At 64.3% G+C, this 56,457-nt stretch carries 56 protein-coding genes and 2 pseudogenes (1 of these 58 only partly in view); 28 read left to right on the plus strand and 30 right to left on the minus strand.

The genetic code is table 11. The annotated features are described in order from the left end of the window. Positions 1-50: 50 nt before the first annotated feature. Complete coding sequence (locus GOACH_RS00005) at positions 51-953, minus strand: ABC transporter ATP-binding protein (protein WP_005168751.1); 903 nt, start codon at positions 951-953, stop codon at positions 51-53. A gap of 101 nt (positions 954-1,054) precedes the next feature. On the opposite strand from GOACH_RS00005, the gene GOACH_RS00010 reads away from it, so the two are divergent. Continuing rightward, positions 1,055-1,675, plus strand: a complete 621-nt coding sequence (locus GOACH_RS00010; protein WP_005168755.1) for a TetR/AcrR family transcriptional regulator — start codon at positions 1,055-1,057, stop codon at positions 1,673-1,675. Positions 1,676-1,828: 153 nt separating this feature from the next. Here the strand turns inward: GOACH_RS00010 and GOACH_RS00015 are convergent, their stop codons facing one another. The 18 genes from GOACH_RS00015 to GOACH_RS00105 form a co-directional block, all read right to left on the minus strand. Beyond that, complete coding sequence (locus tag GOACH_RS00015) at positions 1,829-2,344, minus strand: helix-turn-helix domain-containing protein (RefSeq protein ID WP_245551739.1); 516 nt, start codon at positions 2,342-2,344, stop codon at positions 1,829-1,831. Positions 2,345-2,450: 106 nt separating this feature from the next. After that, positions 2,451-3,398 carry an alpha/beta hydrolase gene (locus GOACH_RS00020; protein ID WP_005168759.1) on the minus strand — a complete coding sequence of 316 codons (948 nt, stop codon included), beginning with the start codon at positions 3,396-3,398 and terminating at the stop codon, positions 2,451-2,453. A gap of 185 nt (positions 3,399-3,583) precedes the next feature. After that, positions 3,584-4,675, minus strand: a complete 1,092-nt coding sequence (locus tag GOACH_RS00025) for an MSMEG_0565 family glycosyltransferase (RefSeq protein ID WP_005168763.1) — start codon at positions 4,673-4,675, stop codon at positions 3,584-3,586. Between the two features lie 2 nt (positions 4,676-4,677). Next, entirely contained in the window at positions 4,678-5,526 is an 849-nt protein-coding gene (locus GOACH_RS00030) for a carbon-nitrogen hydrolase family protein (protein ID WP_005168766.1), read from the minus strand. A gap of 30 nt (positions 5,527-5,556) precedes the next feature. Next, entirely contained in the window at positions 5,557-6,990 is a 1,434-nt protein-coding gene (locus GOACH_RS00035; RefSeq protein WP_005168768.1) for an MSMEG_0567/sll0787 family protein, read from the minus strand. 1 nt (position 6,991) lies between these two features. Then, positions 6,992-8,047: an MSMEG_0568 family radical SAM protein gene (locus GOACH_RS00040; RefSeq protein ID WP_005168772.1), complete on the minus strand. Its 1,056-nt coding sequence runs from the start codon at positions 8,045-8,047 to the stop codon at positions 6,992-6,994. A gap of 71 nt (positions 8,048-8,118) precedes the next feature. Further along, the gene (locus GOACH_RS00045; protein WP_005168774.1) at positions 8,119-9,405 is read right to left on the minus strand and encodes an MSMEG_0569 family flavin-dependent oxidoreductase; all 1,287 of its coding nucleotides are present in this window, start codon (positions 9,403-9,405) and stop codon (positions 8,119-8,121) included. Next, the gene (locus GOACH_RS00050) at positions 9,402-9,719 is read right to left on the minus strand and encodes an MSMEG_0570 family nitrogen starvation response protein (protein ID WP_005168777.1); all 318 of its coding nucleotides are present in this window, start codon (positions 9,717-9,719) and stop codon (positions 9,402-9,404) included. Before GOACH_RS00050 ends, GOACH_RS00045 begins: the two co-directional genes overlap by 4 nt. Then, positions 9,712-10,611 (minus strand): carbon-nitrogen hydrolase family protein, encoded by a 900-nt coding sequence (locus tag GOACH_RS00055; RefSeq protein ID WP_005168778.1) that lies wholly within the window; start codon positions 10,609-10,611, stop codon positions 9,712-9,714. Before GOACH_RS00055 ends, GOACH_RS00050 begins: the two co-directional genes overlap by 8 nt. Before the next feature lie 45 nt (positions 10,612-10,656). After that, positions 10,657-11,181 (minus strand): MSMEG_0572/Sll0783 family nitrogen starvation response protein, encoded by a 525-nt coding sequence (locus GOACH_RS00060; protein ID WP_005168787.1) that lies wholly within the window; start codon positions 11,179-11,181, stop codon positions 10,657-10,659. 196 nt (positions 11,182-11,377) lie between these two features. Then, positions 11,378-11,974 (minus strand): TetR/AcrR family transcriptional regulator, encoded by a 597-nt coding sequence (locus tag GOACH_RS00065; RefSeq protein ID WP_169330841.1) that lies wholly within the window; start codon positions 11,972-11,974, stop codon positions 11,378-11,380. Beyond that, on the minus strand, positions 11,971-12,846 hold the full coding sequence (locus tag GOACH_RS00075) for an ABC transporter ATP-binding protein (protein WP_005168792.1): 876 nt from the start codon (positions 12,844-12,846) through the stop codon (positions 11,971-11,973). Before GOACH_RS00075 ends, GOACH_RS00065 begins: the two co-directional genes overlap by 4 nt. Continuing rightward, positions 12,843-13,679 carry an ABC transporter ATP-binding protein gene (locus GOACH_RS00080; RefSeq protein ID WP_005168795.1) on the minus strand — a complete coding sequence of 279 codons (837 nt, stop codon included), beginning with the start codon at positions 13,677-13,679 and terminating at the stop codon, positions 12,843-12,845. The genes GOACH_RS00075 and GOACH_RS00080 overlap by 4 nt, the downstream gene beginning before the upstream one ends. After that, positions 13,676-14,755 carry an ABC transporter permease gene (locus tag GOACH_RS00085; RefSeq protein ID WP_005168798.1) on the minus strand — a complete coding sequence of 360 codons (1,080 nt, stop codon included), beginning with the start codon at positions 14,753-14,755 and terminating at the stop codon, positions 13,676-13,678. Before GOACH_RS00085 ends, GOACH_RS00080 begins: the two co-directional genes overlap by 4 nt. A gap of 126 nt (positions 14,756-14,881) precedes the next feature. After that, entirely contained in the window at positions 14,882-15,838 is a 957-nt protein-coding gene (locus GOACH_RS00090; RefSeq protein ID WP_005168801.1) for a VOC family protein, read from the minus strand. A 94-nt stretch (positions 15,839-15,932) separates the two neighbouring features. Next, entirely contained in the window at positions 15,933-17,168 is a 1,236-nt protein-coding gene (locus tag GOACH_RS00095) for an acyl-CoA dehydrogenase family protein (RefSeq protein WP_005168803.1), read from the minus strand. Between the two features lie 78 nt (positions 17,169-17,246). After that, complete coding sequence (locus GOACH_RS00100) at positions 17,247-17,984, minus strand: SDR family NAD(P)-dependent oxidoreductase (RefSeq protein ID WP_005168805.1); 738 nt, start codon at positions 17,982-17,984, stop codon at positions 17,247-17,249. Further along, a complete protein-coding gene (locus GOACH_RS00105) occupies positions 17,981-19,087 on the minus strand; it encodes a zinc-binding dehydrogenase (RefSeq protein WP_005168809.1) in 1,107 nt (368 codons plus the stop codon). The genes GOACH_RS00100 and GOACH_RS00105 overlap by 4 nt, the downstream gene beginning before the upstream one ends. Before the next feature lie 199 nt (positions 19,088-19,286). On the opposite strand from GOACH_RS00105, the gene GOACH_RS00110 reads away from it, so the two are divergent. Then, a complete protein-coding gene (locus tag GOACH_RS00110; protein ID WP_005168812.1) occupies positions 19,287-20,276 on the plus strand; it encodes a helix-turn-helix transcriptional regulator in 990 nt (329 codons plus the stop codon). A 110-nt stretch (positions 20,277-20,386) separates the two neighbouring features. After that, positions 20,387-21,037, plus strand: coding sequence for an alpha/beta hydrolase (locus GOACH_RS00115; protein ID WP_005168815.1), 651 nt, complete (start codon positions 20,387-20,389; stop codon positions 21,035-21,037). A 65-nt stretch (positions 21,038-21,102) separates the two neighbouring features. Here the strand turns inward: GOACH_RS00115 and GOACH_RS00120 are convergent, their stop codons facing one another. From GOACH_RS00120 to GOACH_RS00140, 5 genes are read right to left on the minus strand one after another with little or no spacing between them, the layout of a single operon-like run. Beyond that, the gene (locus tag GOACH_RS00120; RefSeq protein ID WP_005168817.1) at positions 21,103-21,948 is read right to left on the minus strand and encodes an SDR family NAD(P)-dependent oxidoreductase; all 846 of its coding nucleotides are present in this window, start codon (positions 21,946-21,948) and stop codon (positions 21,103-21,105) included. Beyond that, complete coding sequence (locus GOACH_RS00125) at positions 21,945-23,651, minus strand: NAD(P)-binding domain-containing protein (protein ID WP_005168819.1); 1,707 nt, start codon at positions 23,649-23,651, stop codon at positions 21,945-21,947. Before GOACH_RS00125 ends, GOACH_RS00120 begins: the two co-directional genes overlap by 4 nt. Then, complete coding sequence (locus tag GOACH_RS00130; RefSeq protein ID WP_005168822.1) at positions 23,648-24,088, minus strand: cupin domain-containing protein; 441 nt, start codon at positions 24,086-24,088, stop codon at positions 23,648-23,650. Before GOACH_RS00130 ends, GOACH_RS00125 begins: the two co-directional genes overlap by 4 nt. Next, the gene (locus tag GOACH_RS00135; protein WP_005168823.1) at positions 24,085-25,023 is read right to left on the minus strand and encodes an NAD(P)-dependent oxidoreductase; all 939 of its coding nucleotides are present in this window, start codon (positions 25,021-25,023) and stop codon (positions 24,085-24,087) included. The genes GOACH_RS00130 and GOACH_RS00135 overlap by 4 nt, the downstream gene beginning before the upstream one ends. Then, positions 25,016-25,885 (minus strand): N-acyl homoserine lactonase family protein, encoded by an 870-nt coding sequence (locus GOACH_RS00140; protein ID WP_005168826.1) that lies wholly within the window; start codon positions 25,883-25,885, stop codon positions 25,016-25,018. Before GOACH_RS00140 ends, GOACH_RS00135 begins: the two co-directional genes overlap by 8 nt. A 208-nt stretch (positions 25,886-26,093) precedes the next feature. On the opposite strand from GOACH_RS00140, the gene GOACH_RS00145 reads away from it, so the two are divergent. Beyond that, positions 26,094-26,492, plus strand: coding sequence for a carboxymuconolactone decarboxylase family protein (locus tag GOACH_RS00145; RefSeq protein WP_005168834.1), 399 nt, complete (start codon positions 26,094-26,096; stop codon positions 26,490-26,492). Positions 26,493-26,537: 45 nt separating this feature from the next. Here the strand turns inward: GOACH_RS00145 and GOACH_RS00150 are convergent, their stop codons facing one another. Beyond that, positions 26,538-27,275, minus strand: a complete 738-nt coding sequence (locus tag GOACH_RS00150; protein WP_245551741.1) for a helix-turn-helix transcriptional regulator — start codon at positions 27,273-27,275, stop codon at positions 26,538-26,540. Between the two features lie 362 nt (positions 27,276-27,637). Here GOACH_RS00150 and GOACH_RS00155 point away from each other — a divergent pair, with 362 nt between their 5' ends. The 3 genes and pseudogenes from GOACH_RS00155 to GOACH_RS23220 form a co-directional block, all read left to right on the plus strand. Further along, positions 27,638-27,892, plus strand: a complete 255-nt coding sequence (locus tag GOACH_RS00155) for a hypothetical protein (RefSeq protein WP_005168839.1) — start codon at positions 27,638-27,640, stop codon at positions 27,890-27,892. A gap of 5 nt (positions 27,893-27,897) precedes the next feature. After that, positions 27,898-29,931 (plus strand): annotated as a pseudogene (locus GOACH_RS00160) (hydantoinase/oxoprolinase family protein). 59 nt (positions 29,932-29,990) lie between these two features. Continuing rightward, positions 29,991-30,740, plus strand: a pseudogene (locus tag GOACH_RS23220) (hydantoinase B/oxoprolinase family protein); the annotation flags it as partial. 81 nt (positions 30,741-30,821) lie between these two features. Here GOACH_RS23220 and GOACH_RS23225 read toward each other — a convergent pair. Next, positions 30,822-31,055, minus strand: a complete 234-nt coding sequence (locus tag GOACH_RS23225; RefSeq protein WP_157227434.1) for a hydantoinase B/oxoprolinase family protein — start codon at positions 31,053-31,055, stop codon at positions 30,822-30,824. Between the two features lie 50 nt (positions 31,056-31,105). Here GOACH_RS23225 and GOACH_RS00165 point away from each other — a divergent pair, with 50 nt between their 5' ends. Further along, on the plus strand, positions 31,106-32,128 hold the full coding sequence (locus GOACH_RS00165; protein WP_005168848.1) for an acyl-CoA dehydrogenase family protein: 1,023 nt from the start codon (positions 31,106-31,108) through the stop codon (positions 32,126-32,128). Between the two features lie 4 nt (positions 32,129-32,132). Here the strand turns inward: GOACH_RS00165 and GOACH_RS00170 are convergent, their stop codons facing one another. Then, positions 32,133-32,846, minus strand: coding sequence for a GntR family transcriptional regulator (locus GOACH_RS00170; protein WP_040517277.1), 714 nt, complete (start codon positions 32,844-32,846; stop codon positions 32,133-32,135). A gap of 136 nt (positions 32,847-32,982) precedes the next feature. Here GOACH_RS00170 and GOACH_RS00175 point away from each other — a divergent pair, with 136 nt between their 5' ends. From GOACH_RS00175 to GOACH_RS00225, 11 genes are all read left to right on the plus strand, one after another. Beyond that, the gene (locus GOACH_RS00175; protein WP_040517279.1) at positions 32,983-34,077 is read left to right on the plus strand and encodes a zinc-binding dehydrogenase; all 1,095 of its coding nucleotides are present in this window, start codon (positions 32,983-32,985) and stop codon (positions 34,075-34,077) included. Between the two features lie 160 nt (positions 34,078-34,237). Next, complete coding sequence (locus GOACH_RS00180; RefSeq protein WP_005168856.1) at positions 34,238-34,777, plus strand: flavin reductase family protein; 540 nt, start codon at positions 34,238-34,240, stop codon at positions 34,775-34,777. A 31-nt stretch (positions 34,778-34,808) separates the two neighbouring features. After that, entirely contained in the window at positions 34,809-35,894 is a 1,086-nt protein-coding gene (locus GOACH_RS00185) for a 3,4-dihydroxy-2-butanone-4-phosphate synthase (RefSeq protein WP_005168859.1), read from the plus strand. Positions 35,895-35,938: 44 nt separating this feature from the next. Then, positions 35,939-37,054, plus strand: coding sequence for a maleylacetate reductase (locus GOACH_RS00190; protein ID WP_005168862.1), 1,116 nt, complete (start codon positions 35,939-35,941; stop codon positions 37,052-37,054). Continuing rightward, complete coding sequence (locus tag GOACH_RS00195; protein WP_005168865.1) at positions 37,051-38,142, plus strand: alcohol dehydrogenase catalytic domain-containing protein; 1,092 nt, start codon at positions 37,051-37,053, stop codon at positions 38,140-38,142. Before GOACH_RS00190 ends, GOACH_RS00195 begins: the two co-directional genes overlap by 4 nt. Before the next feature lie 194 nt (positions 38,143-38,336). Next, positions 38,337-38,741: an SCP2 sterol-binding domain-containing protein gene (locus GOACH_RS00200; protein ID WP_039994131.1), complete on the plus strand. Its 405-nt coding sequence runs from the start codon at positions 38,337-38,339 to the stop codon at positions 38,739-38,741. Beyond that, positions 38,738-39,796: an alcohol dehydrogenase catalytic domain-containing protein gene (locus tag GOACH_RS00205; RefSeq protein ID WP_005168870.1), complete on the plus strand. Its 1,059-nt coding sequence runs from the start codon at positions 38,738-38,740 to the stop codon at positions 39,794-39,796. Before GOACH_RS00200 ends, GOACH_RS00205 begins: the two co-directional genes overlap by 4 nt. A gap of 4 nt (positions 39,797-39,800) precedes the next feature. Continuing rightward, positions 39,801-41,315: an aldehyde dehydrogenase family protein gene (locus GOACH_RS00210; protein WP_005168872.1), complete on the plus strand. Its 1,515-nt coding sequence runs from the start codon at positions 39,801-39,803 to the stop codon at positions 41,313-41,315. Positions 41,316-41,355: 40 nt separating this feature from the next. Next, the gene (locus tag GOACH_RS00215) at positions 41,356-42,684 is read left to right on the plus strand and encodes a cytochrome P450 (RefSeq protein WP_005168874.1); all 1,329 of its coding nucleotides are present in this window, start codon (positions 41,356-41,358) and stop codon (positions 42,682-42,684) included. Next, positions 42,684-42,893, plus strand: a complete 210-nt coding sequence (locus GOACH_RS00220; RefSeq protein WP_005168875.1) for a ferredoxin — start codon at positions 42,684-42,686, stop codon at positions 42,891-42,893. Before GOACH_RS00215 ends, GOACH_RS00220 begins: the two co-directional genes overlap by 1 nt. Positions 42,894-42,926: 33 nt before the next feature. Then, on the plus strand, positions 42,927-44,174 hold the full coding sequence (locus GOACH_RS00225; protein WP_005168877.1) for an NAD(P)/FAD-dependent oxidoreductase: 1,248 nt from the start codon (positions 42,927-42,929) through the stop codon (positions 44,172-44,174). A gap of 13 nt (positions 44,175-44,187) precedes the next feature. On the opposite strand, the gene GOACH_RS00230 is transcribed toward GOACH_RS00225, so the two are convergent. After that, the gene (locus tag GOACH_RS00230; protein WP_005168880.1) at positions 44,188-45,336 is read right to left on the minus strand and encodes a LuxR C-terminal-related transcriptional regulator; all 1,149 of its coding nucleotides are present in this window, start codon (positions 45,334-45,336) and stop codon (positions 44,188-44,190) included. A gap of 60 nt (positions 45,337-45,396) precedes the next feature. On the opposite strand from GOACH_RS00230, the gene GOACH_RS00235 reads away from it, so the two are divergent. From GOACH_RS00235 to thpD, 4 genes are all read left to right on the plus strand, one after another. Continuing rightward, a complete protein-coding gene (locus GOACH_RS00235) occupies positions 45,397-46,944 on the plus strand; it encodes an acyl-CoA synthetase (RefSeq protein WP_005168881.1) in 1,548 nt (515 codons plus the stop codon). 1 nt (position 46,945) lies between these two features. Further along, positions 46,946-47,854 carry an SDR family oxidoreductase gene (locus GOACH_RS00240; protein WP_085950565.1) on the plus strand — a complete coding sequence of 303 codons (909 nt, stop codon included), beginning with the start codon at positions 46,946-46,948 and terminating at the stop codon, positions 47,852-47,854. A gap of 23 nt (positions 47,855-47,877) precedes the next feature. Continuing rightward, positions 47,878-49,110, plus strand: coding sequence for an acyl-CoA dehydrogenase family protein (locus GOACH_RS00245; RefSeq protein WP_005168885.1), 1,233 nt, complete (start codon positions 47,878-47,880; stop codon positions 49,108-49,110). A gap of 332 nt (positions 49,111-49,442) precedes the next feature. After that, positions 49,443-50,333 (plus strand): ectoine hydroxylase, encoded by an 891-nt coding sequence (gene thpD / locus GOACH_RS00250; protein WP_373279064.1) that lies wholly within the window; start codon positions 49,443-49,445, stop codon positions 50,331-50,333. Positions 50,334-50,431: 98 nt separating this feature from the next. Here the strand turns inward: thpD and GOACH_RS00255 are convergent, their stop codons facing one another. Continuing rightward, positions 50,432-51,928 (minus strand): MFS transporter, encoded by a 1,497-nt coding sequence (locus GOACH_RS00255; protein ID WP_005168889.1) that lies wholly within the window; start codon positions 51,926-51,928, stop codon positions 50,432-50,434. Between the two features lie 105 nt (positions 51,929-52,033). Between GOACH_RS00255 and GOACH_RS00260 the strand changes: the two genes are divergently transcribed. Genes GOACH_RS00260 through GOACH_RS00270 form a run of 3 tightly spaced genes read left to right on the plus strand, consistent with a single transcriptional unit; the run spans position 52,034 to position 54,648 of the window. Next, complete coding sequence (locus GOACH_RS00260) at positions 52,034-52,543, plus strand: MarR family winged helix-turn-helix transcriptional regulator (protein WP_005168890.1); 510 nt, start codon at positions 52,034-52,036, stop codon at positions 52,541-52,543. 7 nt (positions 52,544-52,550) lie between these two features. Then, positions 52,551-53,456 (plus strand): SDR family oxidoreductase, encoded by a 906-nt coding sequence (locus tag GOACH_RS00265; protein ID WP_005168893.1) that lies wholly within the window; start codon positions 52,551-52,553, stop codon positions 53,454-53,456. After that, positions 53,443-54,648, plus strand: a complete 1,206-nt coding sequence (locus tag GOACH_RS00270; RefSeq protein ID WP_005168894.1) for a CaiB/BaiF CoA transferase family protein — start codon at positions 53,443-53,445, stop codon at positions 54,646-54,648. Before GOACH_RS00265 ends, GOACH_RS00270 begins: the two co-directional genes overlap by 14 nt. A 20-nt stretch (positions 54,649-54,668) precedes the next feature. On the opposite strand, the gene GOACH_RS00275 is transcribed toward GOACH_RS00270, so the two are convergent. Beyond that, a complete protein-coding gene (locus GOACH_RS00275; protein ID WP_005168897.1) occupies positions 54,669-54,962 on the minus strand; it encodes a hypothetical protein in 294 nt (97 codons plus the stop codon). Positions 54,963-55,151: 189 nt separating this feature from the next. Here GOACH_RS00275 and GOACH_RS00280 point away from each other — a divergent pair, with 189 nt between their 5' ends. Further along, a complete protein-coding gene (locus GOACH_RS00280) occupies positions 55,152-55,994 on the plus strand; it encodes a sulfurtransferase (protein ID WP_005168900.1) in 843 nt (280 codons plus the stop codon). A 225-nt stretch (positions 55,995-56,219) separates the two neighbouring features. Then, on the plus strand, positions 56,220-56,457 hold the start of the coding sequence (locus GOACH_RS00285; RefSeq protein ID WP_005168902.1) for a zinc-binding metallopeptidase family protein. Its footprint extends 797 nt past the window's final position; 238 of the gene's 1,035 nt are visible here — the first part of the coding sequence; it begins with the start codon at positions 56,220-56,222; its stop codon lies beyond the right edge, outside the window.

The raw sequence follows: 56,457 nt of genomic DNA on the forward strand, positions 1-56,457 counted from the left end.
TGAGGCACGCAGTAGTGGTGCGGTACCAACGACCGCAGAATTCTCGGCCATCACCGGCCACTGTTCGCGTCGTCGTAGAGGCGCAGAAAGAGGCTCTCGAGTGACGGGGGTTCGACGGTCAGCGACCGTAACCCGCACGGCATCAGTGCATTCATCGCGTCGCCGATCTTGTCGGAATCGACTGTCGCGGTGAGTCGATGCCCGTCGAGTGCGACGTCGTGCAGCATCGACAGCCGGTTGTCGTCGGGCAGTGTGTCGAGATCGGCGTGCACTGTGGTGCGGGTATGGCCGCGTAGGTCGGCGAGGGTTCCGGTTTCGACGATCGCGCCGTCACGGATGATGCTGAGCCTGTTGGCGAGTTCTTCGACCTCGGCCATGATGTGACTCGACAACAGCACACTCGTACCCCTGGCGACCGCTTCGCCGACGACCTCTTGGAACACGTTCTCCATCAACGGGTCCAGACCTGAGGTGGGTTCGTCGAGGATCAGTAACTCCACATCCGACGACAACGCCGCGACGATCGCGACCTTCTGCCGATTGCCCTTGGAGTACTGCCGACCCCGTTTGGTCGGATCAAGCTCGAAACGCTCGATGAGATCGTCGCGCCGGTCCTCGTTGAGTCCGCCGCGCAACGAGCCCAACAGATCGATGGCCTCACCGCCGGTCATGCTCGGCCACAACGACACATCGCCGGGCACATACGCCAACCGCCGATGTAAGTCGACGACGTCGCGCCACGGATCACCGCCGAGTAGTCGCACGGTGCCCGAATCTGCTTTCAGCAGGCCCAACAGGACGCGGATCGTCGTCGACTTGCCCGCACCGTTGGGGCCGAGGAACCCGAGGACCTCACCACGCCGGACCGTCAGGTCCAGACCGCGTAATGCCTCGAATGTGCCGAACGACTTGTGCAAACCTGCTACGTCGATGACGAGGTCATCATCGGACATGGCGCCCTCCAAACGTCGGTGTTATCCGCAATGGTTCCACATACGTAGAAGTAATTCCACACCTGAGGACATATTGGACACCAGGCGCTACCCTTGCCGCTATGCACGACACGGCACCGGCATCCCCGAAGCGGCGCCCCGGACGCCCCGCAGGCGACGGAGCCAACCGCGACGCCATCCTCGACGCAGCACGGGAACTGTTCGCGGCACGCGGCTACGACGGTGCGTCGATGAGAGCCATCGCCGCACAGGCCGGTGTTGATCCGGCGCTGATCCGTCACTTCTTCACCGACAAACAGGGACTGTTCAGTGCCACCATCGCCGACCGGACCGTCATCGGGGATCGCATGTCCGGTGTGTTCGACGGCGATGTCGAGGGCCTCGGCGAGCGGTTCGCATCGGCCTATCTCGATATCTGGGAGGACCCCGACACCGGCCCGATGATGGGCGCCATGTTGCGGACTGCTCTGACCACCGAGCGAGCGGCAGAACTGTTGCGCGACATGCTCATGTCGAAGGTGACCAGCCATATGCCGGCAGATCGAGACATGCCCGACGACATCGTCGCACGGATACTGCTCGCCGGAGCGCACATGCTCGGCATCGTCATCGCACGCAACCTCGCACAGGTGCCACCACTGGCCGACTACAACAGGGACCAGATCGTGCACACCGTCGCCCCGGCCATCCAGCACTATCTCGCCGAACCGCTATCGCGTTAAACCCATTCACCCCGGAGCTATCAAACGTCGACTCTCATCGGCGCTACGAGGCGTGTTTGTCGACACTGACCTTCCGGCGTCGAATAGCAGGTCAGCCGGGAAGTCCCGCATGCCCTCGAGAACTCCGAGTGGCATGATTCACGGTGCACCTAGTCAGCACGAACCAGTTCGGCGAGCCTTTGCTGGGTGGGGGAGTTTTCCTCGGTTCCAGGCGAGGATGTCGGTGCGCGGGCCCAGGACGATGGCGGGGGTGTCGGCGAGTTGGTCGATGAGGCGTCGGACCTGCGGGCGGATACGACTGGATGTGCGTACGGGTTTCGTCGTCGCCGGTTGGTGGCCTGCGTGGTTGGCGAGGCTGTCGAGGTACTCGGCCTGGTCGCTGTCGAGGTGTAAGGCGTCGACGAGCGCGGTCAGCACCGGCGGTGACGGGGCGAGTCGCCCCTGTTCGATGCGCGTGTAGTAGTCGGTGCTGATCGACGCCAGTTGCGCCACCTCTTCACGCCGCAAGCCGCTGACGCGGCGTCGCTGATCGAGTTCGGGTAGGCCTGCCTGTGCCGGGGTGAGTTCGCCGCGTCGCGTTCGTAGGAACGCGCCGAGCTCTTTGAGGTGTGGTTCGGGGCCGCGGGCAGGCATTCCTTCAGCGTACGAGTGGTGCGTGGTGGTGGTCATGGAAGAGATCAACTCCGGGTACGAGTGATGCGATGTTCTGCACCCGTGACATGGAATGCAGAACACCGCTCTCGCGTGACTCGTCAGGGGGTCGGTGCGGCGCCGATCAGAGGTGTTCGCCGAAGAACGGGATCACCGTCTTGAGTGCCTCGCCGGCGCCCTTGGGCTGGTCGTAGAGGTCGTAGTGCGATACGCCTTCGAGGACAACGAGTTTCTTGTCCTTCGACGCGGCGCGTTCGATGATCTCGTGACCGTCACGATAGGCGCCGAAGGCACCTTGCTTGTCACCGACGACGACGAGCAACGGCTGGGTGAGTAGTTCCTCGGCGAGGTGGAAGGCATCCCACCCGAGTGCCACGGCACCGTGGCCGGCTTCGAACAACACGCACCCGTTGGACGCTTGGCCGCGGTCGGTGCGGTAATAGTCGTAGGCCTCGATGATGTCGATGTCGCCGACCTGCTGGGCTGCCTCGGCGGAATCAGGAAGCAAGCCGCTGACGACGGGCTCGCCACCACGTGCATAGTCCGAGCGTTGTGTGCCAATGGTGTGCAGGGCTGCGATCACGCCGTCGGCGGCTGCGGCGTTCTCGCGGATCATCCGGCCGTAGTTGACGCCGGTGATCGACACGACGGCCTTGAACCGCTTTTCGGTCATCGCGGCGTTCAGTGTGTAGCCGCCACCGCCGCACACTCCGAGGACACCGATGCGATCGCTGTCGACATACGGAAGTGTTTCGAGGTAGTCGACGACGCGGCGGAAGTCCTCCACACGTTGGGTGGGATCTTCGACGAAGCGTGGCGTGCCGCCGCTTTCACCCTGGAAACTGGCGTCGAACGCGATCGCGACGTAGCCGGCCTCGGCCAGTGCGGTCGCGTAGATGTTGCCCGCGGTCTGCTCCTTGCACGAGCCGATCGGATGCGCCGCAACGATCGTGGGGTAGGTGGTGTTCTCGTCGAAGTTCGGCGGGAAGTAGATGTCCGCAGCGATATCCCAGTACATGTCGGGGTTGCGGAACGTGACGTGCTTGATGTTGGTTGCCGTGGCGGTGGCCATCTCGGCGCCTCCTCATCTCGGTGACTGGCTGATAAGACCAGTCTGCGAGCTGCCTCAGCACCGCAACAGGACCGAAACGTTCCTAGGAAAGATCGATCCTAGGAACGCACACTCTCTGAACGACAAAACCTTCGTCCAGTTCGACGAGATCCACGGAGTCGAGGAGAGTAGCGGCTGATAGACCCCTACGCAGGATGATCGCGATAGAAGGCCAGGTGCGCTCGTGCGGCCGCCTTCCAGGTCAGTGATCTCGCAAGAGACCTGCCGTGATGTGCACGCTGTGCGTCCGGGGTTCTCGCGGCGAGGATTTCGTCCGCGAGGGAGTCCGCGCTCTCCGCGTACCTGACTGTGTCCCCGAAGACCTCGCGCAGGATGGGCAGTTCACGCGCCACGACGGGGCGACCGGCCGCGAGCGCTTCCATCGCGGCGAGGCCGAAGCCCTCTTTTGTGGAAGGGAAGGCGAAGACCTCCGACGCAGCCACCAGTGACGGCAGCTGGTCGTCGTCGACCGGACCGAGGACCGTCGTCCGTAGCCCGAGTTCTGTGTGGCGGCAGTCGAATTCGCTCCGGTAGTCGCGGTAGTCGAAGAGGGTCTCTCCTCCGGCGAACACCAGACCGAGGTCGGGGTCGACGTCGCGCACGAGCGCACAAGCGTCAAGCAGGTCGATGCTGCCCTTGCGTGGTTCGATACCTCCGACCGCGAGTACATACCGTCCCAGTCGATTCCGCCAACCTTCGCGGCGCGCGATGGCCTCCGGCGCGTTCGATGCAGCATCGTGGAATCGGGCGAAGTCGACGCCGTTGGGTATCACGGTGGGGGTCAAACCCCATTCCGCTCGCACCTCGTCTGCGACACCGCGCGACACGCAGATCCGTGCGTACGGTGCAACCACGGCCTTTTCGTGGCACTCCGCCAGGATCGGGGTGGTGAACTGATCGAGATGATGAATCGTCCGGATGCAGTGGCCGACAGCGTTCGCGCTGATGCAGTCCTGTGCATGGACGATGTCGTACTCGACGGCCGTGAACGCTGCGCGCAATGTATCGATCGACCGTACTATTCGTTCGGTGATCGATTCGCCATCCCGGTTCTCGAACGGAACAAGACGTTGGTGCACAACGGGATCGATGGTCCGGAAGAATCCCTGATCGCCCCCGCGGGCCAGACTCCAGACGGTCACCTCGGCGCCGAGACGGGCAAGTGCCTCGGCCAGGTTGAGGGTGTGCACCACTCCGCCACGAGGCTTGGTCGAGTAGGTGATGAGCGCGACGCGCATATCTAGTCCTCCGTCAGCGATTCGTCCACCCGATACACGTCGGGCCGCAGCTCGGCAAGATGGTCGAGGACCCTACGTGCACGGGTGATCTCGGCGTCGACGTCGACGCTCACCTGAGCCATGCCGCCCTTGGATCGCGTCGTCGCCAAGATCTCTCCGCCAGGCCCGACCACCTTCGCCTGGCCGAGGAACCTCAGTGATCCGGTCACCCCGGTCAGGTTCGACGACACGACGAAGACCTGATTCTCGGCAGCCCGGGCGCAGTCGTACAAATCGAACAGCCGTGACTGTCGGTCGGCGGGCAACCGCGCGGCCCGGTCGGTCACGCTGGCTGGCCACGCCGACAGCGCGGCGATGACGCGAGCCCCGTCGATGGCAAGGGTTCGTGCTGACTCGGGAAAGGTCTTGTCGTAGTCGATGAGCATGCCGAGGCGCCCCACTGGCGTGTCGAAGGCTCGGAATGAGTCTCCGGCGCAATAGGCTTCGCTTTCGCCTGCAGGCTGATGAACCTTGCGGTGACGACCGAGAATTCCGTCACCCGACACACAGACCGCAGTGTTGTACCTGCGGTCTGCATCGGCCTCCGTATAGCCGATGCAGACGGTCATGTCGCCTGCCGCAGCGATGATCGCCGCCAACTCGGGTCCGTCCGGGTCGAGTGCCGGTGGTAGCTCGTAATGGTCGGGCGCCCGCAGATCCCCGATGTATCCGCCGATCGACGCGTCGGGAAAAACGAGTAGATCCACATTGTCGCGCGCCGCGACCTCGATGATGCCGAGCGCCTTGGACAGCCCACGATCGACGTCGCGCCCGAAGTGTGCGGCAAGTGCACCGAGCGTCACCGTGGTCATGTCATCGAACCCTACCCACCGCAACGAGTGTCATGCAGCACCCAGTCCGGTCACCGACGAGGCCACGGCCACGGTCACTTCGCCATCGGGCCACCGCAGTCGAACACCAGGTTCTGGCGTCAACCGCCCGCATGCCGCTGACGTCACGGGTCCGCCCGCAGGCGCGAGGTTCCGACGGTCAGCCGTCAACATCGCGTATCCGGGGAAACAGGTGAGCCAGGACCCCATGTCGGCGGCGGCGGGAATCGGAATGGCAGCGACGTCGAGTTCGGCGCCGGTCCCCGACGCCTCGGCGAGCATCCCGAGAGTGCCCGTGATCCCTGCCATGCTGACGTCTTTCGCTGCGGCGGGACGTGTCTCGCTTACGAATCGAGCCATCTGCGCCAGTTCTGTCGTGCTTCTACTGCTGGTGCTGTCCCACTGTGTTCCGTGGTATCCGGGACGCCAACCACCTCCGAGATCAACCGTCAGCGAGACGACGTCGCCCACCTGACCCCCTGCCGCCGCCACCGGATGGTCGGTTCGCCCCAGCGCGGTCACCGAGAGGGAGGCGGGCACGCCGACCTGGGTGTGACCACCGAGAACCGGCGTCTGCCACGCCTTCGCTGCATCCGACAGACCCCGGATCACCCGCGTCAGTTGTCCTCGAGTTGGCGTGCCAACGGCATCGAGAAGGCCCACCGGAGTTGCTCCCATCGCGGAAAGGTCGTTGATGTTCACCAGCACCGAACACCATCCGGCCCATTCCGGGTCGCGCTCCACCATCGAGGGAAGAATCGCGTCGCAGGCGGCGATGACATCGGTGCCCGGCACAGGTGTGCCGTCGTCACCGCGGAAACCCTTGGGGCCCAAACCGTCAGGTTGATCTGCCAAGGGGCTGAGAACCTCGGCCAGCATCGACTTCGTGGCGTCGACGGTCCGTTGCATCCGTCCGATAGGCCACCGCATCCGACGATGAGTTCGTCCGGCGATTGTCTCGCCGGCCCCGCAATCACGCCAGCCGAGGGAGAAGAACATCGGCGCATAGCGGTCCTGGACGGCCGCATCGAACCGTACGACACCGATCGACTCGGCATGAGCACACGCGGCCCGCACGAGAGCTGCCCCGATCCCGGCGGAGTGCTGGGGGTCCAGCACGACCAGACGGCTACCCGACCACCAACCGATGTCCGGGGTGTGGTTGGGCGCCAGACGAACTCCGCCGACGACAGCACCATCCCGGGTGACCGCGACCAGAACGACGGTTCGGGGGTCATCGTCGATGTCGTCGCGGTCGGAGGAGTCGAACAGTCCCTGGCGTTCGACGAACTCGCGATGGCGTAGTGCATGATGGGCGGTCACCGCGGACGGTTCGTCGGCAACTCGGATGAGGAAGGGCGGCAGAGCCGGGGGCTGGCCGGCCAATATCGAGAGATCCCGGTGGGCGGTTGTGTGTGGAGTCGTGTCTCGACCATCGAGAATCATGTCACCCTCCGACGTTCGGTAACACGCTGCACGCACCACAAGCCGCGCAACCCGCACGTTGATCCGACCCCGACATGCCGATCAGTTGCAGATGTCCGGCGACCTCGCGGCTGATCTTCTCCACGATGGCGGGATCGGGGGCCCGCGCGTCGTCGACGTCGACGGCGAGGGTACCGACATGTGGTCGGAAAGGAACGATGAACGGATACACTCCTGTATCCGCGAGTTGCTGTGCGCCGCGGATCATCTCGTCCGGGTCCTCGCCAAGACCGACCAGGAGGTAGGTGGACACCTGGTTTCGACCGAACACTCGGACGGCCTCGTCCCAGGCGGCGCGGTATTCGTCGAGCGACACCGTTGCCTTGCCGGGCATCCAACGCCGACGAACCTCGTCGTCGAGAGATTCGACGTGGATGCCGATCGCGTCAGCTCCGGCCTCGCGCAGTTCCGTGATGGTGTCGAGCGTGGCCGGTGGCTCGCACTGCACCTGGATCGGAAGGTCGGGGACCGCAGACTTCACCGCGCGGACACAGCGTGCCAGGTGTTTTGCGCCACGGTCACGACCTGCCGACGTGCCTGTGGTCATGACCATCTGCGTGACACCGTCGAGTTCGACGGCTGCACGCGCGACTGCCGCGAGGTCGGCGGGCTTCTTCACCGCAACTGTCGACCCCGACCGCAGTGACTCCTCGATCGAACAGAATCGACACCGCTGGGTCGCGTCGTAGCGGATGCAGGTCTGCACGACGGTCGTGGCAAGAACATTGCTGCCGTGCAGTTTCGCGATCTTCTCGTAGCTGACACCCTCGTCGGTGACCAGGTCGTAGAACCGCGGACGAGAGATGGCTTGTACGACGAGTCCGGTGTCGTGGCCGTCGTAGAGGACATGATCGCCGTCGAAGCTGAACGGGCTGGCGGGATTTCGTGGGATCGCAGCGTGAAGGCCGTCGATCATCAGGTGTCCGTCGTCAGTCGGCCCGGCACCACCGGTCCGGTTGACGGGAGGGGTGCCGCGGATACCCAGCAGGGCGAGATCTGTACGGGTGGAAACGGTCACGTGTGTGCTCCGTTCGGTGGAGAGTGGAAGTGAAGCCGAGGCATCGATGGCCCGTCATGTCTGGTTGGCTGTCAGGAAGCGACGCGGACGTGTCCGTGCGTGTCGTCGAGCGCTTCGACGATCGAGTCGGCGACGTACTTTGCGTCGGCGTCGATTCCGAGGAATCGTCCCGATCCCCAGGTGTGCATCCATGGCAGTCCGATGAAGCTCAGGCCGGGTACCTGGGTGATTCCACGCGTTTGCATGGGACGCCCCCCGCCGTCGAACGCACTCGCTTCGATCCAGCGGTAATCCGGTCGGAAACCGATCGCCCACACGATGCTGGTGACGCCCGATTCGATGAGATCGAGATGTGTGGGCTCAGCGTCGGGCTGCCACACGGGTTCGTATCGCGACGGTGGAGGTGCTTGAATCTCGCGGGCGTCGATATAACGGTCGATGTCGGCGCAGATCGAGTTGTACACGGAATCGGCCTTGTCGAGCGCTGAGCGCAGCGTCGGCGCGAAGGTCAGTCCTGAGTCCTTGCCGCCCGTGAGCGAGCCGTAGAGCCGCATGCCCTCTGTGGCGAACTGGCGGAGGTCGACGTCGCGGCCACCGTCTCGACCCGTCACGTAATGGTTTGTCTTCTCCTGTGCCGCTTTGCCTCCCGGGTACTGTGCGGTGGGGGTGTCGTACAGGCCCATCTCCGCCAACCAGGTCATGCAATCTCGTCCGCGATAGCGTCTGGCAACTCGCGGTGCACTGCCCACCGCCAGGTGTACCTGACGGCCGGCCAGGTGGAGATCCTCCGCGATCTGCGCGCCTGACTGTCCACTTCCGACGACGAGGACCGCGCCGTCGGGTAGTTGCCCGGGAGCGAAGTACTCCTCGGAATGCACCTGGTGCACCGAAGGATCGAGTGTCGACGCGTACGGCGGGATGACTGGCAGCGGATAACCGCCGGTGGCCACCACGACCTGATCGCACTGCAGTAGTTCGACGTCGCCGCCGGACTGCAGGGTGAGTTCGAATGTTGCCGAGTCGATCTGACGTAGCCGGGATACCGTCGTATGCGTGCGGATCGGGGCGTCGAATGTCTCGAGCCACCCGCCCAGCCACGTGACGACCTCGTCTCGGGTCATGAAGCCGTCGGGGTCGGGACCGTCATAGGCGTAGCCGGGGAGGCGGCAGTGCCAGTTCGGAGTGACGAGAGTGAAGTTGTCCCACCGTGCGTCGGCCCAGGCGTGCGTCGGTGTCTTCGACTCCACCACGACGTGCTCCACCTGTGCCTGGCTGAGATACCAGCTGACCGACAGACCCGCCTGTCCGCCTCCGACGATGACAACCGGCACATGAATGGCCTGCGTGGGCGCGCTCATGAGGCAGCCTGGGAGTTCGGGGTGGCGGGAAGGGGCGGATACATGTCGACGATGTGCACACGTGCATCGGACTCGAACCGTTGTGCCGTGCCGGTGATCTCGTCGATCGTCGCTGCCGCGGAGGTGCACGCGAATCCGTACTTGGCGCGCACCCGCTCTGCGGCCTCGCGCAAAGCAGTGGTGCACCTTTGGCAGAAGTCGGCGACCGAGTAGTCGTCGCCGGCTCGGAGGTGATCGTGCATCACGAGACTCGGTGAGTAGCAGTTCTGCGTGGCTCCATCGGGCCACCGGACCACAAACGTCATTTCAGGCATGGGCCAGATCCCTCCACCCTGTGGTGCCGGTCGCGTCGAGTTCGGTGAGTGGTCCGTAGACGTCGGGACGGCGGTCGCGGAGGTGGAACATTCCGCCGCGCATCGTCGTGAACGTCTCCGCGATGTTGATGTCGGCGACAGCCATACCCTCCGACAGCAGGGTGGTCGCCAGTACGTTGCCGCCGGGGTCGACGATCTTGGCGTTGGCGACGTAGCGCAACGATCCGAACGTTCCGGACTGGTTAGAAGCGATCCAGAACACCTGGTTGTCGAGCGCTCGCGCGGCGTCGAACAGGTTGAATCGGTAGGTCCAGCGGTCTTCCTGCAGGTTCTCCGCCGTCGCGGTACGGGCGGCAGGCCACGCCGACAGGCTGGCGATGATCTCGGCGCCATCGAGGGCCATCAACCGTGCGGCCTCGGGAAATGCCTTGTCGTAACAGATCTGGAGTCCCACACGTCCGACGGGTGTGTCGAAGACGCCATACCGGTTACCCGACGAGTACGACATGTTCTCGCCCAGGGGCTGATGCACCTTGCGGTAGCTACCGTAGATGTGTGTGCCGTCGAGAACCGCTGCTGCGTTGTACCGGGTCTCGCCGTCGTCGGCGAGCTCACAGAAGCCGATCGCGATGACCATGTCCCCGACGATTGCCTGCACACGCTGGATTTCTGGTCCGGCGAGTGTGATCGCAGGCGGAAGCGATCGTGTCGTGTTCTTGATGGTGTCGCCATGATTGCCCAGTGACGAGAGGTAGCCACCGATCGCCGCCTCGGGGAACACGAGGAAGTCGACGCCCGCACGCCTCGCCTCGGCGACGAAGTGTTCGATGGTTGCGTAGTTCTGTTCGAGATCGCGCGAGAAGTTCGCTGCAACGGCTGCCACTCTGGTCATGTCAACTCCGGAACATGGTCGAAGTATGTTGTGCGCATCGTCATGTCACACCATGTAGGTCGAGTTGATGATCGCGCCCTTACGGGCGTAGTGGATGACTGCATCCTGCACGTCGAGTGGATGGGCGGGGATCACACCCTCGATGAGGTCTTCTTCTCGACCGCCGTGCAATGCCAGTCCGAACCGGCAGCAGAAGACGGTTCCGCCCTCGGCGATGAACGTGGCCAGGGAGTCGTTGATGTTCTGCTCGCCTGGGAAGCCGGAGTCGCCTGTCTTCGGGAAGCCGCGTGTGGCAAGGCAATTGATGGCACCCGGACCGTAGAAGTAGATCGCCGACTCGAAACCCTTGCGGAGTGCCCGGGTGGCTTGTAGGACTGCGACGAATGACACTGACGACTCGTGGGCGATGCCGTGTACCAGGGTGAAGTAGGTTTCGCCGTCCTCTGCCTGGTAGTCGGGGAAGATCTTCGTCCCGCCGTAGATGTTCGAGCCCTTGGGCAGGGAGGGATGGGGAATTTCGTTGAGGGACTTGGTGATGTTGTCGCTGATCGACGCGTCGAAGGAAGGCACGATGCTCCTCGGGGTGCTGCCGCGAGTTCTCGCGGGAGTGAACGATGGTGAGGCGACACTGCCTCGCGAGTGGAGCCGTCACCCGCTCTGTGGCGGTACTTGGTCGTTCCGGCTACATCAGCTAGTTCACGCTCGAAGTATTTCGTGGTGGTTACGCGCGGAATAACTCATGGGCCTCGGCGCGCAACAATGGTTATCAGCGGTCTGGTTTGAGCAGCTGGTCGATCAGCGGGCCGACGTCCTCGGCCAGTTCGTCGACGGTCGCGTCGGCGATCTCGGGACGCCGGAACACGTACCTCATGGTGACGAGGCTGAGCATCTGCCCGGCGACGAGGACGAGCCGGCGGTCTCGATCGTCGGCCGCGACGATGTCGCCGAGCGCGAGATGCGCAACGCCAACATAGAAATCCACCATGCGCTTCGACACTTCCTCGTCGGTGACTGCAATCCTCAGCAGTGCGATGGCCCGTTGTCGCTGCGCGTCGTCGTCGTCCCAGAGACGCAGCGCGCGGCGGACGAAATCCCGCCCCGGATGCGACGCGTCCAGTGGGGTATCGAGGAACAGTGCCGTCGGGTCGACGTCGGGTCGCAGGGCCTCGACCGTCAGGGCACGTTTGTTGCCGAAGTAGTGGTGGATCAGGGCGGCGTCGACTCCCGCACGGCCGGCAATCGCCCGCATGGTGGTCCGCTCGAAACCTCTCTCTGACAGAAGCTCTCGGCTCGCGGAAAGGATGGCGTTGCGCGTGGCAGCGGAATCCGAAGACGGGGGCCGTCCGGTTCTTCGGCCGCTCACGCTGATGTGCTCTGCCTGGCCAACGACAGCATCTTCTCCTCGATGGTCGCGGGCACTGTGGTCACGCTTGCATGTATGTCTGCGGTGTCGAAGACCTGCTCGAGTTGCGCGGGGTCGGTGTCGACGACCCGGATCGAGGTTCCGGACAGGATCACGGGCACGTCGGCGTCGTTGAGTGCGGAGAAGGTGTTCGCCCAGTCGTCGGTGTCGACCTGCACGGCCCTGGTGTCACCGATGATGTCCTTCTCACTGCCCTGTGCCACGAGTTTTCCCGATGACATGAGCAGCAGACGGTCGCACTCCTGCGCCTCCTCCATGTAGTGCGTGGTCACCAGGACGGCTGTGCCCCGGTCCGATTCGCCCCGAATCGTATCCCACAGTCGCGCGCGTGAGAGTGCGTCGACGCCCGACGTCGGCTCGTCGAGGATCAACGCGTCAGGAGTGTGTGCCAGTGCCACCAGAAAAGCGATCCGACGCTGCGCTCCGAGGGACAATGAACCGATGATCGTGTTCTGGTGTGCTGCGAGGTCCTCGGGGAGTTCCGGCACTGCGACACCGTAGGCTCCGGCTGAGAACTCGAGATTCTCACGGACGGTGAGATCGCGATAGAGTCCGAGATTCTGTGGTACATAACCCAATCGGGCTCGTCGGCCCTGATCGGGCGGACCGTCGAACAGGGTTACCGAGCCGCCTGTGGGTCGTAGCAGCCCGAGCAGCATGCGGATGAGCGTTGTCTTACCGGCACCGTTGGCGCCGAGCAGTCCGACGACCTCACCGCCGCCGACACTCATCGAAACGTCGGCGACGGCAGTGAAGTCGCCGAAGCGCTTCGTCACCTGGTCGGCAGCGAGCAGGGGGCGGTCGGCGGTCATCGCGCACCTGCTGAAACGAGTTGGCGTCGTAGTGACAGCGAGATCACGATGTCCTCCAGGTCGGGGTCTACGGTGGTGGCTCCCGCAGGGGGCCGCTCGGCTGAGTCCTCGGGCCAGTACTCGTGACGCTCATGTCCTCGACGCCACGACCATTCGCGTCGGACCGGGTGAGGTGACGAGGTGATGATTCCGGTGAATCCTGCGCGTACGTCGGCGTACGAACCCTGCGCCAGCGTGCGGCCTTCGTCGAGGACGAGTAGCTGTGCTGCACGTTCTGCCTCGTCGAGATAGGTCGTCGACATGATCACCGCCGAGCCTGCTGCAGCGGACTCGGAGATCATGCGCCACAGATCGATTCGACTCACCGGGTCGACGCCGGTGCTCGGTTCGTCGAGGATGACAAGACGCGGTCGGTGAATGAGCGCCATCGACGTGGCGAGCTTGCGCCGCATGCCGCCCGAGAGTGCGCCGGCCGGTCGGTCAGTGGCCACGGTGAGTCCTGCGCGCTCGATCATCTCGTCACGACGTGCGACGAGTTCGTCGCCCCGCAGGCCGTACATCTCGCCGACGAAGTCGAGGTTCTCCCGCACGGTGAGTGCGGCCCAGCACCCGGGACCGGCGGGAAGGTACCCGAGGTGCTGTTTGTCCGGTGACGTGATCGTCCCGGAGTCGCAGACCACCTCGCGCGCAAGAGCTCGCAGGAGCGTCGTCTTGCCTGCGCCGTCACCGCCGACCGCAGCCAGAATCGTTCCGTCGGTGAGTTCGACCGACACGTTCTCGAGAGCGACGGTGTCGCCGAAGCGAACGGTCACCGACGACGCCGCGGCGATCATGACGCCGTACCGCTGGTCGTATCCGTATGCCCTTGTGCCGGTACGTCCTTATGTGCATTGGGCGCCAGATCGCGACGGAAACGCAGTGTCGCGGCGGTGAATACGACGACGGCCATCACCGCCAGAACCAGTAGCGGGACCCAGAGCGAGCCGATTGATGCGCCTCGGATCATGACGCCTTGCGAGATCATCGTGAAGTAGGTGAGCGGGAGTAGGTAGCCGATCCAGCGGACCCCGGCCGCCATGGCGTCGAGCGGAAATATCATGCCCGACAACAGGATTTGTGGCATGAGAAACAGAAAGGCGGTTTGGATGGCCTGCCCGGTGGTCTGCGAGATGGTGGAGATCAGCACGCCGAGTCCGAGGACGACGAACAGAAATAGTGCAGCGCCGAGTGCGAAGACCCCGACATTGCCGTTGAACGGCACACCGAAAAGCCACATGCCGAGCACGGTCACGATGATCATGTCGATGGCCGCGAGAAGGAAGTAGGGCGCTATCTTGCCGAGAATCACCTGGCTGGGCTTGATCGGCATGACGGCCAGCTGTTCGAGGGTTCCTGCCTCACGTTCGCGTACCAACCCGATGCTGGTGACGATCGTGCCGATGAAGGTGAGGATGAGGCCGATGATCGCGGGGACCATGACCCACGATGTCTTGAGTTCCGGGTTGAACAGCACGTGGACCTTGACGCTGTTGCCCATCTTGTTGAGCAAGCCCGATGTTGCTTGGGCGCCAAACAGATTCGATCCGTCGAGCAGGGCTTCGACTGGCGGTTGGCCTGGTGTGCTGCGCCCGGTGACGAAGGCGGTGTCGACCTTGTTGTCGCGCAGCAGCTCCGTGGCGTCGGCCTCGGTGCCGTCGGTGTCAACGGTCGTGACGTCGAAATACTCCGGCAACGACTTCGCGAACTGCGTTGCCTGCGGGCCGACGACCGCAGTCGTCGACGACGACACGTAGAAATTGGCCGCGTACCCGAAGATCACGAGTAGCAGCAGCGGTAGTACGACCAACATCGCCAGGGTGCGCGGATCGCGCCGTAACTCGCGGAATTCCTTCAGGATCATCGCTCGCATGTGGCGAGTGTAAGCACAATGACCGCCAAAAGTCATCACCTGATGAATTAAAAGTGCGGCGTGCATCGCACGAACAGGGGGCGACGGCTGTTCGCCGTCGCCCCTGTTCGTCAGAACGTCAGGACATCAGTCCTCGATCGTCTCCAGCTGTCCGAAGATCTCCTCGCGACGATCTTCGAACTGCGACGGGAGCTGGAAGCGCATGCCGAGTTCCTGCGGCGACTCGTCGCAATCCCAGCCGCCATCGGCGTGGGTGACAGCGATCTCGAACAGTGCTCCACCCGGTGAACGCACATAGACCGACTTGAAGTACTTGCGGTCCTTGAGCTCGGAGATGTCGGTGTAGCCTGCACCTTCGATCTCGAACTTGAGCTCGTCCTGGTTCTCGAGGCTCGACGCATTCCATGCGAAGTGGTGGTAGGTGCCTGCGCCGTAGCTCCAGGTGCCCTGGTCGTCGGTGCGGTTGCCCACCAGCTCGACCCAGTTGCCCACCTTCTCGTTGCCGACGCGGAATGCGGCGCGGTCGCCGTCCTCGATGATGTCGCCCTGCGAGTAGAAGACATCCTCGGCGAAGTCGACCATCCGGTCCGGGGTGTGGGCGTGGATGCCGACACCGTGGATTCCGTGGATCGCATGCTCCTGCGGAACACCGTTGCCCGAGTAACCCTCACGTGCATCGTTGTCGTTGGTGACAAAGACGTACTCCAGGCCCGACGGATGACGGAATGCCAAGCGGCGCTGCCCGAACACCTCGATGTCCTGGACGTCCTTGACGTCGTGTTCGGTCAGACGGGAGTGCCAGTAGTCGAGCGAGTTGGTGGGCACCGACAGCAACACCTCACGCGCCTGGTTGGTGCCGGGCTTGCCGAAGCGACCCTGCTGCGCCCACGGGAAGGTGGTGATCACGCTCGACGGATCGCCGTTGGCGTTCGAGTAGTAGAGGTGGTAGATCGGCAGCGAGCCGTCGAACAGCACGGTGCGCTTGATGAAGCGCATACCGAGCGTCTTGACGTGGAAGTCGACGTCCTCCTGCGCGCCTGCGACGGAGAGGGTGACGTGGTGTGAACCTTCGACAAAGGCCATGATTTCTTTCCTTTCAATGGTGAAGCGAACTTCGTTCTGGTGGGTGAAGCGAACTTCGTTGTTATCCAGAGGTTTTTGAGTGGGTGATGGGCGATCAGGATGCGGTGGTGAGCAGCGCGGACCCGTAGATCGGAGCCGTGATGTCCTGGACGATGGTGTTCTGGTGACTGTGCAGCATGCTGAAGTCGCGCCAGATCCGTTCCATGCGGGAGCCGTTCACGAGGTGGCTGGAACCCGAGGTCTTCATGAGCGTGCCCTCGAGTACCTGCCACGCAGCAGCTTGCGCTGTGTAGGCGCACCGTCCGATGCCCGCGTCGTCGGTCAACGAGAACGACCCCTCGCCCTTCGCCGCACGTGTCGCACACTCGGTGAACTGTTCGGCGGCGGCGTCGAGTGTTGCCTCGGCCACCTGCAGTCGCGTTGCCGCATCCGCGTACCAGAGCTGGTAGGTCGGATTCTCCGACCGAAGTGTGATGGGCGGCAACGCAGTCCGCTTGGTCGTGATGACCTCCCGGTACTGATCGAGAGCGCCGAGCGCACCACCGACACCGAGGCTCGCGAGCTCGAGCGTGAAGGTCGACAGCCCCCTTCCGTTGTAGATCGGGTTCTTGTGCAGTGCGTAACCCGGAGTTCCGTCGTCGACGGCGATGTCGGTGATCGCCTTGCCGAGGAGTACGTGAGAATCGGGGACGAAGCCGTCGGTGATCTCGACGGTGTGCGAGCTGGAGCCCTTGAGCCCCAGTGTCTTACCCCAGTCGTCGCGCACGGTCCAGATGTCTCTCGGAGCCATGAACACGCTCAGCGGACCCTGACTGCCGTCCTCGTTGACCGGGAACACGTGGCCGAGGAAGTGGGTGGAGTACGCGCCGCCGGAGGCATAGGGGAAGACACCGTTGACGATCCAGCCGCCGTCGACCTTCGTCATCCTTCCGCCGGGAGCCGACGTACCGCACGCTGCCGTATGCGCGCTGGCGAAGAACTCGCGTTGCGCCTCCTCGGGCCACCACGATGCCATCCACAGCACATGCGCCGAGGCGAGACAGAAGCCCCAGGCGGTGCTCATGTCTGCGCGTGCGATCTCTCGAACCACTTTGAGGTATGCGGCGATCGGGAACTCGTAGCCGCCGAATGTCCTCGGCCGCAGCAGGTTGTAGAGGCCTGCGCGCATGAAGGACAGATGGAGGTCCTCGGAATAGAAGGTGCGCTCCTCCGTCTCGGGTGCTTCCGCTCGGATCTGCGGAGCGAGTTCGGCGACGACGGCGAGTGCTTCGGCGACCGTGAGGTCTTTCGGCGGGTCGACGACGGCGACTTCTCTTGGTGGGATGGGCATCTGGACTCCTCTGCTGCTGGTGAGTTTGGTTGGTGAATGTGGGTGCTGGTAGGCGACTGGTTATCGGGTGACGGGGGACTACTGGGCGACGTAGCCGCCGTCGCAGGCGAGCTCGGCGCCTGTCACGTACGCGGCGTCGTCACTGGCCAGGAAAGCGATAACGGCGGCAACCTCGGCCGGTCGACCGACTCGCGCCATGGGGATCACCGGTGCGAAGACGGAGTCGTCGGCCCCGCCGAGCATCGCGGTGTCGATAAATCCGGGATGAACGGAGTTGACGCGGACACCGTCGGGCGCCCAGGCGACCGCAGTGCCCTTGCTCATGCTGCGGAGAGCGCCCTTGGCCGCGTGATAGGCGGGTGACACCGTTGCGGTTCCGACGAATCCGAACATGGAGCTGACGTTGACGACGGAGCCGCCCGTCTTCTTGAGTGCCGGGCCGACTGCCTTCATCCCGAGAAAGGCGCCGGTCTGCAGAATGGCGATCACGTGCTCGTAGCTGTCCCGCGTGCTCTCCTCGATCGTGCGGAGATCGCCGATACCCGCGTTGTTGACGAGTGCGTCGATGCGGCCGTGCTCGGCGAGTGTCTGCTCGACCACTGCGTCCCAGCCGTCTTCGTCGGTGACGTCGAGGGTGGCGAACGACCCGCGCGAGAACGGGACGCGGAGTTCCTTGGTGATCTGTTGTGCGTCGGCGTCATTGACGTCGGTGGCGATGACGACGGCGCCCTCGTCGGCGAGGCGCTGCGCTGTCGCGCGGCCGATCCCGCCGGCCGCCCCGGTCACGATCGCGACCTTCCCGTCGAATCGATTCACTGTGCTTCCTCACTCTGCGCTTGTGTGTTGAGCCGGACGATTCCGGTGATACCCTTGCGATTTCGCATGTCGTCGAATGCGGTCTCAATGTCAGCCAGCTCGTAGACGTCCGTGACGATCGCCGACGGATTCAGCGCGCCTGCGTCGAGGAGCTCCGCGAACCTGGGGATCATCGAGATGATGTCGCCGCCGCCGGTCTGGGAACTCAGGATTCGTTTCGACCCGATCGCGAACTCGTACCCGTGCAGGGTGACCGTGGCGCTGGGGCTTTCCATTCCGGTCGGCACGACCGTCCCGCCGCCGCGCGTCATCGCGAATGCCTGCTCCATGGCCGCGGTGCGTCCAGCGGCTTCGAGGGCGACGTCGACGCCGCGTCCGTCGGTGAGTGCCTTCACCTGCGCGACGGGATCCGACTCCTCCGGGTCGACGAGGTCGGTGGCCCCGAGTTCGCCTGCGAGAAGGCGCCGGGACTCGATGGGCTCGACGGCGATGATCTGACCGGCTCCGGCAAGAACTGCAGCCTGGACCATCCAGAGTCCGAGATGCCCGCAGCCGAGAACAGCCACCGAATCTCCGGCCTTGACCTGCGCGACGTCGAATACTGCCCCGAGACCCGAGACGATGCCGCAGCCGAGCATTGCCAGGTGCTTCGGATCGGCGGCGCTGGACACGACGACCACGTTGGATTCGCGGTAGATCATCTCTTCGGCCATGGTGGCGACGCCGCCATCGGCATGGACTGCCCGGCCCTCGGCGTCGGTGCCGATGACCCGGGACATGCCGTCGAAGATCTGCTCGCAGGCGCCGGGGGCGTCGTGCTCGCAGTAGTAGCAGTGGGTGCACTGGGCCGACCCGACCACGATCACCCGGTCGCCGGCCGCGACTCGGGTGGTGTCCGGTCCAACTGCCACGACGGTGCCCGTCGCACTGTGTCCGGGAATGAGCGGAAACGGGGTGAGCCCGTCGCCGCCGACACTCAGGGTGTCGGTGATGCACATCGCCGCCGCGTCGAGACGGACATGTACCTCGCCTGCCTCCGGAGCCCGAAGGGTCACGTCGATCACCTCGAGCCTGCCCGCCTCGGGAACGACGACTGCCTTCATCGGAATCCTCCAGAAAGTGGTGGTGGGCGACTGATCGCCGTGCTGATCGGTGGGGTGACATCGCCCTGATTGCGTGTCACACTCGAAGCTATTCGTGACCGGCATCACTGCCATCACGGATGCGTGCACATCGATGTTGTGGATGCGAACACCCTCACAGTGAGGGCGTCAGTGTCCGTGGCGAGAAAGAACTACTGCAGTGACAAAGATTTGCGACGACGCAAGTCGAGAGCGAGAAACGCACTCAGCCGAGTGGTCGGGTGATCACGACCTCAGCGTCGAGGAGTGGGGGCCGGCGATCGCCGCACTCACCACCCGATTCGACGTGCGGCCCGATTCGGCCAATGACTTCCACGGCAGACTCCGGGCGCATGTCGCCGACGGAATCGGGTTGTGCGACTTGGTGACCGGTAAGCACGAGGCTTACCACGACCCGGCCGGACGCGACGGTGCAGCTCCCGTCCACATGCTCTCCTTGCAATTGAACGGCCACGCCACGATGGAGGTCGACGGCCAACAGTGCGTGTTCCGCCCGGGCGACATCGGCTTCTACAGCGCTGACCGAGTAGGGCTCGTGGCCAGCAGCGACGACTACCGCAGTCTGTGCCTGACGCTCCCGTCGAACGCCATCAGCATCCCGATCGACTACATCCGGCATGTGCAGGCGCGCACGCTCGGGCCCGACCGTGGATTGACCCCCGCGGTCGCAGGACTACTGATCTCTCTCAACGAGACTCTCCCGAAGGTCGGTCCGGCCCAACGGGCCAGAGCTTTACGCAGCGCGGTGGATCTCGCTGTGACGCTGGTCCTGCAGGAGGTCGGCGAGTCGGTGGTTCCGAAGGACCCGACGCAGCGGCTGCGCGAGCAACTGTTCGCCTACATCGAAGATCATCTCGACGATCCCGAGTTGGACGTGAAGCAACTCGCAGACGCCCACTATGTCTCGGTTCGGCAGGTGCACAACGTGTTTCGGGGGGCGGGTCAGACTGCCGCCGAACGAATCCGGACACGGCGGATCGAGCTGGCGCAACGCGAACTCGCCGATCCGGCACAGTTGACGGTGCCCGTCGGGCAGATCGCGATGCGCTGTGGCTTCGCCAATCCCTCCCATTTCGGCAACCTGTTCAAGGAGCGGATCGGTGTGACCCCGGCCGCCTACCGCGCCTCTGTTCATCCGGGACTTGGCTGACCCCTCGCAAACCCTGCGCGTCCACGACAGATCGGTGCGCGAACGCGACAGTGCGCGGTGATCGACGCCGGATACGCTCACGAATCACCGACTAGTGGACGGAGCGCAGCGTGGCGTCGAACCCTCATCTTTCTTCTCCATTGATCGAGTGGGGCGCCGAGCCCGCCGATATGACGACCGCCGTACTGGCTGTGCACGGGCGTGGGCAGAGTCCGGACTTCATGAGGGAGCAATCGCATCGACTCGATGTCGCAGATGTCCGGTACTGCGCACCCGCCGCCGACGGCGATTCGTGGTATCCGCGACCGTTTCTCGAACCCATCGATGCCAATCAGCCGAGCCTGAACCACGCGCTCGACGCCATCGATGCACGGGTAGACGCGCTTGTCGAGTCGGGGATCGATACTGCGCGGCTCGTGGTCTGGGGCTTCTCACAGGGCGCGTGTCTCCTTGCTCACTGGGCGCTGACCCGGCCACGGCCTGTCGGCGGGATCATCCTGTTCACCGGCGGCTACATCGGACCAGAAGACGTTGTGGCGCAGGCTCAGTCGCTCGACGGTGTTCCCGTGGTGGTGCGCAGTATCGAGCACGATCCCTTCGTGCCGCCTGAGCGGGTCACGCAGACTGTCACCGCGCTCCGCGCGGCTGGAGCCGATGTCGACGCCCTGATCGTTCCGGGCGACGAGCACATCATCACCGATGAGGCGATCGACGCTGCACGGAAGCTGTTGCGTCGCGAGGAGACGATGTCGCTCACGTAGTGGCCACAACACAAGGCGCTCCGCGGGCCATGATCTGTTGCCGCGGAGTGCCTTTCGTCTCGCTGCTATCGGTTGGTCGTCGCTGCACCGTGCCGGTGCAACAGGTCGAGATCGGTGACCGAGACATCCCACAATCCCGCACCGCCCGCGTTGCGATTGGTGTTCTGGATGTTGGCGCCCCCGTCGACCGAGAGGATCTCGCCGGTGACGTAGGTGGCGTCGTCGCTGAACAGGTACGCCACCGAACCGGCGATCTCCTCCGGACGTCCCGGCCGTCGCATCGGTGAGGTACCGGCGCGACGGATCATGTCGTCGCGCCCTGCGGGGCCGAAAATCTGCGTCGGGACGATACCCGGCGCGATGCCGTTGACCCGCACTCCGATGGGGCCGCCGTAGACGGCCGCGCCGTGGACGAGCCCGATGACTCCGTGCTTCGACGTCGTGTATGCCAGTAGATCGTTGCTGCCGCGCAATCCGGCGATCGACGAGGTGACGACGATCGCGCCGTGCCCACCCGTCTTGTGGAACTCGCGGAACGCGCCACGAACTCCGAGAAACGGGCCGCGGAGGTTCACGGCCATCACCGCATCCCACTCGTCGACAGAGACGTCGACCAGGGGGGCAGTCGATCCCGCGATACCGGCGTTGAGGAAGTGGAAGTCCACCGCGTCGAATCGATCGAGCGCGGCGGCGAGGTAGCTGTCGACGCCACTCTCCGTGGTCACGTCTGCGCCCACCCCGATCGACTCGGTCGACAGCGCGGATGCGACCTCACGTGCAGCGGCTTCGTCGAGGTCGACGGCGACGATGTGCACACCTTCGTCGGCGAGGCGGACGGCGGCAGCGCGCCCGAGACCACCTGCGGCTCCGGTGACGACCGCCACCCGCCCGTTCAGTCCGGTTATGGTCATGACTGTGAACCTCCGATGGCATCGGGCGACGACGCCGACCGACGTGACCGGCGGTCGAGTTCGTCTGCGAGAATGGGAAAAGCGGTCGTCGCGGACTGGAAGCCCAGCGCGCTGGAGATCTCCATCACTTCAAGGATCTCCTCCTTCGTCGCGCCGTGGTGAATTGCGTTGCGAATGTGTAGCTTCCAGCCTTTGACGTAGAGATGTGTCGCGGCAGAGTCGAATGCGATGTAGATCAGTTCTTTGACCTTGGGCGAGAGGGACCCCGTGCGCCACGGCAATGCCGAGAACTCGGTGTACGCCTCGAACATCTCGGGATCGAGTTCGAGGATCTCGTCCCAGAACTCATGCCAGTAGCCACGCTCGGTGGTGAACTGCTCCTGCAGGGACCGCTGGTATGAGGTCAGTTCGGCCGGCGTGTCGCGCAGACCCTCCTCCTCCAGCACCTCGGTGAGCAGGGGCACACCGATGTTCATCGCGTGGATACCGAGCGTTGCCGTCAGCTCGATGGTCTCCATGATCTCGTCGGGAGTAGCACCGTGGTCGAGTGCGGCCCTGATGTGTTGACGAACGCCGGGGCTGTGCAGGTGCGTCGCGGCGGCGTCGACCGCGAGGTAGATCAGTTCCTTGGTCTTGTCGTCGAGGTGGTTCTTCTTCCACGGAACCTCGGCGAGGTCGGCGTAGGCGGCGAGAAAGGCCGGCCGCAGGTCGAGAATCGACTGCCAACCGTCGTCCCATGTCCCATGAATATCCCGAATGCGTTGAGCGAGCGCCTTCTTCGATGCTTCTGAGTCCGCTGCGGAATCATCGGCCACGGGATCGTCGACGTTGTTGTCGATCCAGCGTGCGATCTCCGTGTGGTCGGCGCCCGGTTCCAGCTCGGTCTGTGCACGCTCCCACATCGCGACCGCCTGCTCGCCGAGGAGCGCGGGCGCACCCACTTTCGCGGCCAGGTCGGTGGCGATCTTCATGTCCTTGAGCATCAGCGCGAGCGCGAAGCCGGAGTCATAGGTGCCGGGGAGAATGAAGTTCGGGTACTTGTTGTCGGTCGAGCCGCTCCGTCCGCTGGACGTGTTCACCATGTCGATCAGCACCGCCGGGTCGAGTCCGAAGCGCTGTGCAGCGGCGGCTGCCTCCGCAGTTGCCAACAGGTGTGTTGCCGAGAGCAGGTTGTTGATCGCCTTGATGGCGTGCCCGGCTCCGACGTCGCCGCCGAGCCGCGGGGTGCCCAGCGACTCCAACACGGGGCGGACCGTGTCAAAAGCCTCGGGGGAGCCGCCAACCATGATCGTCAGCTTGCCGTTCTCTGCGCCCTTGACCCCACCGGAGACCGGTGCGTCGACCAGGGTCACATCGGCCGCGGACAACGTTTGTGCGAGTTCGCGAGTCGACGCCGGATCGGACGAACTCATGTCGACGACGACACTTCCGGGCGCGAGTGCAGCAGCGTCGAGCAGATCCCGGACGACGGCTTCAACGACAGTGGAGTTGGGCAGCATGAGGATGACCACCGACGCCGCCCGTGCCGCCTCGACGGCCGTGACCACGCCGGTACCCCCGTTCGCGGTCAACCGATCCCGAGCCGCGGGGTCGAGGTCGAAGCCGGTGACCCGATATCCGGCGCCGATCAGACGCGCGGCCATCGGGGAGCCCATATTGCCCAGTCCGATGAGTGCGATGTCGGGAAGGACCTCGGTGCTCATCGGAGCGCTCCCACGCTGCTCTGGTCGGATGAGTTCGTGTCGGCCTCGACCGTCTCGGCCGCCGCCACGAAGTCGGCGTCGTCGAGTGGGTCGGCCCAGGTGGTGACTCCCAGGGAGATGGCGGTGTGCGTCATGAACGACTCGGCTCCCGCACCGTGCCAGTGTTTCTCACCGGGTGGGCACCAGACCGTGTCGCCGGCCTTGAGCCTGCGGACCTCGGTTTCGGTCCCGATCAGACCTTCGCCTGCCAGGACCTGCAGGATCTGGCCGTGCTCGTGGTGATGCCAGAAGGTGCGCGCCCCGGGAGTGAAGTTGACCGAGTTGATGGTGATCCCATCGGTGGCGGGCATGGTCAGGTAGTTGTACACGTTGCCGGTGAACTTCGACCCTGTCTTGCCTGCGGTGCCCGAGTGGTCGAGGGAGTGAATGAGTTTCATGCGTCGTCCTCGTTCGTGGTGGGTTGTAGGCGAACGTTCCCGGAGAGGTCGCCGATCGCGTCGACGACCGTGTTGCTGATGCGGTCGGCGTAGCCGAGTTGGATCGCGAGGCCGAAGGCGGCAACCGGTGCGGACGAGTTGGGACTCGTGACGCCGAGACCCGCGGCCAGATCGCAGTACGCGAGAACGTCTTTCATCATCAACGAGTTGGTGAGACCGCCTTCGAGGTAGTCGCCGTGGATGATCTTCGGGAAGCGGTTCTGGGTCGCGAAGTTGACGCCGGAACTGCTGTTCAACACGTCGAGCAGTACGTCGAGGTCGAGCCCGGCCTTGCGTCCGGCGACCATCACCTCGGCTGTCGCCGACAGCGAGATCGCGTTGAGGAAGTTGTTCAGCAGCTTCACGGTGTGGCCCGCGCCGACGTCGCCGCAATGAAAGACCTTGGCGGAAAAGAGATCGAGGATTGGGCGTGCGGATTCGAGAACGTCCCGCTGGCCGCCGACCATGAGGGTCAGCGCGCCCTTTTCCGCCGCAGCTGCTCCGCCGGAGATCCCGGCATCGAGTAGGGCGACCTCGCGTTGGGCGAGTTCGGCCGCGAGCACCTTGGTGGACGCGGGTTCGGAGGTGCTGAGGTCGACGATGATCTGTCCCGGCGAGGAGTGCTCGAGGATTCCGTCGGCGCCCCTGACGACGCTCTCGACGATGCGGCTGTGCGGCAGCGACAGCAGCACGACGTCCGCGCTGCTGATGACATCCTTGACCGAGGTGGCTCTGGTGGCGCCGCAGTCGGCCACGTTGGCTGCCACGGTGTCGAAGCCGATCACCTCGACCCCGGCGTCGACGAGGCAGCGTGCCATGCGACCGCCCATGTTGCCCAGGCCGATGAATCCGACGGGACCGCCACGGCCCGACTTCTCTGATGTGACGTCAGACAACGTCTGCTCCTCTCTGTGCGGCTGCGACGCAGCGCGATGGTGTTGGCGTAGGGGCGATGACGACCGCGAACTCTGCGGTGTCGTGCGCGGGGAAGCGCGTCATGACCTCCGGATCGTGGCCGGGCACCAGGATGGCGTTGCGCTCGTCGACGATGCGCTTCATCGTGTCGAAGCCGGCGTACATCGCCTCGAGGTCGGCGACGACGAGGAACGGCATGTCCCGCTCGATCTCCTCGTAGTAGTGCGTCGCGTCTGAGCTGAGCAGGACGGTGCCCACCTCGGTGTTGACCAGGACGATCGCCTGCCCCGGGGAATGACCGCCGAGTTCGATCAACTCGATTCCCGGAGCGATGTCAGAACGCCCCTCGAAGAAGGTCATTCGTCCCTGGCGTGCGATCTCGCCGAGCAACTCGAGCTCCCGTGTCTCGGCAGAGTGTCGAAACTGCAAGCGATGCGCCATCTCTCCGGTCCAGAAATCGAACTCGGTCTTCGGGGTGATGATCGGCGACCGCGGGAACAGGTCGAGGTTGCCGGCGTGATCGTAGTGAGCGTGGGTCAGGATCACGGTGGCGTCATCAGGGTCCACGTCGAGGGCTGTGAGTGCATCAGCGGGGTGGATGAGGTGGCCGCGTTGGCGTGCCCGCCCGCCCTCGACGCTGTATCCGGTGTCGACGACGAAGGTGCGCTGAGCGTTTCGCACGATCCAGATGAAATAGTCCATGCCGATCGGGCCATCGGGCTCGTCGTAGAGATGATGATTGAGATACACGAGGCTACGCAGCGTCTGCCTCGACGCGTAGCGCACTGCGAGCACCTCGTAGACGTCGTCGTCCATCAGGTTCACCGGATTTCCGTTATGCATGTGTCCCCGGGGCCGAGGACTGAGATGTCATACGGTAAGGCAATATCCGGCCGATGCCTATGGCGTTGATCGACGGCAGCTGATCTGTGCGCAAATCTTAAGCCGGACAGCGCGATTTCTAGATCTCCTTACCCCGAGACGTCAATAGGCTGAGCGTTGGATCAGACCGTCATGACTCGGATATATGACAATCAATGCAGGAGGAACCATGAAGTTCGACGACACGCACGACGAGACGTACCGCGAGGGCATCGAGATGCGCAAGGCGGTGCTCGGGGCGGAGCATGTGCAACGCTCCCTCGACAACGTCACCGAGTTCTCGCGGCCCATACAGGAATTGGTCACCGAGTACTGCTGGGGTGCGGTGTGGACGCGTCCAGGGCTCGATCGCAAGACCCGGAGCCTGCTGAACCTCGCCATGCTCACAACACTGAATCGCGGGCATGAGTTGGCAGTTCACGTTCGCGGCGCTGTCACCAATGGCTGCACCGAGGAAGAGATCCAGGAAGTGCTGATCCAGACCGCGATCTACGCCGGAGTGCCCGCGGCATTGGAGTCGTTCCGGATCGCAGAGGCAACCCTGTCGGAGATCCGCGTCAACGCCTGACGACTCGGGCAAGAGAGCACCTGACGAGTCGTCCGACCCCGGACGCTACCGTGCCGACACGGATACCGCGTCCGGGGTACGTCGCGTAGTGGTGCGTGCGCGGAATGCCGCGGGCGTCTCGCCGGTGGTGCTCTTGAAGACCTGACCGAAGTGCGATGCACCGGAAAAGCCCCAATGCGCCGCGATGGTGGCTAGCGGCACGTCCACCTTCATCGGGTCGGCGAGCTCTTCGCATGCGCGCGCTACCCGGCGCTCCCGGATCCGCGCCGCGGCGCTCTGTCCGCTGAGTCGGAAGATGTTGTGCACGTGTCGAACTGAGAGATGATGAGCGGCCGCGAGCTTGTTGACGTCAAGTCCGGGATCCGGCAGGCGCTCCTCGATGTGACGATACATCTCCCGCAGCAGGACGACGTGCGGGTCGGATTCCGACCAGGTCCCGTCGCAGTCGTCGAGGATCACCGCCAGTCCGAGTTGTGCGGCGCTTCGCATGACCCGGTAACGCTGGTGGCCGTCGAACATCTCATAACCTGCAACGATGGTGTTCAACAGATGGGTGAGCGCGTCGGTGAGTGACCCCTGACCCGCACCGATCGTCGTGAGACCGAACTCTGCGAGGGGTATCTCGACCTCACTCCACGGAATCGACAAGTCGATGCAGTGGTTGTCGGGCGACGCCGCCGTCGTGGCCGTCCGGCCGGTGAGCACTCCCGTGTCACCGGGCCGCAGCGTCGTTTCGGTGGTTCCGGAACCAACTCTGCTGTGCCCGGCGAGCTGGACTCGCACCACCGTCGACGATGAGTCCGAGAACGCGGGGAAGCTCTGTCCGGCAGAGCCTTCGGAGAGTATCTCGGTGACCCGGACGTTGGTTGCCGGAGCTGTGAGCCGGCGCGTCGCGGGTGCTCGGCTCGGACTAGGGTCCGACAGGCGGGCGCCAGTGCGTCCACCCGACAGTGGTGTGCGCTTTTGGCCCATGCCTGCGCATCGATCAGCCTCTACATTCATCTGTGAACCGCGCAACACAGGACCTCCGGTGTGACTCATGACTCGTCATGATTGTATGACAATCGTACAACACGGCCGGGAGTGGTGCGGTCGAGCGGCGATCGTCCGAATGCGATCGAGACGTCTGAAAGGAATCGGTAGCGATGCACAACTTTCCACGGCCGACGCAGGAGCGGCTCTACGCCCAACGGTCACCGGTCGACGAGACCTGCCCGGAATGCGGCAGTTCAACGGCGGTCGCCGAGTACCGGGTGCTCGGCGAGGGTGGCTGGTGGGACGTCACCAAGTGCCAGGACTGTCTGTACACGGTGACCAAGAGCAGGACGCCGCGGCTGGGTTCGTTCACACCTGTCGTACCCGCCAGGACAGCCACTGGCGTCGGGCAGCGGGGGGAGTGAGCGCGATGTTCGGAGTTGATGTCGGCGGCACCTTCACCGATGTCGTCGCGGTGCGCGACGGCAAGATCTCGGTGACCAAGGTGCCCAGTAGTCGTTCCAATCCCCCTGCGCCGGTTGTCGAAGGTGCCAAGAGACTCGGCGTGGCCGGTAGCACCGTCTTCAACCACGCCAGCACCATGGGTCTCAACGCGGTCATCGAGCGACGACTGCCCAAGATCGCATACCTGACCACAGACGGTTTCCGAGACGTCCTCGACCGAGGAAACGTGCACCGCCCGCTCGACGCGCAGACCGATCCCGCATGGCGTCGGTCGTTCGGCGATGCCAACCGGCCGTTGGTGCCGAGATACCTGCGGCGCGGCGTCGTCGAGCGTGTCACCGCCGACGGAAACGTCCTCATCGAACTCGATGAGGACAGCGCGCGGCATCAGCTCGAGGTGCTCGGCAAGTGCGGCGTCGAAGGCATCGCCATCTGCACCATCAACAGCTACGTCAACCCGGCGCACGAGATCCGGCTCAGGGAGCTCGTGCACGAGGTTCTCGGTGGCGACATGGTGGTGTCCATCTCCTCCGAGACATCGCCCTTGGCAAAGGAATACACACGCGCGTCGACCACGGTCATCGATGTCTTCATGAAGCTGATCTTCACCGACTACTCGGCCCACATCGATCGCGAGCTACGGGAACTCGGTTTCGACGGCGAGTTGAACTTCGCCGACTGTGCCGCAACACTTCTGCCCTGGCAGGAGGCGCTCAATCGCCCGTTCCGCATCCTGTTCGCCGGGCCGGCGGCAGGCACCATCTCCAGTGTGCGACTCGGCGCCGCCATCGGAGAGAACAACCTCCTCTGCGCCGATGTCGGCGGGACATAGACGGACGTGTCGTTGATCGTCGACGGAAAGCCGTTCATCGAGAACACCTTCGAGCTCGAGCACGATCTCGTGATCAATGCGCTCTCGACCGAGGTCTACAGCGTCGGCGCAGGCGGCGGCAGTCTGGTCGGGATCGCGCCGTCGGGCGGCATCCAGGTCGGTCCGGGGTCGGCAGGTGCGGAGCCAGGACCGGCCTGCTATGGACGCGGGGGCACCCAGCCTGCGGTGACCGACGCCTGTCTGCTGATGGGAATCCTCGACGGCGAGGCGTTCGCCGCGGGTGAGATGTTCCTCGACAAGGAGGCTTCGCGCGCAGCGTTCGAAGCACTCGACACTCCCATCGAGTTCTCCGAACGAGTCGCCTCGGCGTACTGGCTGGCGGTGTCGAACATCGCCGAAGAGGTTCTCAACGTTGCCGTCCGGCACGGCGTCGACATCCGTGACTTCGCGCTCATGTCCTACGGAGCCGCTGGACCGATGCTCCTGCCGGCGGTGCTGGACCTGCTGCCACTGAAGAACGCAATCATTCCGCCGTACCCGGGACTCTTCTCCGCGCTCGGACTGCTCTCGACGGATCAGGTCTTCTACGAATCACGTAGCGCATACATGGTGTTGAGTCCGGACAACGCCGACCAGGTCGCCGAGGTCTTCGACGAGATGGAGCGCACCCTGCGTGAACGCGTGGGCGCCGCGGGCGCAGACCTCAGGGTCAGGCGCAGTTTCGACGGACGCCTCCTCGGTCAGAGTTGGGAGACCCCCTTCATCGAGATCACCGGTGACACGATCACGCAGGACACGGTGGGCGACATGATCGCGGCATTCCACCGTGCCTACGAGGATCGCAACGGGCATCGCTTCGAGCAGATCCCGGTGGAAGGGGTCACCTATCGGGTCGAGTTGATCGTCCCCTCGGAAAAGGTGGAGTACATCCCCGCCGAGAACCGGGCACCATTCACCGCGTCGCCCGACAGATTGATCACCCTGGAATACCTCACCGATACTCCGGTCACGGCCGGCGAGTACCAGCGGGCGGAGCTCGCCGTGGGTGCGACCGTCGAGGGGCCCGCGGTGATTCGCGAAGACCTGTCCACCACCATCGTCCTGCCCGAGCAGACGGCCCTTGTCGGGCGGTGCGGCGAGCTCATCATCGAAAGGAAGACGAAATGACACTCGTCGAACAGACTGCCCCCGTGGAGTCGTCGCAGATCCGTGATCTCGACGCCGAGATGTTCACTCACCTCTACGGGTGCGATCGATACACCGCCACCGTTCTGAGCAACCGTTTCGACTACCTCGTCGAACACATGAGTGCTCGCCTGCTGACCGGTGCATTCTCGCCGGTGCTCCGCGACTTCTACGACCTCGCGTGCACCATCAGCGGACCCACCGACCTCGATTATCTTGTGCCTGCGGCAAGTAACGGCATCGTGCTGATGGCGGGCACCGCACTGGACGGGGTCGCCAACACGGTCGAGGAGTTCGGCCCGGAGAACCTCGCCGAAGGCGACGTGCTCATCTCCAACGACCCTTACCGCACGGGCAACCACAACAACGACCTGACGTTCATCCGGCCGGTCTTCGTCGACGGCAGGATCATCGGCTTCGTCAATCTCAATGCGCACCAACTGGATATGGGTGGTGTGGTGCCGGGCGGCTTCAGTGCAACGAAACGAAACGTCTACGAGAACGGGCTGGTGATCTCGCCACGCCTCTTGGTGCACAAGGGCGAGAAGGTCCCCGAGACCTGGAATCTGATCTTCGACAACGTCCGCATGGCCGACATCCTCTACCCGGACATGCTGACGATCTGCTCCAGCCTCGAACTCGGCGAACAACTGTTGCTCGAGTCGGTCGAGCGATACGGACTGGCGGCGGTGCACGGCACCATGCGCTACGTCTGCGACCTCGGTGCCGAATCCATGGCAACCGCGTTGTCGGTGCTTGCCGATGGCGACTGGACGGGATGCGAGCAGATCGACTGCGACGGGGTCGACGACACCGCTGATAGCTCATGCACTGGCTGTCGGCATCACCGAACTGGTTGGCGCCGTATGGGCCTACCTCTCCACCACACTGCAGCGCCGAGACCCACTGTGTTCCGTCCCGCAGTTCACCGAACGCGGTATTGCGTTCTTGTACCGCAGCGATGTCAGGGAGTGTCCGGCGTCGAGCTTCCACACCGTATCCCGGAGCACCGCGGCGCCTCCGCGGAAATGACCGGGCCCAGCGGAATCGATCTTCATCTCATGTCGCAGAACAACGGCAGGGGCGTTCTTCTCGATCGCCTCGATGGGAGGTGCGACGCCATTGGCTGGTTCCGCGCCGCTACGGTGGCTTCGAGATGGGTCTCGACGACTTCATGCGCCTCGGCATCGAGATCTCGCGTGCCGACCCTGGGGTGGGGTGGAGCTTCATCCTCGGCGCGGGTCACGCCTACCACGTGGCATGCTTCTTCGGCGAGCAGGCGCAGGAGGAACTGTTCGCGGGAACGTTCATCGCTCCCGGTCGAACGGTGCCGTCGGGCAAGGCCGTCAAGGTATCGGGCGGCTATCGACTCAGCGGACGTTGGGACTACTGCTCCGGTTCCGCGTGGAGCACTCATGCGATGGTGCTTGCACGGACAGAGGGCGCTGACGGCGAAGCAGGTGAGCAACGGATCTTCATCATCCCCCGGTCCTCCTACACCATCCTCGACGACTGGGGCGGCGACCAGACCATCGGCATGCGTGCCTCGAGTTCGAATTCGATTACCGCCGAGGATGTTCTGGTTCCCGATCACCTCAGTGTCGTCTACGATTTCCGCGACCACGTGCTCGGCACCGATGGCACACCCGGGTATCGGCTGCACAAGAATCCGATGTATCTCGGTCGTACGCTCACCTACTTCAACGCAGAACTGGTGGCGACGCAGGTCGGCGCGGCATGGGCGGCGATCGACCAGTTCGAGGAATTGATGGAGGCGCGCCCGGCCAGCTTCCCGCCGCGAACCCCGCGCATCCAAACCCCTGAGTACCACCGGTGGTTCGGAAGTTTGCTGGCACAGATCGATTCGGCGGAGAACCTACTGATCTCCGCGGTGCGGCAGCACGAGGCCCTCGGTCAGAAATGGGTGGATACGGGCGAGGAGTTCACGCCGGAGCAGGATGCACGCCTGCGCGGAATCGTGCAGACCGCGGCCCGGATCGCCAACGATGCCGTGGATCTCGCGTTTTCCACTGCGGGGAGCACGTCGGCCAAGAAGGGCTCGTCGATGGAGAAGTACTACCGTGACGTCGCGATGTACAAGACGCACATCGCCGCACAGTGGGACGTGACATTCAATTCGCTGTCGCACTTCCACTTCGGAGAACCGCTGGTCTTCTGACGAGCTAGACCGCGAGTCGCCGCAGGCTTCGCACCGCGTTGTCTGCGGCGGCTCGCAGGTGGTCGTCGTAGAGCTCTTCAGCGCGGTCGGCGTCGCCGTCTCGTGCTGCGTCGACAACACCGCGGAGTTTGTCGATCGAGATCGAATGGTCGGCTGGCATGCCCTGAGCTCGCAGCACGCGCAGTCGGCTCTGCAGATTCCCGACCAGGGATTCGAGAACCGGGCTGCGCGCGCCAGCCACGATCACGGCGTGATAGTCGTCCACGGCGTCGAGAATGCGTAGTGGCTCGCCGGATTCCGTCGCTTCGGCGAACGCCTCCGCGGCCGCAGCCAGTGCGATGATCTGCGACTTTGCCGCACGCTCGACGAACCGTCGGACCAGGAGTCCCTCGAGACGACGACGCGCCTCGTACAGCTCCTGTGCTTCCTCCACCGACGGGGAACTGACGATGGCGCCCTTCTGCGGCACGACGGTGATCAGCCCCTCGGAGGTCAACTCGCGCAGCGCCTCACGCACCGTCGTACGGGAGACGCCCAGTTGTTCGATGAGTTCTCGTTCGATCAGACGTTGCCCGGGAGCGAGCGTGAAGTCGAGTATGGCCGCGCGCAGCGCGTCGATGACCTGTTCGCGTAGCGGAGCAGCCACCCGGCCAACGGGTCCGGGCGTCCAACTGTCGGCAAGCGCCCTGCTCGGCGACACTTCTCTACTCGCAGCCACTCGCTCTCCCTACCCGCTTCACCCACCTGTACGACAAGTCTACGAAACCGCAGTGGGTACTGACCGCCTCTACTTCCGTGCAGCTTCTCGGCAACGCTGATTGTCATATCGTCCGATACCCGAGGAAAGGTTCCGAATGCGTGCACATGCAGCAGTGATGGTCGCAGAGGATGCGCCGCTGGAGTACATGGAAATCGACTTCCGGTCACCGGCGGAGACCGACGTAGTCGTGCGTGTCGAAGCGACACCGTTCTGCGTCACCGACTGGCTCGGCGTGCACGGATCGCTGGGCATCGCCGCTCGCGGAATCCTGCCGACGGTCCTCGGTCACGCTGCGGTGGGTGAGGTGATCGAGGTGGGCGCCGACGTCACCAGGGTCCGCGCCGGTGATCGTGTGCTCGTTCCCGCCACGCCCGAATGCGGTCGCTGTCGGTGGTGTGCGCGCGGCCGAATGGACCAGTGCGTCGAGCTGTTCGCGCCACCGGCGGTGATCGGCTCGACGACCGACGGTGTATCCGTCACCGCATACGGCAACGTCGGCAGTTACGCGGACGTGGTCGTCGTGCGTGAGATCGGGGTGTTCGCGGTGCGCAGCGGTCTCCCGGCCGAATGGCTCTCGATGATCGGCTGCGGGATCTGTTCCGGCGTCGGAGCGGTGCTCAACGTGGCGCAGGTGCGCCCCGGCAGTTCAGTGGCGATCATCGGCTGTGGCCAGGTGGGACTGTGGATGGTGCAGGGTGCGCGTCTGGCCGGGGCAGACCGCATCATCGCAGCCGATCCGGATGAGTCGCGTCGTAGTAGCGCACTCCAACTGGGCGCGACGGACGTCATCGACTCCGGCGCGGTCGACGTCGTCGGGTGCATCAAGGATCTGACCGCGGGCATCGGAGTCGACTACGGCTTCGACGCCGGCGGGACCTCCGGCGCTGTCGTCGACGCATTCAGGGCGACGTCCCTGGCGGGAGTGGTCGTGCTCACCTCGCTCGAAAGCACTTCCGCGACAGTGACCCTCCCGCTGTTCGACCTCGCGCTGCGTGGTCGGGACGTGCGCAGCGCGCAGTCGGGACGCACCTCGTTCACCCGCGACATCCCGTTGTACACGCGATGGCTGGAGACCGGACAACTCGATGCGGCCGCGATGCTGGGTAGTCGTTATCGGCTCGGTGACGTGAACGGGGCGCTCGATGCCGCTGGGCGGCGCACGGAGTTGACGCCCATGATCGTGAACTGACCTCTGCGGTCGCGGCATCCTGCTTCACGTTATCGACACGGATGTGCACATTTCTCCGATGTGTGTGACGTGCAACACGCCATACCGTGAAAGCAATCCACAAGACATCTGGGAAATCGAACACGTAAGGGTCTCGGTTTCCGAGCACGGAGGAGCAGCGATGACAACCACGAATCCCATTGGCGCCGAAGCGGCACCCCGGGTCGACGCCGACAGCTACCGGGCCATCTTCCGCGACCACCCCGCGGGGGTCGCGGTCATCACCGCAGACGCAGGGAACGGGCCCGCGGGACTGACCGCGACCTCGGTGTCATCGGTGTCCGCCACACCGCCCATGATCGTCTTCTCCCTGTCGAACGCCTCGTCCGCTGCGCCGACGATCGCCGCAGCGGAGACCGTCGTGGTGCACATGATGACGGCCGACCAGATGCACCATGCACTCACCTTCGCCACGAGTGGAATCGACCGGTTCGCCGACCGCTCCACCTGGACGCGACTGCCCGGCGGAGAACCGCTGCTGCAACCGGCCGCACGATGGATGCGCGGCAAGGTCATCGATCGCGTCATCGCGGGGACCGCGACGGTCCTGACCGTCGAAGTACTCGAGACCCACATCGACAATGATGCCGATCCGTCCGTGCCGCTCGTCTACCACGACCGCACGTGGCACACGCTCGGCGAGCATTCGCGCGTGAACTGATCAACCACACGGGTGCCAGAAGGAGACGACCATGACCACTTTCACCTGCAACGACGGCTTCGTCGAGCACTACGACGCCACCAAGCTCCGGAAGTCCTTCGTACGTTCCACGTCGTGCATCAACCGCATTCACCACGCACGCGAAGAGCTGCTGTCGGGCAAGCCGGTACTGCTCGTCGACGACGACGGTGACGAGGCCGCGGGCCACCTGGTGATCTGCGCCGAGCAGGCGCGAGTCGGTGCGGTGTCGTTCCTGGTGCGTCATAGTTCCGGATACCTCTGCGTGGCAATGGAATCCGAACGCTGTCGCACGCTCGGGCTCCCACCGGCGTGGGAGTCGGACGCACCGGATCGCAGTCGATTCGACTATCGGATAGCAGTGGATGCTGCGACCGGCATCGGCACCGGGATCTCGGCGACCGATCGTGCTCGGACGGCGCACGTACTCGCCGATGAGGCGACAGTTCCAGGGGATCTGACACGTCCGGGTCACGTCATTCCCGTTGCCGCAGCGCCGACAGGCGTGCTCACCGCGGATGCGTCAGTGCCCGAGTTCGTTGTCGAACTCGTGCGCGCCACCGGCAAGAATCCGGTGGCGATGTACGGCGCGATGGTCGGTGAGGGCATCACCTCGCTGCCGAGCAGACGCGAACTGTTGGACTTCGCCGCAGATCACTCGTTGGTTGTGCTGACGCACAACGACATTCGCATGGCGGTGGCTCATCGGGACGGGCGATCACCGGAGGCCGCGGTTCTCGTCGAGGCAAACGACACCGTCAGCATTTATCAGCTCGACTGTGTTGGTCTCCCGACGCCGTGCCACGTTGTCGCGCCTGCGCGATTGCGCCGGGACTCGGAAGTCGTCGTGGAGGTCCGCCAGGTAGAGGGCGTCGCAGGGCTGCTCTCCGGCCTATCGACGGCTTTCGCAACCGCGTCGTCGACCGATACGGTGACCGTGTACGTGCCGTCGACGTCGCGACTGACGCAGATCGTCGCGCCGACTCTCGTGACGCGGGCACTGGACGCAGTGGGATGCACGGCAAGAGCGTGTCGCGACGACGTGTTGTCCCGCCGGGCTCACCTGCCGGGCCGAGAACGGGTCGCCGCGACCAACTGAGCGCAATCCCTGCATACGAGTCAGCCGATCACAGTTAGGGTTTCATGGAATTCACACATACGACGCTCGGCCAACGGGTGCGTTTCGGAACGGGGCACGCCGCCGAGCATCTGCGATCGGAACTCTCCGAGCAGGGAATCTCGCGGCCGATGGTGATCGTGTCCGACCGCGACCGTCCACTGGCGGACGCGGGAACCGCCGACACGAAGCCCTCGGTGTGGTGGAGCGACATCGCCCAGCATGTTCCGGTGCAACTCGTGGAGCGGGCCACCACTGCTGCGCGGGACAGTGGCGCGGATGGAGTGGTCTGTATCGGTGGCGGATCGATCACGGGACTGGCCAAAGCTGTTGCGCTGCACACCGGGCTGGCCATCATCTCGGTGCCCACCACGTACGCGGGGTCGGAAGCCACCAACGTGTGGGGGATGACCGAGAACGGCGTGAAGACGACCGGCGTCGACGACCGTGTGCTCCCCGCAGCAGTGATCTACGACGCGGAACTCGTACGTGGGCTGCCGACCGAACTCGCCATGGCATCCGGACTCAACGCCTTGGCACATTGCGTGGATTCGCTGTGGGCGCCCCGAGCGGATCCCATCAACCGGGCCCTGTCGCTCGAGGCTGCGGGCGCGCTCTCATCGGCGCTGCGCGGGATCGCGGTGGACAGCGGCGACACGGAAAGTCTCGAGAAGGCGTTGTACGGTTCCTATCTCGCAGGGGTCGCGTTCGCGAGTGCCGGTTCAGGACTGCACCACAAGATCTGCCATGTACTCGGTGGCGCCTTCGATCTCCCGCACGCGCAGACGCACGCGGTGGTTCTCCCGCACGTTCTGGCGTTCAACGCGCCGGCGGTGCCCGATCTCGCGGCACGCCTCGCGGTAGCGCTGGGCGCCACGGCAGCCGGGCAGGGTGAGGTGACGGCGGTCGCGGCACTGAATGAACTCTATTCGGCCGTCGACGCTCCGAATCGTCTGTCGGATATCGGCTTTCCCGACGATGGTGCTGAGCTGGTGGTCGATCGCATCCTCGAGGTGGTCCCGCCGTCGAACCCGACGCCGGTGACCCGGAGCGCACTGCTGTCGCTGCTCGCTGCCGCTCGGGTCGGAGCGCCCGCCATCCTTGACGACGCAGGATCTCGTGTCGAGGGCGATGCGCGATGAAGGCGGCCGTTCTGCAGACCCTGGCCTCCCCCTTCGTCGTGGAGGACCTCGACTACCTGCCCCCCGAACCTGACCGGGTGTTGGTGCGCACCCACGCCACCCCTTTCTGTTCGACCGATTGCACCAACTGGGCGGGCAAGTTCGGCAAGGTGCCGCCGGTGATTCTCGGACACGCATCCATCGGAGAAGTGGTTGAGGTGGGTCGCGACGTCCGACATGTATCCGTGGGACAGCGGGTTGTCGTGCCGGGCACACCGGAATGCGGGCGTTGCTACTACTGCTCGATCGGACGCCCCGATCAGTGTTCAGAGCTGTTCGACCGTTCCGATGGCTATCCGGTCGTCGCGATATCCGGTGCGGGGCAGAAGGTCCGGGCATCGGGAAACGTCGGCGGGTACGCCGAGCTGATGAGTGTGTCCGCCAACCAGGTATTCGCCGTCGAGTCAGATCTCGGGTCCGACGTGCTCTCCCTGATGGGCTGCGGGATCATGACCGGTGTGGGCTCGGTGGTCAATGTCGCGCGCGTTGAGCCCGGCGAGAGCGTCGCGGTCATCGGCTGCGGTCATCTGGGACTGTGGGTCGTGCAGGCGGCGAGACTCGCTGGGGCTGCGCAGATCTTCGCGATCGACCCTGTTGCCGAACGCACGGCGATGGCATTGAAGCTGGGAGCCACACATGCGATCGATCCGGCCACGGAGGACGCGATCGAACTGGTGCGTGATGCCACCGACGGCAGGGGAAGTGACCACGCCATCGAGGCTGCGGGACCCGCGGGCTCGCAAGAACTCGCGGTGGCCGTGACCAGGAGGGCGGGCACCGTGGTACTCAACGGGGTCAAACAGCTCGGGACGACGGTGACCTACCCCCAGGTGTCGATCGCTGTGCAGGGGCGCGCGATCCTCTCCTCGCAGAACGGCAATGTGCGCATGCGCCGCGACCTCGCTCGCTATGTGTCCCTGCTGGAGGGAGGTCTCCTCGATCCGGAGCCCATCATCACCTCGCGGTATCGGCTCGACGGCATCAACGACGCCTTGCGGGCATCGGCCGAGCTGCGAGACCTCAGTGGCCTGATCGTCTTCGACCACTGAGTCCCGCGAGGGTCGGCGAGATCCTCGCCTTCGTTGTTACGTTCATCAACTACGGGCACCCATCCGCCCACGGTCGTCCTACCCCTTTGGTGATACGGAGATGTCACTGACTGCGGTTACCTAGCTCACACTCTTGCTGATTCCATTGCTGCACAGGGAAATCAGCCAAGAGAACGAGTTCGAAGGAGACAGTGGTGGGTTACTTCAAGGATGCCGACGAGTTGGATCACTACATCGGTGGCGTGTTCCGCGATGCGGGGGAGCATCCCGAGTCGGGTCCCAAGCTCAAAGCAGCCAACATCGTGATGCGGGTGCTCTACAACGATCCCGACTGTGAGGTCACCATCGCGTTCCGCGATGACTATCAGGTGGTTTCCGGTCCGTCCGACCTGAAGCCCGACATCACGCTGCTGATGCGCGGCGACACCGCAGACCAGTTCTGGCGCGGCGAGTACAACCTCGCGGTCGGACTCGCGAAGGGGCAGGTCAAGGCCAAGGGGCCGGTCAACAAGATCCTCAAGCTTGTGCCGCTGACCAAGCCGCTCTTCCCGATGTACCGCGAGAAGGTCGCTGCGAAAGACGCCGAGGTGAAGGCATGAGCACCATGAAGGCCGCGGTGCTGCGCGCTCCTCATGTGCTCGAGGTCGCCGACGTCCCGATCCCTTCGATCGCCGAGCCGACCGATCTGTTGCTGAAGGTCGAGAAGACGGCCATCTGTGGTACCGACCTACACCCGTACGAGGGCAGGCTCGAACTCGAATCCGACATCATCCTCGGGCACGAGTTCCTGGGCACCGTCGTCGAGGTCGGGAGCGCTGTCACACAGTTCTCGCCGGGGGACCGGGCGGTGTCGTCGTGCGTGGTCAGCTGTGGTGCCTGCTACCAGTGTCGGCGCCATCAGCCGGGTAATTGCGCAGGCAGCCGCATCTTCGGCCTGGGGCTGGCCCTCGGCGACCTCGACGGTGGACAAGCCGAGTACGTCGTCGTGCCGTCTGCGGACATCACGGCCCGCGCGATCCCGGAGGGCGACGGCATCGACGACGACGACATCCTGTTCGCCGGCGACATCATGACGACAGGTCACGAGGCTGTCGCGCGGGCCATGCGGCCGGGCGACATCGTGGCCATCGTCGGGGCGGGCCCGGTCGGGCTCTGCGCCGCGATGTCGGCGGTTGCGCTGGGAGCCAGCAAGGTCATCGTCGTCGACAAGGTCGCCGCGCGCCTGACCGAGGCGGAGAAGTTCGGGGCGATCGGGGTGAACTCCAGCGAGACCGACGGCACCGACGCGGTGCTCGATCTCTCCGACTGGCGCGGTGCCGATGTCGTCGTCGACGCCGTCGGACATCCGTCTGCTCTGTTGGCCGCGATCCCACTGCTTCGAGCGGGAGGCACCCTGTCGATCCCCGGTGTGTACACCGAGGACACCATCGACGGATTCCCGTTCTCCGAGCTCTATCTCAAAGGCATCAAGGTGGAGATGGGCGTCAGTCACATCACCGAGTACATGGACGAGGTCATCGGTTTGATGACTGCGGGAAAACTGCACCCGAGCGCCATGATCTCCCATCGGATGGGACTGTCCGAAGCTGCAGATGCATACAAGCTCTTCGAGGCCAGAGAGGCCATGAAGATCCTTCTCGATCCGGCCAGGTGACACCATGACAAGTATTGACGTACAACACTATTCGATGCTCATCGGTGGTGAACGAGTCGACACCGACGACACCATGACGATCATCAATCCCGCCGACGAGTCGGTCGTCGCGACGGTCGCCAAGGGGACGGCCACCCACATCGATGCCGCGGTGGCCGCGGCGAAGAGCACGTTCGAGTCCGGTGCGTGGTCGGGAAAGACCCCGCAGGAGCGTGCGCAGATCATGCGCGCCATCGCTGCCGCGGCCAACGATCAGGTCGAGGAGTTGGTGGAACTCGAGATGTCCGCGAACGGCGCAACCGTCCGCCAGGCCACCGGGTTCCACGTCGGGTATGCATTGGCACATTTCAACTTCTTCGCCGACCTCGCCGACACCTATCAGTTCGTGCGCCCCGCTCCCGTGGTGAGCTTTCCTGCGCTCGCGCAGAGTGTGGTTCACCGTGAACCGTTGGGTGTCGTCGGTGCGATCGCGCCGTGGAACTTCCCCCTTCTGCTGACCCTGTGGAAGGTCGGACCGGCGTTGGCCGCAGGCAATTCCGTGGTGGTCAAGCCCGACGAGCACACGCCTTTGTCGATGTTGAAGTTCGCTGAGATCGCAGAGGCCAATGGTCTTCCGAGGGGTGTTCTCAACGTGGTTCCCGGAGACGGTCGAGACGCAGGCGCGCGCCTGGCAAGTCATCCCGACGTCGCCAAGATCGCTTTCACCGGATCCACCCAGATCGGTCGCGAGATCATGAAACTGGCGTCCGGAACGGTCAAGGAGGTCACGCTCGAACTGGGCGGCAAGGGCCCATCGATCGTTCTCGATGACGCAGACCTCGACATGGCGGTCGACGGTGTCCTCTACGGGTGCTTCACCTACTCGGGACAGATCTGCGAGTCGGGCACCAGGGCGATCGTGCCGCGAGAACTGCACGACGAGTTCGTGTCTCGTCTCATCGAGCGGGCCAAGACCATCGTCGTCGGCGCTCCCGACGACTGGGACACCGACATGGGTCCGGTCATCAACGCCAAGCAGCAGGCCCGCATCCTGTCCTATATCGACGGGGCGAAGGCCGAAGGCGCAACCGTTGCCCTGGGCGGCGGCAAGCCTGACGGAATCGATCGTGGCTTCTACGTCGAGCCGACCATTCTCGCCAACGTCGACAACTCGATGACCGTTGCGCGTGAAGAGATCTTCGGGCCGGTGCTGTCGGTGATCGCCTACGACACGGAGGACGAAGCCGTGGCCATCGCCAACGACAGCGAGTACGGCCTGGCGGCCAGCGTGTGGACCCGGGACAACGCCCGGGGACTCGCGGTCGCAGATGCTGTGCAATGCGGCAGCGTGTGGATCAACGACGCCCACCAGATCAATGCGCAGGTGCCATTCGGCGGTTACAAGCAGAGCGGTATCGGTCGTGAACTAGGGCCCGATGCGCTCGACGAGTACACGCAGGCCAAGGCGGTCCACCTCGACCTATCCGGTGGACGAGACGCAAAACCATACGACATTCTGCTCAGCCACGCAGACGACTGAACGTCGTCTTTGTGACGACTAACTACCTGAAAGATAGCGCATGTCAACAACTTTCGATGATCGAGAACTGAGTTTCGACGACGACGACGGCGATCTGGTCCCGTCGAACGACGTGGCGGCCACGCGTGAGTTCCACCCGCTCAACGTGTCGTCGGATGCGTTCTGGGATCAAGACGCCCCAGAGCGTGAGAAGACCTACAGGGTGCTGCGCGAGACCGCGCCGGTTACCTGGCAGGAGCCGATTCAGAGTGCGGTGGTGCCCGATCCCGACGATCCGGGCTTCTGGGCAGTGGTCAGACACGAACACATCGCCGAGGTGAGTAATCGTAACGATGTCTTCGTCTCGGGCTACGGCGTGATGTTCGACTTGCTGCCGTCGATGTTGCTCGAGATGGCCATGTCGTTTCTCGCCATGGACAACCCGCAGCACGACAAGATCCGCAAGCTGGTCAGTGCGGCCTTCACCCCCAAGCAGATCAAGAAGATCGAATCCGATATCGCCGACCGTGCACGTCGAATCGTCGCGGCGGCTGCCGACAAGGACGAGATCGATTTCGTCGCCGACATCGCCCGCCACCTGCCGATCGAGATGTACGGCGACATGTTCGGCATACCCGCCGACAAGGTGCACGGTGTCGCCCACGCCGCCGACGACATCACCGCATGGGCCGACCCCGACCTGCTCGCGGGCCGAGACCCGATCGACGTGCAGAGCGAGGCCGGTCTGTTCATCCACGATCTCGCAGAAGAACTGATCGCCGAACGAAGAGAGAACCCGACCAACGACCTCCTGACCAATCTGGTGCAGGCGGAGGTCGACGGCGAGAGCCTCACCGACTTCGAGATCGGCGCCGTCATGACGTTGTTCTCGGTGGCAGCGACCGATACGACGAGGCACACCACGAGTTTTGCGGTGAAAGCGCTGACGGACTTCCCCGAGCAGCGTGCCTGGCTGTGGGAGGACTTCGAGGGGCGAATCAACACCGCGATCGAGGAGTTCCTGCGCTGGGGCTCGGTGGTGCTGACCTTCCGTCGGACCTGCGTCGCCGAGTACGAACTCGGCGGACAGACGATCCTGCCGGGCGACAAGGTCGTGATGATGTACGGCTCGGGCAACTGGGACACCGACGTGTTCGAGAACCCGGACACCTTCGACCTCAGCCGGAGTCCCAACCCGCATGTCACGTTCGGCGGTGGCGGTGTCCACTACTGCGTCGGCAACCAGTTGGCGAAGTCGATGATGCGATCGCTGTTCCGCGAACTCCATCGGCAAATGCCGGATTTCGTTGCAGGAGAGCCGAAACTTATGCGCACCAACTTCATGCGCGGAGTGCTCAGCATGCCGTTCTATCCACACGGGAGGAAGTGATGACGATGACCGCAACCTGTCGTATCAAGGTCGACATGGGGAAGTGCTCCGGGTTGGGGCTGTGCGAGGCGGAAGCGCCCGACCACTTCGAGATCGGCGACGACGGTCAACTCACCGTGTTGTCGTTCGACGTCTCCGAACGTGATAGGGCCGACGTCGAGCAGGCCGTACGTGCGTGTCCGACACAGGCCATCAGCATCGAGGAATGAGCACCGAGGAATGAGAACCGAGGACTGAGAACGTTGAGCACCGACCACCTGGTGGTGGTAGGAGCAGGACTCGCAGGCATTCGGGCCTGCGAGTCTGCTCGTCGGGAGGGGTTCACCGGCGCCCTGACGCTGGTGGGTTCCGAGACGCATCTGCCCTACGACCGCCCACCACTGTCCAAAGAACTACTTCTCGCCGACGACGAGCCGGCTTTGCCCACACTGCGAGACGAGTCATTCCTGCGCAGCGAGTTGGACGTGGACGTCCGAAACAATTCGGCAGCAATCGGATTGAATACCAGGGCCAAAACGCTTCACACCGTCACGGGTGATATCGACTACGACGCGATGGTGATCGCAGTCGGCGCGCACGCCCGCACGCTTCCGGGTGTCGAGGGCATTCAGGGCGTGCATACGATACGCACCTTCGCCGACGCGCAGTCGATCTGGCGGGCACTCCGGGCTCGGGCACGCGTCGTAGTTGTCGGCGCAGGCTTCATCGGCGCCGAAGTCGCCTCGGCTGCACGAAAGCTGGGTTTGCCGGTGACCGTCGTCGAAGCCGCGCCTGCTCCGCTGACCCGCTCGCTTGGTGTCGACGGCGGCACGCTGTGTGCAGATCTGCACGCCCGCAACGGAACCGAGCTCATACTCGGTGTCGGGGTGAGTGGGCTGCGGACGTCGGGCGGGGATGCTCCGGCAGTCACCGGCGTTGAGTTGGCCGATGGGCGGGTGCTCGACGCAGATCTCGTCATCGTCGGAGTCGGAGCGGCTCCGTCGACGCAGTGGCTTGCGGATACCGACATCGCTCTCAATGGGGTTGACGGAGGCATCGAGTGTTCGGAGACTCTTGCTGTGCTCGACACCGGGCGCCAACCGATCCCTGGGCTGTGGGCGGCGGGCGACGTAGCGCATTGGCCCAACGCTCTCTTCGATCGGCGAATGCGTCTGGAGCACTGGACGAGTGCTGCCGAACAGGGGGCGTGTGCCGCACGAAACGCAATCGGTACGGAGGCCGGTGTGTACGAGACGGTGCCGTACTTCTGGTCGGACTGGTATGGCACTCGGTTGCAGTTCGTCGGTGTTCCCGACACGGACGAGATTCTCGTGCAGGCTCGCACGGACAAGTCGGGCGGCACGGTGGTTCTCTACCGCGGAGGTGACACTGTGGCAGGGGTTCTCACGATCGGTAGGCCCGATCTGATCATGAAGTACCGGAGGTTGGTTGCCAAGAGGGCGCCCTGGACGGACGGGGTGGCCTTTGGTGCCGACCTCTGTCGGGTCTGACCGAGGGCGTGGATCAGTCGTGACCCTGCTCGTTGAACCACATCGATGTGGCTTCGGATCTGTTGCCGGCCCGAAGTTTTCGCAACACATGCTTGACGTGTTGCTTGACCGTTCCCTCGGAGATCACGAGCTCATGTGCGATGGCGGCGTTCGTACGACCCTGTGCCATGAGCGCGAGGACCTCGGACTCCCGCGCTGTGAGACCGGCTTCGGCCACTCGCGCCGATGGGCCGCGGTTGGTAGCCGTTCGCGGGGCCGCGGTCGGCATCCCGTTGATCTCTGCCGGGGGGTCGGACCGTCGGACACTGAGGGTGTGTGCCCCGGCGGCAGTCGAGTCGACGGAGTCGACGAGGCCGCTCAACCCTTTTCGCAAGGCGCCGAGTTCCTCGCTCATCCGAGCGCGACTGAGTGCGAGGCGAAGGCTTTGGGCGAACCCGATGAGGAGTTGACACTCCTCGTCGTCGACGTCGGTGCTGTGCCGGTACTTGTCGGCATGGAGCAGACCCACGACCCGTCCGTCCGAGACGACGGGTGCGGCGACATACGACCGCGATCCCGACACGTCGGCGATCGGACGGTTCACGCGTGTATCGGACTGGACATCGGTGACGAGAAGTCCCTCGCGGCGTCGAACGATCTCCGTCTCGAGGATCTGCGGTCCGAGGATCTGCGGGTTCTCCTGCCCGGCTCGGTTGATTTCCGAGGCCCACTCCGGGTCGTCGGCGACGTAGACGCACTCGGATATCCACAGTCGCTCGTCGATGCGCGAAATGATCGCTCGGTCGAATCCGAGTTCGCAGATGAGCTGCGGCGCGAGCGTGACGAGTTCACCGGTGACGCACGGTGCGGCCTCGAGTCGGGACACGACGTCGGCGAGTCGTGCCTCGACACCGGACCTGGCGTCGAGGCGGTCGGACAGCAGTTGGTCGATGCGCTGCAGCCGAGTGAGGGAGGCGGCGACGGTCGGACTCAGCTCGCCCAGTTCGACGGCCAAGGTGTCGGCGAGGTCTTTCCATGCGCGATCGAGAAGGCTTCGAACAGGAACAAGGGCTGTGTCGTCAGCGTCCGCGTGCTCTCTGAGCGTGTCGATCACCGTGCGTGAATCGACCACAGGGCCGGTGTCAGAGGAGGTGGACGCCTTCGCTCGGACAATGTGGTGCACCCGCCAATACTAACCATATGTGCCATGAGTCACATAAACGGACTATAAGGAGATGAATTCATGTATCCGGCAATCCATGCCGCGCTGCATCCGGATAAGCCTGCAGTGATCGTTGCGGGAACCGATTCGGCGCTATCGTACGCAGAACTCGAGCAACGGTCGACACAGCTGGCGAATGCCTTCCGGGATGCAGGTCTGCGCGACGGTGACGTCGTCGCACTCTTGAGCACGAACGCGGCCGAGGTGTTCGTCGTGTACTGGGCCTGCCTGCGCTCCGGTCTCTACCTCACCCCCGTCAACACACACTTGTCGGCCCAGGAGGTCGCCTACATCGTGGACGACTGCGGTGCGCGTGCACTGGTGGTGTCCGCGGACTTGGCGGGGTCTGCGATGAGTGCGCGTGAGTCGAGTCCCGCGCTGCAGATCGCTCTGGCCTATTCGGGCTCGGTGCCCGGTTTCGACGACTACGAAGAGTTTCTCTCCTCGGGATCGGCGGAGCCGCCCGAGCATCAGCGACGCGGCAACGACATGCTCTACAGTTCGGGCACAACAGGCAGGCCCAAAGGTGTGAAGCCTCCACTTCCCGACCGTCAGGTGGGCGATCCGGGCGACCCCTACGTGATGGTGTTCGGCGGAACCTACAAGATGGATGCCGACACCGTCTACTTCTCCCCGGCGCCCCTCTATCACGCCGCACCGCTTCGGTTCGGGATGATCACCCAGAGCCTCGGCGGCACGGTCATCACGACCGAGAAGTTCGACGCCGAGGAGTGCCTGAAGATCATCGATCGATACCGGGTGACCCATTCGCAGTGGGTGCCCACCCACTTCGTTCGCATGCTGCGACTTCCCGAGCAGGTCCGCAACACCTATGAGGTCGGTACGCAGAAGTTCGTCGTGCACGCTGCTGCGCCGTGTCCACCAGAGGTCAAACAACAGATGATGGACTGGTTCGGTCCGATCCTGCACGAGTACTACTCGTCGACAGAAGCCAACGGCATCACGATGGTCGATCCCGACGAGTGGTCGGCCAAACCGGGGACGGTTGGCACAGCGAAACTCGGCACGATCCATATCTGTGACGACGACGGTGTCGAACTCGGTGTGGGAGAGTCGGGGACGGTCTATTTCGAGCGGGATGTGTTGCCGTTCAGCTATCACAACGATCCGGACAAAACGGCTTCGGCGCAACATCCGCAACATCCGACATGGACGACGACCGGAGACATCGGGTATGTCGATGCCGATGGATATCTGTTCCTCAACGATCGCAAGGCGTTCACGATCATCTCCGGCGGTGTCAACATCTATCCGCAGGAGATCGAGAACTGCCTCGCACTGCACCCCGACGTCGACGACGTCGCGGTGATCGGAGTGCCAGACGCCGAGTTCGGTGAGCGGGTTCTCGCTGCGGTCACACCTGCGCCGGGGGTCACCGGTAACGACGAGGTCGCCGACCGTCTGCGTGACTTCGTGCGTGAGCGGCTTGCCGGCTACAAGGTGCCGCGCGAGATCCGATTCGTGACCGACCTTCCGCGCACGCCGACGGGAAAGCTGGTGAAGGGGCCATTGCGCCAGAAGTTCACCGACGATCGTGCTGGGGTGTGAGATGACCGGCGAAACGTTGACCGATATCGCATCCGTGCGTGATCTCACCGGATACACGATGCTGATCTCGGGAGGTAGTAGGGGGATCGGCTTGGCTGTCGCCAGGCGGTTCGCGGCGTCCGGTGGCAATGTCGTCATGCTTGCGAAGACCGATCAGCCGCACCCGACGCTGCCGGGCACCATCCACACCGCTGTTGCCGAAATCGAAGACCAGGGTGGAAAGGCCATCGGAGTCGTCGGCGACGTCCGCAACGATGCCGACATCGCCGAAGCCGTCGAGAAGGCGGTGGCGGCATTCGGCGGGATCGATGTCGTCGTCAACAACGCCAGTGTGCTGAATACCTCAGGCACGCTGGATCTTCCGATGAAGCGGTTCGATCTCATGATGGGCGTCAATGTGCGCGGTACCTTTGCGCTCACGCAGGCTGCTCTCCCCGAACTGCTCAAGCGCGGTGGTCACGTCGTCACACTGGCGCCGCCGCTGAACCTGAGCAGACGCTGGCTGGGCGAACACCCGGGATACATGCTGGCCAAGTACGGAATGTCTTTGGCGGCGATGGGAATTGCCGCGGAGTTCGCCGACCGGAAGATCTCGAGCAACTGTGTCTGGCCGGAGAGTCTCATAGCGACGTCCGCGGTGCGGAATCTCTACGGAGGCGACGAGGCGCTCGCGCGCGCCCGCGACCCGCAGATCATGGCCGACGCCGTGCTCGCGCTCGTTTCTCATGAGCCGGGTGAGATCACCGGCCAGACGTTCCTCGACGTCGAGGTCCTCGAGCAACACGGCATTCGGGATCTCTCCGGCTACGGCGCATCGGACGGTATCGGCTTCGACATCTTCGTCGACCCCGACCATGCCGACCCCGCTCATCCAGACCATGCCGACTCGGGAACGCGGGTATCCGCATGACGACAACACAGGAGGACGTGAAGATGACTTCGTCGCTCGAAGATCTGCCACGCGTGGCAGATCGCTTGTCCGACGACTTGCTGCTCCCACCAGAAACCGTGAAGGTCCGCGCCCGGGCGCGGGAGTTCGCCACGTCAATCTTGGCGCCGCGCGCGGCGGAGCTCAACAGCGCGGAGGAATCGCGAGCGGCGTTCCCGCGTGACATCGTCGACGCGATCGCTGCGGCGGGTCTGTATGCGGTGCCTTTCGCAGAGGACGTCGGGGGTGCGGGGCTCGAGTTCCCCATGCTCGCTGCCGCAACGGTTCTCGAAGAACTCGGGTACTACAGCGCGGGCATCGCCTCCGCACTCTATGACGGCCAGGCGTTGCTGGTCGGTCACACTCTCGACGCGGCTCCCGCAGCTATTCGTTCCGAATTCCTTCCGCGCCTCATCCGAGGGGAGATCGTCGGTTCGTTCGCAACGAGCGAGCCCGATGCGAGTACCGACCTGTCAGCCGAACACATGCGAACGACGGCCCGACGCGTCGACGGCGGGTTCCGGCTCTCCGGGCGTAAACGCTGGATCACCAATTCCTGTGCGGCCGATATCACGACGGTTCTGTGCGTGGCCGAAGGGCAACAGGCGATGGTGCTCGTCGACATGTCTGCGCAAGGCATCACGGTTCTCGAGCCCGACAAGAAGATGGGCAACAGACTTAAACTCACCTCTGACATCGTCTTCGACGACGTGTTCGTGCCGGAGGAGCATGTGATCGCGCAGCCGGGTCGTGGGTTGGCCGCGGCGTTGGGCAGCCTTGCACTTGGACGCATCGGTATCGGTGCGGTCGGAGTCGGTATGGCGCAGAGTGCATTCGACCACGCCGCACGGCACCTGCGTCGTCGAGAAGCCTTTGGGCACAAGTTGGGCGAGTTCCAGCACTGGCAGTTCCGTACCGCAGAACATGCCATCGGGATCGAATCTGCTCGCTCGCTCTATCAGAAGGCCGCGCGCAAGTTCGATACGACTGGCCGGGCCGAACCGGAGGCCGCGATGGCGAAGGTTGCCGGAAGCAGGATAGGTGTGGACGTGGCGCGAGACGCGATTCAGGTGCACGGCGGGTACGGATTCGTCCGTGAGCTCACCGCGGACGGCGTCGTCAATCACCTGGAGGCGATCTGGCGCGACGCGAAGATCGGCGAGATCTACGAGGGCGCCAACGAGGTGCAACTGTGGTCCATCGCCCGCGTGGCATTGGGACGTGACATCACCGCGTGAGGCTCGAACACGCGAGTTTCGGAGGGGTACCACGCTGACGGCACCGTGACGTTGCGCCGCCACCCCGACACGGGGTGTGCGGCTCAACGGATCTCCCTCAACGTCAACTGATCTTTCCTCGGTGTCTCGGTGCAGGTGAAGGACTGTTTTCGGAGGTCGTCGGGCTACCCGGTGTTCGACGTGGCGGGTTTGGATACGTAGACTCCGCGAGTGCATGGGCCGCGGTGTGGTTTCGTGCCCACCCGCCGTCTGCAGGCCGGTACGAGTTCCCTGCGGCCCCGCTGCGCCAGCACTCGACCATGGCGAAATGCAGATTGAGGGAAGGATCAGCGTTGATCACAGAAACTCGAACGGCCAGCCGCCCCGTGGACGTGTACCGAACACGGCTCGCGGATCACGGAGAGATCGAACCCCGCCCACATCCCGTCGTGTGGGCACAGGACCAGCAGGGGCCGCTGTCGACCGCGGAGATCGATGGCTACCGCGACCGGGGATACCACACAGCCGAAAAGGTATTGTCCGACAACGATATCGACACATGCCTGACCGAGGTCGCCTCGATCACGGACAGGTTGGGAGACGACGAGCGCGTGATCCGCGAATCGTCGAACGGTGATGTGCGATCACTCTTCGCGGTGCACCATCTCAGCGACGCGATCGCGGAGATCTGTGAGCGCACCGAGATCGCAGGCGTCGCACGGCAGATACTCGGAGACGACGTCTACATCCACCAGAGCCGGATCAACCTGAAGCCGGGGTTCGCTGGTGGTCCGTTCTACTGGCACTCCGATTTCGAGACGTGGCACGCCGAGGACGGCATGCCGACGCCCCGTGCGCTCAGTGTCTCGCTCGCGCTCACGCCCAACCTTCTGACCAACGGGGCCCTGATGATCATTCCGGGGTCGCACAAGCAGTTCGTCGGATGTGTTGGACGGACCCCCGACGACTACCACAACCAGTCGTTGGTCTCCTATCGTCCGCCGTTCGGGACTCCCGAGGAATCCGACGTGACAACGCTCGCAGACGAACACGGCATCGACATGATCACCGGGCCTGCGGGGTCGGCGCTCTACTTCGACTCGAACTGCATGCACGCGTCGTCGGGCAACATCACGCCGTACCCGCGTAGCAATCTCTTCGTCGTGTTCAACGCGAAATCGAATGCGCTGCAAGAACCTTTTGCCGCCGATGCGCCCCGACCGGACTACCTCGCACACCGGTAGCCGCAACGAGAACACAACAGCGAGAATACGAACGCGCAGGTGGGGGACGAGGTTTCGTCCCCCACCTGCGCGTCGGATGGTGAGAAGAGGGCAAGCCCTCAGTTCGCGGCGGGCACCGCAGGAGCGTCGTCGGACGACGGCGTCGCCGTCGGTACCGGCTGCGGACCGCGCTTCGGAATCGTCAGCGTGATCGCGACGCCCACGAACGCGGCGACGGCTCCGACGAGGAAGCACAGGCGGAAAGACGTGTGCGATGGCATGTCCTGACCACCCATCGAGACGGTTGCCGTGGTCAGCAGTACCGCCATCACGGCAGACGAGACCGTCGTGCCGATCGATCGCATGAGCCCGTTGAGGCCGACCGCTGAACCGGCCTCGGTCATGGGAACCGAGCCCATGATCAGGGTCGGCATCGCCGCGTACCCGATACCGACACCGGAGGCGGCGATGATGGACGCGATCATGAGCTGCCACGGCGAATTCATCAGGAACAGTGCAATCAGGTAACCCACGCCGAGAACGGTCGCACCGATGGCCAGCGTGTACTTCGCGCCGATCTTGTTGATCAGGATGCCCGACACCGGAGAGAAGACCAGCATCATCAGTCCACCCGGTGCCATCCAGAGTCCGGCCGCCAGCATGGTCTGGCCGAGTCCGATCCCGGTTTCCTTCGGCATCTCCAGCAGCGCCGGGATGACCACCGACTGAGCCATCATGCCGAAGCCGATCGCGATGGCGGCGATGTTGGTCAGCAGCACCGCCGGCCGCGCGGTGGTACGCAGGTCGACGAGCGGCTCGGTGGTACGCAACTGATAGAAGCCCCACGCGACCAGGACGACGATGCCTGCGGCGAGCAGTCCAAGGGTCGTGCCGGATGCCCAGCCCCAGTCGTTGCCCTTCGAGACAGCGATGAGCGCTGCACAGAGTCCGATCGCCAGGCCGATGGCGCCGACGATGTCGAGGCGGCCACCGGTGGCGTCGGGAACATGCGGCACGACGACGATGACGAGCGCCAGCACGACGGCACCGAGAGCCGCGGCGACCCAGAACAGGGCGTGCCAGTTCCACGTCTGTGCGATCCACGCAGACAGCGGCAGGCCGATCGCGCCGCCGACACCCAAGGTGGCACTCATCGCAGCGATGGCCATCGAGGTGATCCTCGGTGGGGTCACCTCGCGCATGAGGCTGATGCCGACCGGGATGAAGCCCATCGCGAGGCCCTGGATGGCGCGACCGATGATCATCGGGATGACCGAGTCGCTCAGTGCACACACCACCGAGCCGACGACGAGGAGGACGCCCGAGCCGACCAGCACTCGCTGCTTTCCGAACATGTCACCGAGTCGGCCCGCGATGGGCATGGCCACGGCTGCGGCGAGCAGCGTTGCGGTGATGACCCACGAGGCGTTCGAGCGCGACGTGCCGAGCAAGTGTGGCAATTCAGGCTGGATCGGGATCACGAGCGTCTGCATCAACGCGGCGACGAGTCCGCCGAGGCAGAGGACGATCACAGTGGCGATGGCGCCAGTGGTGGTCTTGTTCTCCACGTGCGGCAGCGAGTTCTGCGCAGTAGAGGATGAGTGAGTGTCGGACATGAACACCTCCTTGGGATATGCAGATTACATATGTAAGCTACATATGCCTAATTCACTCGTGTATTTCGGACATAACAGACACTGTTGAGGGAGAAGGGAATTCGGGTGATCAGTGACGATGGGAGTGGCGGCGCGGACCACTCACGGGATGAGTACGCGCCCTGGCCGTCGCCCCTGTATCGCGATCTCGCCGACGAGTTCCTCCGCATGGCGCGCCGTCGTTCGCACGTTGATCCCGACTCGATCCTCGAGGTCTCCGCGTTCAATCTCCTGTGGATACTGTCCGACGGCAGGCCTCGTACGCTTCGACAGTTGACCGATGCCATGCAACTCGAGCAGTCGACCGTCAACCGCCAGGTCAACGCCGCGATCAAGCACGGCTATCTCGAACGCTTCGATGTCGAGGGTGCGATCAGTCGCCAGGTCAGGCCCACGAGACTCGGGCGCGAGGCATTCGAGCACGACGGGCTGCTGCGGGCCAGGCGACTCGAGCGCGTGCTCTCCGACATGGGACCGGGCTCGCCGGAAGCATTGTTTCGCGAACTCCACGCCTTCAACGACGCGTATGACCGTACGCTGGCCGACGACGACCGCAACAGAAGGCGGCACGGATAGGAGCATGATGTCCGACGGCTCGACAGCCGACGAGAGCGCACTCGACGCTCCACGGAGGTACGTGATCACCGGAGCAGCCTCCGGGATGGGTTTGGCTGTAGCGGAATCGATTCGGGCGCAGGGGCACACGGTGATCGGCGTGGACCAGCGAGAAGTCGAGGTCGTCGCCGACCTCTCGACCACGGCAGGCAGGCAGGAGGCGATCGCGGCCATCCTCGAGCTGAGTGACGGGGCGCTCGCCGGCGCGGTACTTGCAGCCGGGGTGGGACCGAGAGCTGGTGCCGAGCGGGCAATCGCCGAGGTCAACACTCTCGGGGTCACCGAGGTGTTGACCGGGATCCGAGATGCGCTCACCGCCTCCGACAAGGCGAAAGTGGTTGTCTTCGGCTCGAACTCGACGACATCGACGCCATTCGTGCCGAAGTCCGCAGTGCGCAGACTGATCGCGGGCGACACCGAGGCCGCGGCGAGGATCATTCGACGACGCGGTACGACCTTGTCGGGTCCGATCGCGTACGCGGCGTCGAAACTTGCTGTGACGCAGTGGTGTCGCGAACACGGTACCGATCTGGAATGGGCGGGTGCGGGTATCCGGCTCAACGTGATCGCGCCCGGGCCGGTGATGACACCTCTACTGCAATCACAACTCGACGGCGCGTCGGGGAAGAACGTCCGTTCGTTCCCGGTGCCGGTGCGCGAATACGGCACACCGGAACAGCTCGCCGCGTGGGTCATGCTGATGCTGTCGTCCGACGCCGATTTCATGTCGGGCTCCGTCGTCACGGTCGACGGAGGAACCGAGGCGTACCTGCGGTCGCGCGATTGGCCGGCCCCGTTGCCGCTGCGTGAGGTTCCCCGCACCCTGTGGCGTATGTACCGGGCTCCCAAGGAGGGACGCGTTGTCACCTACTGATCCCGCACCCGACTCAGCGGATTCGTGGTCGCCGGGAGCTCTCGACGGCCTGGTGGTCGCCGACTTCACCCGCGTGCTCGCAGGACCCTACGCGACGATGATGCTCGCCGACCTCGGCGCGGAGGTGGTCAAGATCGAGCGTCCGGGTGCAGGTGACGACACCAGGTCGTGGGGGCCACCGTTCACCGACGACGGCATGGCCACCTACTTCGCGTCCGTCAACCGCAATAAGGAGTCGGTGACCCTCGACCTGCGTGACGCCGACGACCTGGCACGTGCACGCGATCTCGCACTGACCGCCGACGTCGTCATCGAGAACTTCCGTGCCGGGACCATGGACCGGCTCGGTCTGGGATACGACGAGTTACGTTCGCACCGAAAAGATCTCGTCTACTGCTCGATCACCGGGTTCGGCAGGGACGGCGGCGCGGCACTGCCCGGATACGACCTCCTCGTGCAGGCCGTCGGCGGACTCATGAGCGTGACCGGCGCCGGGCCAGAGGAGCCCGTCAAGGTGGGTGTGGCGGTCGTCGACGTGCTCGCCGGCCTACACGCGGGAATGGGAATCCTCGCAGCCCTCCGACATCGGGACAGGACCGGCGAGGGCCAACGCGTCGACGTCGACCTGTTCTCGGTGTCGTTGTCGTCGTTGGTGAATCAGGCCTCCGGCTTCCTCAACGCCGGAGTGGTGCCGCAGCCGATGGGTAATCGTCACCCGAGCATCGCCCCCTATCAGGTGTTCTCGACGGCCACCCGCCCGATCGCGTTGGCGGTCGGCAACGACGGTCAGTTCGCGAAAGCCGTCGACGTGCTCGGGCGGCCCGATCTCGCAACGGACGAGCGCTTCACGTCGAACGCGGCGCGGGTGGCGCATCGCGACAACCTCATCGACGAGATCACCGCGGTACTGGTGACCAGGGATGCCGATCACTGGTACGCGGAGTTCACCGCGGCGGGAGTGCCTGCTGGTCCGATCAACTCGGTAGCCGAGGCATTCGATTTCGCCGAAGACCTCGGCGTCGACGCGAGGGCGACAACTCCGGACAGCCCCGTCGTCACCGCCGCCAACCCGATCAGGCTGTCGGCGACACCGGTCACCTATCGCAGCGGGCCGCCGACCCTCGGAAGTGGCTCGGCGACAGCGGGCCACCCAGCATCTCGAGCCGAGCAGAATGGGGAGAGCTCCGGGTAGCAGATAGTGACGAGGACCGGCTACTCGTTGTGATCTTTGGGCCAGTCACCCTCGGTGATGAGGTCCTCGAAGTTCTTGAGGAGATGCGGGTTGAGCTCGTCCTCGACGGCCTTCTCATAGTTGCCGTTCCATTTGGCGAACCACTTCTCGTCGCGATCCATCAGGTAGATCGGCCAGCCGTGCGTGATGATCAATTCGTCGGAGTAGAGGTCCGTCGAGCCGTCGTCGCGCATGTACCAGTACTTCTGGCCGGAGTCGTAGAACGCGGCCAGTTCCTCGGCCGTCACGAAGTATGTGCCGTCTGCCTGCCTCATGGCGACGATCCTACGGAGTCGCGCGCGGCTGCGGGCTCGAGTCGACACACGGGTGGACGCTGGTGGTGGCGAGTTCGCCCACCGACAGGGCACGATTGATATGCGCGGGTCGCCATGGGTCCGTATTCCGTCACGACAAGTGCGTGACGTCGCGTCCAGAGTCGTTCGTTCTCTCCAGGGAGGTGCCGTGTGTCATCCGTGCTGATCGACGTCGACCAGCTTGCCGACGCCATGCTCTCCGATACCCCGCCCGTCGTGCTCGACGTACGGTGGCAGCTCGGTGACGCCGACGGCCATGCGCACTACCGAGCCGGCCACATTCCGGGAGCCGTGTACGTCGACCTGGACACCCAACTGGCCGGTCCGCCGGCGCCGGACGTCGGTAGGCACCCGCTACCCGACATCACCGCACTCACCGAGGCAGCTCGCTCCTGGGGTGTCGACGACACCTCGCCCGTGGTGGTCTACGACGACAACGGCAACCTCGCATCGGCACGTGCCTGGTGGTTGCTGCGCTGGGGAGGCCACCGAGACGTCCGGCTTCTCGACGGCGGCCTTGCCGCGTGGCGTGACGCAGGAATGCGCCTGTCGGCCGGGGACACCCCCGTCCGGCCCGGAAGCGTCACATTGCGAGCGGGCTCGTTGCCCGTCGCCACCATCGACGACGTCGCGTCGCGCGGTCCGGATGTGGTGCTCGTCGATGCCCGGGCAGCCGAACGCTACCGAGGCGACGTCGAACCCGTCGATCCGCGCGCTGGACACATTCCCGGCGCGATCACTCTCCCCACCGCCGAGAACGTCGACGCCGACGGGCGTTTTCATGCGGCTCCGCAGCTACGGGAACGGTTCGCGCGTGCCGGCGTCACGGATGCGACGACCGTCGTCGCCTACTGCGGGTCGGGTGTCAACGCGGCACACGAGATCGCGGCGCTGGAGATCGCGGGACTGACGGGAACGCTGTTCCCTGGGTCGTGGTCGCAGTGGTCGGCAGACCCCGCGCGGCCCGCGGAAACGGGACAGAACTCGAACTGACAGAAGTCCAACCCGCAGAACTCGAACTGACAGAACTCGAACTCGCAGAACCCGACCCGCCCGAATCCAGCCAACGGCCCGCGACGGCGGGGTGACACTGGTCACGAACGCGTGCAGAAGGCCGCGCGGCTCCGACCTCTATCGAGACACATGCAGCCACGACGTGACCAGCTCGGACCGACCAACCGAGCTACGTTCGGCCCGACAAACGAAAAGAGTGAGTAGATGCGCGATTTCCATTGTTCCAACTGCGGACAGCAGTTGTCGTTCGAGAACACGATCTGTCTCAGCTGCGGCAAGAATCTGGGATTCCACCTGCCGAGCCGGACAATTCAGGTTCTCGACGACGACGAGAAGGGCACGGTCGATGGGGCGACCATCATCCGGTGCGCCAACAACCTTCCCGCCGCCTGCAACTGGATGGTCGAAGAGGGGCCGGATCAGCCTGCGCTCTGTGAATCGT

The organism is Gordonia aichiensis NBRC 108223 (genome assembly GCF_000332975.1).
GTDB lineage: Bacteria > Actinomycetota > Actinomycetes > Mycobacteriales > Mycobacteriaceae > Gordonia > Gordonia aichiensis.

What these genes read in the sequence shown, in the direction of transcription:
- GOACH_RS00005 (WP_005168751.1), bottom strand. Translation starts at nt 953, where the DNA reads ATGTCCGATGATGACCTCGTCATCGACGTAGCAGGTTTGCACAAGTCG.
- GOACH_RS00010 (WP_005168755.1), top strand. Translation starts at nt 1,055, where the DNA reads ATGCACGACACGGCACCGGCATCCCCGAAGCGGCGCCCCGGACGCCCC.
- GOACH_RS00015 (WP_245551739.1), bottom strand. Translation starts at nt 2,344, where the DNA reads ATGACCACCACCACGCACCACTCGTACGCTGAAGGAATGCCTGCCCGC.
- GOACH_RS00020 (WP_005168759.1), bottom strand. Translation starts at nt 3,398, where the DNA reads ATGGCCACCGCCACGGCAACCAACATCAAGCACGTCACGTTCCGCAAC.
- GOACH_RS00025 (WP_005168763.1), bottom strand. Translation starts at nt 4,675, where the DNA reads ATGCGCGTCGCGCTCATCACCTACTCGACCAAGCCTCGTGGCGGAGTG.
- GOACH_RS00030 (WP_005168766.1), bottom strand. Translation starts at nt 5,526, where the DNA reads ATGACCACGGTGACGCTCGGTGCACTTGCCGCACACTTCGGGCGCGAC.
- GOACH_RS00035 (WP_005168768.1), bottom strand. Translation starts at nt 6,990, where the DNA reads ATGATTCTCGATGGTCGAGACACGACTCCACACACAACCGCCCACCGG.
- GOACH_RS00045 (WP_005168774.1), bottom strand. Translation starts at nt 9,405, where the DNA reads ATGAGCGCGCCCACGCAGGCCATTCATGTGCCGGTTGTCATCGTCGGA.
- GOACH_RS00050 (WP_005168777.1), bottom strand. Translation starts at nt 9,719, where the DNA reads ATGCCTGAAATGACGTTTGTGGTCCGGTGGCCCGATGGAGCCACGCAG.
- GOACH_RS00055 (WP_005168778.1), bottom strand. Translation starts at nt 10,611, where the DNA reads ATGACCAGAGTGGCAGCCGTTGCAGCGAACTTCTCGCGCGATCTCGAA.
- GOACH_RS00075 (WP_005168792.1), bottom strand. Translation starts at nt 12,846, where the DNA reads ATGACCGCCGACCGCCCCCTGCTCGCTGCCGACCAGGTGACGAAGCGC.
- GOACH_RS00080 (WP_005168795.1), bottom strand. Translation starts at nt 13,679, where the DNA reads ATGATCGCCGCGGCGTCGTCGGTGACCGTTCGCTTCGGCGACACCGTC.
- GOACH_RS00085 (WP_005168798.1), bottom strand. Translation starts at nt 14,755, where the DNA reads ATGCGAGCGATGATCCTGAAGGAATTCCGCGAGTTACGGCGCGATCCG.
- GOACH_RS00090 (WP_005168801.1), bottom strand. Translation starts at nt 15,838, where the DNA reads ATGGCCTTTGTCGAAGGTTCACACCACGTCACCCTCTCCGTCGCAGGC.
- GOACH_RS00095 (WP_005168803.1), bottom strand. Translation starts at nt 17,168, where the DNA reads ATGCCCATCCCACCAAGAGAAGTCGCCGTCGTCGACCCGCCGAAAGAC.
- GOACH_RS00105 (WP_005168809.1), bottom strand. Translation starts at nt 19,087, where the DNA reads ATGAAGGCAGTCGTCGTTCCCGAGGCGGGCAGGCTCGAGGTGATCGAC.
- GOACH_RS00120 (WP_005168817.1), bottom strand. Translation starts at nt 21,948, where the DNA reads ATGACCATAACCGGACTGAACGGGCGGGTGGCGGTCGTCACCGGAGCC.
- GOACH_RS00125 (WP_005168819.1), bottom strand. Translation starts at nt 23,651, where the DNA reads ATGAGCACCGAGGTCCTTCCCGACATCGCACTCATCGGACTGGGCAAT.
- GOACH_RS00130 (WP_005168822.1), bottom strand. Translation starts at nt 24,088, where the DNA reads ATGAAACTCATTCACTCCCTCGACCACTCGGGCACCGCAGGCAAGACA.
- GOACH_RS00140 (WP_005168826.1), bottom strand. Translation starts at nt 25,885, where the DNA reads ATGCATAACGGAAATCCGGTGAACCTGATGGACGACGACGTCTACGAG.
- GOACH_RS00145 (WP_005168834.1), top strand. Translation starts at nt 26,094, where the DNA reads ATGAAGTTCGACGACACGCACGACGAGACGTACCGCGAGGGCATCGAG.
- GOACH_RS00155 (WP_005168839.1), top strand. Translation starts at nt 27,638, where the DNA reads ATGCACAACTTTCCACGGCCGACGCAGGAGCGGCTCTACGCCCAACGG.
- GOACH_RS00165 (WP_005168848.1), top strand. Translation starts at nt 31,106, where the DNA reads ATGGGTCTCGACGACTTCATGCGCCTCGGCATCGAGATCTCGCGTGCC.
- GOACH_RS00175 (WP_040517279.1), top strand. Translation starts at nt 32,983, where the DNA reads ATGCGTGCACATGCAGCAGTGATGGTCGCAGAGGATGCGCCGCTGGAG.
- GOACH_RS00180 (WP_005168856.1), top strand. Translation starts at nt 34,238, where the DNA reads ATGACAACCACGAATCCCATTGGCGCCGAAGCGGCACCCCGGGTCGAC.
- GOACH_RS00185 (WP_005168859.1), top strand. Translation starts at nt 34,809, where the DNA reads ATGACCACTTTCACCTGCAACGACGGCTTCGTCGAGCACTACGACGCC.
- GOACH_RS00190 (WP_005168862.1), top strand. Translation starts at nt 35,939, where the DNA reads ATGGAATTCACACATACGACGCTCGGCCAACGGGTGCGTTTCGGAACG.
- GOACH_RS00195 (WP_005168865.1), top strand. Translation starts at nt 37,051, where the DNA reads ATGAAGGCGGCCGTTCTGCAGACCCTGGCCTCCCCCTTCGTCGTGGAG.
- GOACH_RS00205 (WP_005168870.1), top strand. Translation starts at nt 38,738, where the DNA reads ATGAGCACCATGAAGGCCGCGGTGCTGCGCGCTCCTCATGTGCTCGAG.
- GOACH_RS00210 (WP_005168872.1), top strand. Translation starts at nt 39,801, where the DNA reads ATGACAAGTATTGACGTACAACACTATTCGATGCTCATCGGTGGTGAA.
- GOACH_RS00215 (WP_005168874.1), top strand. Translation starts at nt 41,356, where the DNA reads ATGTCAACAACTTTCGATGATCGAGAACTGAGTTTCGACGACGACGAC.
- GOACH_RS00220 (WP_005168875.1), top strand. Translation starts at nt 42,684, where the DNA reads ATGACGATGACCGCAACCTGTCGTATCAAGGTCGACATGGGGAAGTGC.
- GOACH_RS00235 (WP_005168881.1), top strand. Translation starts at nt 45,397, where the DNA reads ATGTATCCGGCAATCCATGCCGCGCTGCATCCGGATAAGCCTGCAGTG.
- GOACH_RS00240 (WP_085950565.1), top strand. Translation starts at nt 46,946, where the DNA reads ATGACCGGCGAAACGTTGACCGATATCGCATCCGTGCGTGATCTCACC.
- GOACH_RS00245 (WP_005168885.1), top strand. Translation starts at nt 47,878, where the DNA reads ATGACTTCGTCGCTCGAAGATCTGCCACGCGTGGCAGATCGCTTGTCC.
- GOACH_RS00255 (WP_005168889.1), bottom strand. Translation starts at nt 51,928, where the DNA reads ATGTCCGACACTCACTCATCCTCTACTGCGCAGAACTCGCTGCCGCAC.
- GOACH_RS00265 (WP_005168893.1), top strand. Translation starts at nt 52,551, where the DNA reads ATGTCCGACGGCTCGACAGCCGACGAGAGCGCACTCGACGCTCCACGG.
- GOACH_RS00275 (WP_005168897.1), bottom strand. Translation starts at nt 54,962, where the DNA reads ATGAGGCAGGCAGACGGCACATACTTCGTGACGGCCGAGGAACTGGCC.